The following is a 41,958-nucleotide window of genomic DNA, read 5'->3' as shown; positions in this document are numbered from 1 at the left end:
CCATATCCGTACTCCATGAGCTGGTTGCAGGAGTTTGATGATCCTGAGCTGGCCGGCGAACTCTACAGTAAAGATTTCCCGTTGGTGGATATCACCGTCATTGCCGATGACGAAATCATGAAACACCGACGAATGGCCGTGCTTGAGCTGCTGCAAAAACATATTCGGCAGCGCGACCTGGCTGATTTGCTTGAGCAATTGGTCACATTATTGCTTGAAGGACACACCACTCAGGAACAGCTGGTTTCTGTGATAAACTATATGTTGCAGGCGGGAGAATCCCACGACCCGACTGCTTTGTTGAATACTCTGGCATTACGCATGCCACAGCATGAGGAAGCTCTGATGACTATCGCTGAAAAACTTCGCCTTGAAGGCGAACAACGCGGGATTCAGAAAGGTATACAGCTGGGTGAACAGAGAGGTATACAGCTGGGTGAACAGAGAGGTATACAGCTGGGTGAACAGAGAGGTATACAGCTGGGTGAACAGAGAGGTATACAGCTGGGTGAACAGAGAGGTATACAGCTGGGTGAACAAAAAGGCCGTAAAGAGGAAGCAATTAAGATTGCCCGCACTATGTTGGCTAATGGTCTTGATCGCACGACCGTTATGAAAATGACCGGCCTTTCCGAAGACGAACTGGCGCAAATTCGCCACTAATTCTGGCACTAATAAGCATCCCATTAAGGGCGTTGGCTATATAATCATAATACGAGATCCCAACATCGGGATCTCAGGAATTACTAAGCAATTGTCTCAATTGCTCTTTTATGATTTTTCCACTTGCATTTCTAGGTAAGGTTAAAAAAGTATATCCCTAATAGATTTCGAGTTGCAGCGAGGCGGCAAGTGAACGAATCCCCAGGAGCATAGATAACGATGTGACTGGGGTGAGTAAAAGTAGCCAACAAAGCAGCAGCTTGAAAGATGAAGGGTATATCCCTTAGGACGCTTATACTGTGCTATTACCGTACAAATATGATCGGCGGATTCGACTAATAAGCTACCTAATAAACCTGAGATTTGCTTAAGAAGGGAACTAAGTGCCTGAGGCACGATCAAAGTTTTTGTCAAAGAAAACAAAATCGTGGATATCCTCAGGCATGTCTAATTTAGAAGAACTTTACTGCGGCGTCGATGACTTTTGCCAACAATTTATTCCTCTCTGGCATCAACAGTTAATTGAAAATGGCTTGCTCAAACGTCGCCGCGACGCTTCCCTTTCTCTCGGTGAAGTGATGACGATACTCATTTTATTCCACATGAGCCATTATCGTGATTTTAAAACGTTTTATATTCAGCATGTTAAACCTTGTGCGATGAACTATTTGGTGCACAAGCCGTATATCAGCGCAAGCACACCCAACAAATCATCGGCAAACCAAATGGTTGTAAGTTATAATCCCGGCGCCTTCCACAATGACGTTGTTAAACCATTATCAACCAGCGTTAATTGATCGGCATATATTGCCTGCCAGTTCTGTTTAGCCTTTTGATACACGTCATAATGTTCAGGATTTGGCTGATATTCATGTTGCCAACGCACCAGTTTTTCCCCTGTAGCCCCCATGGCATCATAAAGCCCAACCCCCACTCCAGCAGCAATTGCACACCCTAAAGCCGTCGATTCTTTCACCATTGGCACCCGAACCGGCAACCCGGTCACATCAGATAAAATCTGGCTCCATAATTTTCCTTTTGAACCACCACCAGCGAATACCAGTGAATCCGGTTTCACTGCCGAAAAGGCAGAAATCAGATCCAGATTACAAGCCGAGACTATCGCTGCGTTCTCTTCCAACGCACGGAAGAGGGTCGCTTTATTGCATTTCTCAGGATCAATGGAAAGGTTAATAAAGGAAGGGGCTGCATGATACCAGGCTTTAAATCGCATCACATCAGAGAAAATTGGCATGATACCGTAAGCGCCGGCCGGGACTCTGGCCGCCATATCTTCCAGTAAACTATAAGTATCAACGCCAAGACGCTCCGCCAACAGCTTTTCTTCCGCGCAAAATGCATCCCTAAACCAACGCATGGTTAAGCCAGTAAAGAAGCTAATGGATTCCGCCTGAACCATACCAGGAATAACATGAGGATTTATCCGTGTATTCATATTTGGGTCAGTGACTGGCGCCGGCAAATTGACAACCTGCTGCCAGAAAGTACCACCAATCACGGCGGTTTGTGCTGGCTTGACAACCCCTAAACCAAGGCAACCAAGTTGTACATCACCACCGCCCATAATAACCGGCGTGCCAACATTCAGCCCACATTGAGCAGCCGCTTTCTCCGTGACGTAACCTAACAAAGTGCCAGTCTCTTTTACCGGCGAGAGAATATCAGAACGCAATCCTGCCATTTCAAGCAAATCAGGACGCCAGTCACGGCTCACCAGATCCAGCATACCTGTCGTACCGGCATTGGAGGGATCGACAGCCAATTCACCACTGAGCATATTTGCCAGCCAGTCGCTGATCATGGTCAAAGCGGCTGCCTGACGATAAATATCCGGGCGATGATGAGCCAACCATAACAGACGAGGCATTGCACCTAATGCTAATGTTTGCCCTGAACACTGATACACATCATATTCAAAAGTGTTGTCATACAGCACCTTCAATTCACTGACTTCATGGCTGGAACGCGCATCCACATTAGCACAAGCCCAAATCGGCTCACCATTGCGGTTATAAAGCACAATGCCTTCCCGCATGGAACAAGACGCCACCCCCTGAATAGCACTGGCGGGCAATTGCGCGGTTTTCAGCGCCTGGCGAATACATTGGCAAGCAAGTTGCCAATTCGTCGCTAAATCAAACTCCATTGAACCCGGGACATCAGGTACAGGCTGATGTATCCATTCAGCCTGCCCTGCGGCGATCTGATTCCCTTCAAGATCAAATATCACTGCACGAACACTCCCGGTTCCTGCATCAAGCGCCATCAGATATTTTCCCGATGGATTAGCACTACGGCGTTGATTCATGATGCTATCCTCAGTTTAATCACTTTTTGAACTTATAGCCTTACCTCAAATTGTTTCTGCTTATTCCACGGATAGAGTAAATACAGGGTTCAGCGCAGCAAATTCAGCATTGCTTTGGCAGTCTGTTCTTCCGTCACCAGTCCATTGATATATTGACCATTCAGCGCGGCAATAATGGCTTCCGCTTTCTCTTCCCCGCCCGCAACGCCAATAACGGTTGGGATGGTTTTCAGCTCTGGCATGGAGATACCAATCAGTTCCTGATGAATCTGTATATCTTCCACCAGCTCACCATCAGCGCACATAAAATAGCCAAGAATATCGCCCACAGCGCCTTTCCGACCAAACATGAGCTGTTCGCCACCACTGATATAACCAGAACGCATGATTGTCGCCTGCTGTTTCTGATTAACCGCACCAATACCAACGATAGCAATATCAGCCGCACAAGCCGCTAGCAAAACATCACGGACACTGCTCTCCTGACGGAATGTTTCAGCAACTTGAGCCGTGGAAGCACGTAATGGGGCGGGGATAATACTGATTGAACAAGCTGCATCCAGTTGGCCAATACCGGTCATATAAGGACCGACACCACCGGATAATGTGACTAACCTAATTTGTTGTGATGAGATAAAACCACTTAAATGTTGCAGTGTGCACATGGTGGTTTCACCAAATCCCACTGCCAATAATTGCTGCGGTTCAATCAATGCCATCAGCAAATGTGCCGCACCAACCCCCAATCTGGCATTAAGATTCATATTCGCCAGTGCAGGCAAAACGCGCACCTGTTTCAAAGAGAAATGTTTTTGCAGGGTATCTTCCAGCGCCAAACACCCCTCATAACGAGAGTTAATTTGTACCCGAATGACACCTGATTGCCGCCCTTTCTCCAGTAATCTGGAGACTTTTAACCGGCTCAAACCAAGCAAATCGCCGATGTCACCTTGTGTCAGGCCATCGTGATAATAAAACCATGCAATACGCGCAAGCAGCTCTTCTTCACTCATGCTATTACCCGGATAGGCGTCCTCGGACGATACATTTTTCTCTTTAGTTGATTTTTCTTTCACTGATTTTATCGACATAACCACTTTCTTTTATCCGCACTCAACAGATAACCATTAAAACGTATAACACGCCAGAGTCTTACCGCAAAAATTTGAACACAATTCAATGAATATAAAAATTTTTCACAAAACGTGATCTAAATATTGCCAATGTCACAATTTAACAGCTACCATGTTGAACAATTGTTTTTTAAATACATAAATGTTCATTTTGTTTGCCTCCGCACCTGCATGTAAGAGGATGCCGCGATGTTACATAACAACACCGCAGTACCACCACTATTAGAAGTCAGTGGCATCAGTAAGCAATTTTCCGGCGTAATGGTACTGAAACATATTGATTTTACTCTGTTTCCAGGGCAGATACATGCTCTGTTAGGGGGTAATGGCGCAGGCAAATCAACACTTATGAAGATTATTGCCGGTATAGAACAACCGGATAAAGGCACGCTCAAGATTAGCGATAATCATGTTAGCCATCTTAATCCCACTAAAGCCCATCAACTCGGTATTTATCTGATACCACAAGAACCATTACTATTCCCGAATTTGTCTGTACAGGAAAACATCCTGTTTCGTTTGCCAAAGCATCAGGTAGATAGGTCAAGAATGAAACAGCTACTGGCATTACTTGGCTGTCAATTGGATCTATATGTTAGTGCTAGCAGCCTTAATGTTGCCGATCAGCAACTGGTAGAAATTATGCGTGGCCTGATGCGTAATTCGAAAATCTTAATCCTTGATGAACCTACCGCCTCCCTGACACCCGCAGAAACCGAACGCTTATTTGCCCAGCTCCGTGAGTTACAACAGCAAGGTGTCGGCATCATTTTTATTTCTCACAAAATCCCTGAAATTTACCAACTAGCGGATCAGGTCAGTGTTATGCGTGACGGCAGTATTGCTTTAAGCGGCAAAATCCGCGATTACACAACGGATGACATTATTCAGGCCATTACACCGGCTGCGAAAAATCAGCCATTAAATGGCACCCCAAAATTGGGCTTGGATCTCAGCAATAACCCGCATCAGACAGAATCAGATCGACCAATACTGACAGTCACCAAACTGAGTGGCGAGGGTTTCAGCAATATCACATTCTCAGTGAAACCTGGTGAAATTCTTGGCTTGGCCGGGGTTGTTGGTGCAGGCCGCACAGAACTGGCTGAAACACTTTATGGCCTGCGCCCTACGATATCCGGCGAAATCAAGTTAAAACAACATATTGTTAATGGGCTAAAAACTGCTCAACGTCTGGCACAGGGTTTGGTTTATTTGCCGGAAGATCGGCAGTCATCAGGGTTATTTCTGGATTCATCACTCGGCTGGAATATCTGCTCACTAACCCACAACCGCAATACATTCTGGATACGCCCTGCCTATGACACAGCGGTACTTGAGCACTATTGCCAAATCCTGAATATCAAATTCAGCCATATCAACCAACCGATCAAAACACTGTCCGGCGGTAATCAACAAAAAATTCTGATTGCTAAATGCCTGGAAGCTCACCCCGCAGTCCTTATTATTGATGAACCTACACGTGGTGTGGATGTCGCGGCACGCAATGATATTTACCAACTGATTCGTCATATCGCCCAGCAGCAAGTGGCCATTATTTTTATTTCATCCGATCTGGATGAAGTGGTTCAAATAGCTGATCGGGTATTAGTCATGCATCAGGGAGAAATCAATGGCGAGTTAACTAAGCAACAGATGGATGTTGACACCATTATGCATATCGCCTTCGGCGAACATAAACCACAACAGGCGGCGTCATGTTGAAACTTATCCAGAATAACCGCGAAATTACCGCATTGATTGCTATTCTCTGCCTGTTTGGCTTACTCAGTGTGATCGACCATCAGTACTTTAGCTTACAAACTGTCACCCTAGTTTTCAGCAGTGCGCAGATCCTTATCTTGCTTGCAATGGGGGCAGCACTGGTCATGCTAACTCGCAATATCGATGTTTCTGTCGGCTCCATTGCCGGCTTATGCGCAGTCATTATGGGAATGTCACTGAATGCCAGCTTGAGCCTGCCCGTTTCCTGCCTGTTAACTCTTCTGCTCGGCATGTGTGCCGGATTCTTCAATGGTGCACTGGTCACTTGGTTGAAAATTCCCGCGATTGTTACCACCCTCGGCACGTTGGGGCTTTACCGTGGACTGATGTTATTGCTTACTGACGGTAAATGGATTGAAGGCTTACCATACGAATTAAAGCGCCTTTCCTCACCTTTATGGTTGAATATCTCACCTATCGGCTGGCTGTTAATGATCCTGATATTAGCAATGGCGTGGATACTCGCAAAAACCACTTTTGGCCGGAGCTTTTACGCCACGGGAGACAATCTGCAAGGCGCTCGTCAACTGGGCGTCCGTACAGATAGCATTCAAATTATCGCCTTCTCCGTGAATGGTGTCATGGCAGCGCTGGCCGGAATTGTTTTTGCTTCCCAGATTGGTTTTATCCCAAATCAGACCGGCAGTGGGCTGGAAATGAGAGCTATCGCAGCTTGCGTGCTAGGCGGTATCAGTCTGCTTGGCGGCACCGGTACAGTGATCGGCGCTATTTTAGGCGCATTTTTCCTGACGCAGATAAACAGCGGATTAGTACTGCTAAAACTCCCTGCTTGGTGGAACGATTTTATTGCCGGATTTGTTCTGCTGGCGGTATTGATTTTTGATGGACGCCTTCGTTGGGCCATCGAAAAAAATATCCGCCAACAAAAATATGCCCGTTTCCTCAAAAATGACAAAAGTAATCAGGTGACATAATGAATATCGGTCAACGTTATGGCTGGGAATTCGCCTTAGCCACATTACTGATTATTGAAATTCTACTGTTTGGCATAGCAAACTCGCGCATGCTGGATATCAATATATTGTTGCTCAGTACCAGTGATTTTATCTGTATCGGGATTGTGGCCTTGCCACTGACTATGGTTATTGTGAGTGGTGGTATTGATATTTCATTCGGCTCAACCATTGGTCTGTGTGCAATATCGCTCGGAGTGATGAATCAGGCCGGTATGCCAATGGCCGCCGCTATTCCTTTGACGCTATTGGTCGGTGCAATATGTGGAATAATCAATGCAGCACTCATTTTATATACCGGCATTAATCCATTGGTTATCACACTCGGTACCCTATATCTGTTCGGTGGCAGTGCCCTGCTGCTTTCCGGCATCTCCGGTGCAACCGGTTACGAAGGTATTGGTGGTTTTCCACAAACATTGACTGATTTTGCTAATTTAACTTTGTTTGGCCTACCTATGCCATTGATGCTATTTCTACTCTGTGTCCTTATTTGCTGGCTGTTCATGCATCGTACACACAGTGGGCGCAATATTTTTCTGATTGGGCAAAGCAGTAAAGTTGCCCGTTACGCGGCAATTCCCGTTGCCCGAACCCTGTATCTTCTCTATACCCTGACCGGCATAGCTTCTGCTATCGCGGCCATTGTATTAGTTTCCTATTTTGGATCAGCGCGCTCTGACCTCGGCACATCATTTCTGATGCCAGCAATCACTGCGGTAGTCTTGGGGGGAGCCAATATTTACGGTGGTTCAGGTTCAATTATCGGCACAGCGCTGGCTATATTATTAATTGGTTATTTACAACAGGGGTTACAGATGGCTGGCGTCCCCAATCAGGTATCCAGTGCCCTTGCCGGTGCCCTGTTGATTATTGCCGTAGTAGGACGTTCCATCAGCCTGCACCACCACCAAATCCGTGACTGGATACAGCGATGGCGAAATCAGAGATTGTCTTCATAAACCTATAGAATGAATTTTATGACATTACAGTCCCTCTGAAACCCAACAAATGGAGAGAGTAATGAAAACATTAATCCTGAAAAAACTGGCTCTAATCAGCCTATTAAGTCTGGCTTGCGCCTCTTGGGTACACGCCGCCGAAAGAATCGCTTTCATCCCTAAACTGGTCGGTGTCGGCTTTTTTACCAGTGGCGGCCAAGGTGCGGTAGCCGCCGGGAAAGCCTTGGGTGTCAATGTGACCTATGATGGACCAACAGAACCCAGTGTTGCCGGGCAAGTTCAGCTTATCAACAGCTTTGTGAACCAAGGCTATAACGCTATTGTGGTCTCTGCGGTTTCACCGGATGGTCTATGCCCTGCGTTGAAACGGGCCATGCAACGGGGAGTGAAAATCCTGACTTGGGATTCAGACACTTCGCCGGAATGCCGTTCAATTTATATTAACCAAGGAACGCCAAAACAACTGGGCGGAATGCTGGTGGATATGGCCGCTAATCAGGTGCAAAAAGAGCAAGCCAAGGTCGCGTTTTTCTACTCCAGCCCAACGGTCACTGACCAAAACCAATGGGTAAAAGAAGCTAAAGATAAAATTGCCGCAGAACATCCAGGTTGGGAAATTGTTACCACCCAGTTTGGTTATAACGATGCAACCAAATCCTTACAAACCGCAGAAGGGATTTTAAAAGCCTGGAGTGATTTGGATGCAATTATTGCCCCGGATGCCAACGCCCTGCCAGCTGCGGCACAAGCAGCAGAAAATTTGAAACGACAAGATGTTGCGATTGTAGGTTTCAGCACCCCCAATGTCATGCGCCCTTATGTTGAACGCGGAACCGTCAAGCAATTCGGGCTCTGGGATGTCGTCAACCAAGGCAAAATATCAATTCATGTCGCCAATGAATTACTCAAGAAAGGTGATTTAAATGTCGGCGATAAACTAGATATTCCCGATATTGGCATTGTTGAAGTTGTACCAAACCGCGTTCAGGGTTACCGCTATGAAGCCAAAGGAAACGGCATTGTTGTTTTGCCTGAACGGGTCATTTTCACCAAAGACAATATCAATCAATACGATTTCTAATACTACGGTTCAGCAATCTCTGCCATGCAGGGTTGCTGGCCCAATGTAAGTGAGTTAGGAGAAGAAAAATGGCAGATTTAGATGATATTAAAGATGGTAAAGATTTTGGTATTGATATCCCGCAGCAGAATAGTCTGTTTGAACTGAAAGGCTGCGGCGCACTGGATTGGGGAATGCAATCACGACTTTCGCGCATTTTTAATCCCAAAACCAATCGAACAGTTATGTTAGCTTTCGACCACGGTTATTTTCAGGGGCCAACAACCGGGCTTGAGCGCATCGATATCAATATTGCTCCGCTATTTCCCCATACCGATGTCTTAATGTGTACCCGCGGTATTCTGCGTAGTCAGGTTCCACCCGCGACCAACAAACCCGTGGTCTTACGTGCTTCCGGCGCCAACTCGATTCTGACGGAATTGTCCAATGAAGCGGTTGCGGTTGCCATGGAAGATGCTTTACGCCTGAATGTCTGTGCAGTAGCCGCTCAGGTCTATATCGGCTCTGAATATGAACATCAGTCAATTAAAAATATTATCAAATTAGTCGATCAGGGAATGCGTTACGGCATGCCAACGATGGCAGTCACCGGCGTTGGTAAAGATATGGTGCGGGATCAACGCTATTTTTCCCTGGCGACGCGCATTGCGGCCGAAATGGGCGCGCAAATCATTAAAACTTACTATGTCGATACAGGCTTTGAGCGTATTGCCAGTGGATGTCCAGTTCCTATTGTGATTGCTGGTGGTAAAAAGTTACCAGAAAAAGAGGCTCTGGAGATGTGTTATCAGGCAATTGATCAAGGGGCTGCCGGTGTTGATATGGGACGTAATATTTTCCAATCCGAAGCACCGGTTGCCATGTTAAAAGCCGTTCAAGCCGTCGTACACCAGAATGAAAGTGCCAGCAAAGCTTACGAGTTATTTTTAAGTGAAAAACAATAAGGAGAACCGAGATGAACGTCACTTTGGTTGAAATTAATGTAAAGCAGGACAAATTAGACGAGTTTATTGAAGTTTTTCGCCTTAATCATCTGGGATCAATTAAAGAAGAAGGAAATTTACGTTTTGATGTATTACGGGACGAAAATATTCCTACCCGTTTTTATATTTATGAGGCATATGTTGATGAAAAAGCCGCTGCCGCACACAAGCAAACCCCTCATTATCTAAAATGTGTTGAACAGCTTGAATTCCTGATATCTGGACCAAGGAAGAAAACCTCTTTTATCGGTTTAATGCCGGAAATAAAATAAATAAGATGCTTCAATGTAACGATAAAATACAACATCGTTTAAATAATTAAATTACCCGGGACAGAATACCCTGCCCGGGGATTTTGTCCCCGTATCACTCTTAATATCTCATAACTAAAAGCAACATTGCTTCCATTGGGTATATCAGTAAAATCAACAAACAATAATTCCCAACAGAATACCCAAAGGCTTTATCACTAATAAACCGCCTATATATCAGATAGTTTTATTCAATATGAGAAGATGACTGAAACCTAACATTTAGCACTGATACAACGAGTTGACTAATCATCAGGATCACCACCACCTATACTCATTGGTACCATACCGAGATCATCAATAATAGTTTCAATGTTTTCCATAGCAGTTTCTGATTCAGAAACAGATTTTGACTCGACAATAATGGATAAGCTATTTTTGTTTACACGATCCTCGAACAACATGATGGCCATTCCATCATTCTGCTTAGAAGACCACTGTAAACCCTGAGCCTCTAAGTGTTGGTTATGGATTTTAGCTGCTAACCGTTGCGTAAAAGGGTATTTATCTGCTGTTGAATCAATCACCTGTGATTTGGTAACTCCCCATCGTCTTAATGTTCTGGCATTTAATTCAACTAACACTACATCTGTGACTGGTTCAATAACTGAGTATACTTTTTGATTAAAGCTCCCATAATCAAATGGCAGCTCCTCAGAAGGAGATCCAACATCGTGAAAAAGTGTTTCCAACGCAACCGTGCTAAAATCTTCTGCACCATACAATGTTCCCGTCGCTTTTATCGGATTAAACCGCCCTGAACCATAACCAGGATTAAATTGAATAGCAGAAAATGTCTCATGGTGAAGACGATAAATAGGCTTTTCTGCTTTCCAGATATAATAATTACTTATATTCAGTCTTTCTGGGAACTCTGAATCTCCTTGCAATTCCTGGTCTTTTTTCTTAACCATGAACACCCCTTTCCAGTTCTTCCCTAGCGGCAATAAGTACTTGCTCTGGCATTGTTCTCAAGACTTCTTTGGGTTTTTTATTACCTAACCAACTATTATTCGAACCAAACCAAACAGCCAATCCCCAAGAGGTCTTTCTATCACCAAATAACGTAATTATTTTCTTAACAATATCAAGAGGCTTAAAATCTTCATTCAAAGCATATTGAGGAAAATAATCTTTACCATCAATCGTAATCGCAAAAATCTTATTACTGTTTTTCCATCTGTTTGGCCCTGTGCTCTTATTACTGGATTTAAACCCGTACCCCTCAGAAACAGCTACTGAGGTTAACCAGATTGAATCTGATAGGATTGACTCTTTTAAAGCCTTTCGACGTACAGAGAAGCGAGCATCACGATCTTGCTATGTTCAGATGATAGTTTCCTGACAGAATTATCTACCTTCATCTTATTGAACTCTTTCTTTTTGGGTTGAATCTCAGGTTTTGCTTTCTGCCTCACTTTCTTACTGGTCTTAAGTACAGAGGGAACATCATCTGTTTTTGAACTAACAAAGCATAATGTTGGATGAGCATCATTATCACAAATAGCAATAGAGTTCACCGTTGCAACTGCGGCGTTTACTGCAACATATAAGGCTTTACAGTATTCAGTAGTACTAGCTATGTTACGATCCAGTTTAATAACTAAATATTCAGCATCTTTATCAATTTTACGATCAATGAGCTCAGATCCACTCAGAGTTTCGATTTCCACTGATTTCTTCACCTTAGCGGATGAATGCATTCTAGTTGTCATGGTATACCTTCTCATAACAGCATATGGATATATTCAATATATAGGATATATAATGTCTAGTCACCATAGCGCCAATAATAAATATTATTGTTACGTTGTACCTCCTTGTACTGACAAAATTTTTATTCAACGGAGGAATATTTTACGGCCATTCTTCGTAGTCTCCAGTGGAGCCATGTTTGAATTTCGTTGCCATCTTAGTAACAACCTGATTCATATCCAAATCTTCACCAGTAAAATTAGCTGGAATGTTTTTTAACTCAGTTGTCCCACGTTGAGCAAACTCAACAAAATTAATAATCTCTTCATACATATGTGCAGGCACAGCATAGAATTGGATCTGATTGTTTGATGAGACAGCAATAGCATCCCCTTGGGCTTCCGCTAAAGCCGCGCCAGGATTGGATCTGAACTTGCTTATGGGTATAGTGTAACCACACATAACCTTCTGTAACATATAAAATACCTCCATTTCACATAGTCACATACATACCCGTTATCTTTCAAGTTGCCTCTTTGTTAGCTGCACTCACTCACCCCGGTCACTAGGAGTAAATATATTTTGGCTGACTTAATTTATTTGACGATAAAAGGGAAAAATCAGGGATTAATTTCCGCAGGTTGTTCATCAATTGACTCGATTGGTAATAAATACCAAATTAATCATCAAGATGAAATTCTGGTTTACAGTTTAAGCCACTCAATGTTACGTAAGAAAAACATTAAACATCAACCGGTGATAATTACAAAACCCGTTGATAAATCAACGCCTTTATTAGGTGTTGCGATTTCTAACAATGAATTAATGGATTGTTTTATTGACCATTATCGGACAAGTTTAAATGGAGGATTAGAATTACACTTTAATTTAAAGCTAATCGGATCTCAAATATTGGAATACAGTGTACTCCATCCCAACTCTTTAGAACATAATGACCAGCAACCTCAAGAAACCTTATCGTTAATATATAAAAGCATAACGTGTAACCATATTATAGCAGGGACTGTCGGTTATAGTATATAGGAAGATACAGTATATTAACACCCAATGAAATATCACCTCCCAAATGAGAGTCATTTAAGGTTTACCCATAGTAAGAAGACAAGAATATACAACTAAAAAAAACAAAGCACCATAACTAATTGAATCATAATCGTAAATACTAAAATAATGTGGACATATATATGTCAAAACACCTCCATTTAATAAAATATTATATTGAATGAAAGTAAAAATAGAAAGAGAAACAGTAAAAAAACTGCTTAAATATAAATTTTTACGTGCCCCCTCAGCTTAAAAAGCATAATAAATACTAAAATAGAAATTACGCAATAAATATAACCATTCCATGATCCTGTCCAAAATAACGCTGTAAGCCCTTAACCTTAAAATGCCGATTCTAAATTCCAATGGATAACCGTTATATAAAAAGGCCCTCATCCACTGCTGAATCAAATAGCTATGATTTAGTCCCACATTATCCTAATTCCTAACAATACCTATTGAGGCACTTCAATATCGAGAAATGCTTTTATCATAGCGGATACCAAGATTATCTGGGCCATACAATATCTTTCACTACTTCTATCAAACCAAATCCATTAAATCATAATAATAGAATAATAGAATAATAGAATAATAGAATAATAGAATAATAGAATAATAGAATAATAGAATAATAGAATAATAGAATAATAGAATAATAAATAGTTTTTCCCCAATATTTCTTAAACACTACCTATTATTAAAACCTAAATTTTTTAAACGCCATCTATTATTCAAGCCTAACAATCATATCCCCGTAGAATTCTTCATCCCTAAAGAATCCGGTTGTTCTTATTAAAAAGATCAAGAGGTTTAAAATCTTCATGCTCTTTTTACTATCTAATGTACTTTAAATGCATCGCCCTGCTATGTACTATTATTTTCTTCCTTACACGATTAGAATTTCATTTAAAATAACGTTTCCTACATCGGTTTAACGCAAAAGTCAGCAATATCAGTCAGGCAATGTTCCTTATGTTCAGGCATAGTGCTCTCTAATTGGAGAATGCAATGCACAATGATAAAACTGACGCCTACGTCAAACGGTTCAATCAGGTATTTAATTATATTGAGCGCCATTTGGGCGAGCCACTTACATTGGAACAACTGAGTGAAGTAGCGAATTTTTCGCGTTATCACTTTCACAGACAGTTTGCCAATTACTGCGGCATACCTGTAGGACGCTATATCCAACTAATGCGATTAAAGCGGGCTTCTTACCGTCTGGCATTCAATCCGTTAGAAAAAATCATCGATATTGCGTTGGACGCAGGTTTCCAAAACCCAGAATCGTTCAGCCGGGCCTTTAAACAGTCATTTGGTCTAACACCAAGCCAATTCCGTAAACAACCGGCTTGGATAAATTGGTACCAGCGTATTCCTGAACAGAAACATATAAGGACACAAACTATGAATGTGAAAATTGTTAATTTTCCAGAAACACTCGTTGCTATATTGGCTCATCATGGTCAACCTGAATTGGTCAATGCAACCGCCGCACGTTTTATCGAATGGCGCAAAACCACAGGACTGTCGCCGGTTATCAGCAGCCAAACCTATGGTATCGCTCCACACGATCCGGCAACGACAAAAGGAGAAGATTTCCATTTTGATATTTGCGGCTCAGTAGAGGCGCCAATCCAAGAGGATAATCTATTTGAAGTGACTAACAGCATCATACCTAGTGGGCGTTGTGCCGTAGCTCGCCATTATGGTTCACATGATTCTTTATCGGAGAGTGCGCGATATTTGTATCGCGACTGGCTACCTGCCAGCGGGGAAGAACTGCGCGATTTCCCACTGTACTTTCACTACCTTAACTTTGTGAATGAAGTTGCGACACACGAATTACTGACGGATATTTATTTACCGCTTAAATAGAATAGTACTTGTACCACTATACGCATATTTTACGACACTTTAATTGGAGGATGGCACCAGCCATCCTCCAGCACTTTATCAATCAGAACGTATAACCTCATTAATTTTTACTCTGATGAATTAAATAATTCTTTTTGGACTATTCTCATTTTTTTTATAAACAATAATTTCATCAAAATCGTTATTACGTGTCAGCCACAGAGAAAGTGCTTTCAACGAATCAGGAGTAAATTCATCACAGCGAGCGGTTATCTCCTCCGGTGTCAACCAGCATACATCATCAATTTCCGCTTCCTGTAAAGCAAATGGACCGTGACTGATACAACTGAATAATGCGCCACAAATACGGCAATTCTCTGCCTCGTAATAAAAACTACCATGTTCTGCAAAAGGCACACCGGCAATACCTAACTCTTCTTCTGCTTCGCGCCGGGCAGAATCCAGCATATTTTCACCCGTCAACACCACACCACCCGCAGTCGCGTCCAGTTTTCCCGGATAAAAATCTTTAGTTATTGTACGATGTTGAACCAAAATCTTTCCCATGCCGTTATGAACGACAATATAAGTCGCACGGTGTCGTAAACGTTGGGCGCGCATTTGCCGACGCGTAGCCTGAGCAATGACTTCATTATTTTCATTAACGATATCGATCCACTCAACACTCACTATATTCTCTTGTTCCATCTTCAAAAAACCTTTTTTATTAGCAAAAATTAGCAAATCCACAAAATGTTTATTCTACTCAAAACAACCAAATCGATAGAGGCTCTACGAAGTTATTCGTTTCGGACAGCTCATGCAACCTTTTCACTAAACTCGAAATAAAAACTGTAGTCTGATAAGATTTTTACTGGTAATGATAACAGGGTTGATAGCTTCATCTTATCAACCCTGAAAATTAGAAAAGAGAATCTCAATCATCGTCCGCCCATATGCCTCATTATGGCGGCATTATTTTCTAGCAATCTATTGTTTGGTTATAAATACCAATTCACTCATCTTAATATTTAATTTACTCACCTTTATTTCATCATAACTCTTTCTCAATCCGCGTAGCAATATTGGTATAACGTATTAAAGCCAAAGTACCCCGTTTATCTTGCAAAGTATCAATAAGTGCTAGCTCTAATTGGTTATCCATATTCAAAAACAGTGTATTACGTTGCCGAATATCAGGAACAATATCACTCCTTTCATTCATTGTATTTTCAAATAATTGCTTCTGATCTTGATAAAAATAATATTTTTCTGGCACAAACAACTCTGCAATTCGATCGCCAATGTAATGAATATATTTAAGCATACGATGATCAGGTACCCCTAAGGAATATTTCAAAGTCGGGTTTGCATTACGTGGAAACCACTTATTCTTATCAGCGTCGCTTATTTGTTTAAAAAATTCTTTCTGAATCTCCAATGCCACCTTCATATTATCTTTCGTTTCATGATTCAATGATGGAATCAAATACAATTTTGCCATGACAGGTAATATTTCTGTAAGCCATATAAAATCGTTTGAATCACTCTTTTTTAACGTTTCAATAATGAGATCAGCTTTATAAAAGTGAACTATTTCCCCATGATGTAAGAAAACTTCCTGACCTTTCGTTAAACCTAACAATTCAATGGTACTAAATAGATAACCCAAAGGCCCCCAATAATTATAAAGCCAGTTATCCAAGTCTTTTTCCGGAGGCATAGAAGGAACCAGATCATTTTCATTCACATGACGGTAATGCGTAATCTCTTCTAATTCTTGTACCGCACTACGGGTTAATGTCCGAGGCATTCCATAACTATATAAACAAGGATGATATTCTTTTAGTTGGGCACTATGTAATAACCCTAAAGCGCCCCCCAAACTGTGCCCACAAATAAATAAATCTCGGTTTTTAGCTAACTCAATAACGTTATCAAACACATTTTGATCAGAATCGGGAACTTTTAACTGACCAATAAGATTAAATGCTTCCCAAAAACCCCGATGAACCTTACCATTATTAATAAAACCACTGCATACACCGTCTGGCTCACAACCCAATTTCAATGGTTGATACATAATATCAGTGAGGGCATCATTGACGCTCGCCGTTCCCCGCCAGCTAATAATAATTTCCTGTTGATTAGCGACATAAAATAACTCCGTATCTCCTATTCCACTTTCACCCGCTTTTGAATCAATAAATACAACATCAGTGTAACGTTCACGAAATGGCACATCATAAACAATGGGAGCACGCGCTATTTTTTCCACCTTACTGGGCAATTGAGATATATCCAGCATTTGTCGGTTAAAAAAATGAGTAATAGAACCAGCCATATCGACATTATCATCAAAATATGACAGCAATCCCATTAATGCCAAATTATAAGCATTCACCAAGGAATAATCTTTCTGATGATGTAACAATAATATCCACGCACGAAACGGACACACTTCCAAAATATATCGGCAGTTTGTTGAGAGAACACGAAAACCTTTCGGTACAGGGTCTGGAAAATGATAACGTGGTGGTTTCTCTTCTATCCATTTATCAATTACAGGTAAGCCATCACTTATCTGTCCAATCGTCACATAACGGTGTTGATGACCTTCCGTTTCTGCTTTTGGTTTGACAACTGATGCCCTAATACTGCGTTTTTCCCGTAATGGACGCTGTTCCATTTCATCAGCTAATGGTTGTGCACTGATATATAACGTTACCGCATCAGGTGACAAGTTTTCTTCCCTAAGCAACCCTTGATTATTAGTCACACCTTTGCGCTCATCTCGCAACCTTCCGCTGCTTATCAGACGATAAGGCATATTCACTAATGGATTATCTTGTTCATCAACTAATTGAAACTCCACCCAATTTTCTGTAATTTTTTGGCTATCAATAGAGCCGCCTAGGCATAATTCGCTCATAATTGTTATTTTCCTTTTTTTATTCTGGAATATTAATTCGATGCTTAGCGCCAATCCCAATAGGCGTAATTGTTGCAGGCAGTTTGAACACGGACAGCGCGGAAAAACCGGAGCGTACACGTAGTACGTGAGGATTTTGAGCACTGCCTAGGTTCAAAATGGCAAATAAAATAGCCTTATTGGGATAGGCCGTTATTATCAGGTCGATACACTAATAATAGTGGGAGAGAAAATTCATTCACTCAAGTCTGTAATTACAATAAAATTCAACAAATGCAAAATGAATATAATTATGAAAAGCATAAGGTAAAAAATGGCAGCCAAATAACAATGCAGACCATTGATTTATTTAATCTTACAAACTCCAGATCCACAAAAAATAAAAACCTAAACTTACTCACTCGACACTTAATTATCATTACTACAAAATAAAAAAAATAATAATTTGATTTACATGAGAAAAGCATTATCCTTACTAACTATCATGATTAATCATTAAATTTTATTTTTAATGAATCAAATAATAAAAACATCCCATCTATGCCAAACCAAAATAACAACAAAAGATCAAGTGATAATATACCGACACCTTATTATTGATATAAATATTATTTAAAGAATAAAAAAATATGCAAACTATTTTACCGGTCATATTAGGTGTCGTAACTTTAAATAATCCAGATAAAATCTAGGTATGTCAAAGTAATAACAATGCCTTAAACGCTTCCATTTTCTTGCCATAGTCATCACACAATATAGTCATCACACAATATAGTCATCACACAATATAGTCATCACGCAATATGTTCGGCCTATCTCCTCAGTCTACAAAATACTCGAAAATCATCGCCGAACTCAGTATTGAGATTGGCTATGTCACCTTATCCCGCTAGGTTTAGCGCCAGATTCTTCATAAAAAACCAACCGTCACCATATGTTGACGATATTACTTCGTTACCACAAAGAACCTATTTATCTGATTAATTCTTACAATATCCTTGTCTGTTTTTGATAGACGATCCTACGCTCCGACCACATAATTTAGAAGATATTTTACTGTTAATTTTCTTGATGAGATTTATTTATGTCCAGATTAGAAAAACTATGCGCAGATTTTGCCACTCAAACCAACATTATGTTGAATCTTTCCACCGGCGCGGTGCAATTGAACATTGGTGATCATGGCCCCTGGTGGTTAGAAGTAGATTCAACAGGATCGATGCTGACTTTTCATCATACAGTAGCTTCGTTTGTTAATAGTGATGCGGAATTTTGGCTCTCATTAAACAGTAATATAAATATACTTGGAGGAGCATGGCTTGCATTACATCAGCCAACGCAAACTATTCGTCTCTGTTTATTACAAGATATAGAACGAATCGATGCTACTGACTTGGCTAATATTCTGGGGAACCTGCAAAAAATAAGAGCTGAACTTCCTTTTCCAGAAACTAAACCCACCACTTCAGCTTCAACCCACGATATTCTAGTTTGATCTGTTTTCTCATGCCAAAAGGTTCACAGCAAAAAATAAAATAATGGAGAAAAAATATGCCGGATTTTTCAATACAGAGAGCTAACACCAGAATCGATATTCATCAAACTGAATTGCATCAACCAACTGCAACAGATAAAACTAGCCATTGCTGCGAGCCATTATTAAATAATACCATTGATAATCCACTGACAGCACCGACCTCGGTTATCACACGATGGAATGAAAAATCCGTCGTGACCAATCAACAAATTGAAGCTAATATCTCTCGTTTAGCCAGCGAAAGCACCGCTGCCCACAAAACGGTTGATTCTCTCTTATCTAACTTGGTAAAACTTTTCGTTCGGGCGGAGGGTAATGAATTAACCGCAGTCACTAAAATGCTTCATGCCTATACCGGAGATAACGCAATCACTAAAATGACTGATGGCAGTATTATCAAAGAGAAACCCGATTTTAGTATTGTCGGTCAGCTTAGCGCAGGTGGATTTACTCGAATCATTAGCGAAGCACGGCAGAATGGTGTGAGATCTGATAGGGCGGATACAGAACCGCTAACATTGAGGGAGAAGGCCACTGCTTATTATGATCTCACCAACTCAGCTTATTTCCGGGATACTCTGGAGAAAATTTATTCATCACCTGAATTGAAATCAGAATTCAAAGACATAATTGATATTGGTTACTTGGAAAGTAAAAAATTTGCAACTGCCCGCGGTTCCACTAAGGAAAAACCCTTACCTGATCAGTTGAAACTCTACACGTTTAAAAATGAAAATAAATTTAATGCCTCTGAAAATCCCGAATTATATCAGGTGACTAAACAGGTAAAAGGGCAAGAAGTTATCAGTAACCCTGCTCTGGCTGGCAATAGCCTTACAGCGGTTCAGGGTGATTTCAGAGAAACAGCCCTTGATAAAAATAAAGATGGCGTCTGGTCAACCGCCGCTTCACTTGAGGCCAATGATCGTCTGACCAGCCGGGAGTTAACGTTTGCCAGTTTAAATCCCCGCAACCGGCTGGACAGAACTGACTATCAATTTGGTCGGTCAGAACCTGTCAAAGCACATCAAGAACTAGCTAAGGAAAACATTATCGTACAACGTGGTAACGGTTTTTCTGTTTGGAATGTGAAAGAAAATACAGGATTTTCCAAGGATGCAGCTTTACACAATTTGCCAACTGTCGCTGCACCTTCCGGCACCACGGACCGTTTTATTACCGCAGCCAGATTGTTAGGTGCGGGCTTGAAAAATGATCTTGCTTTAGGTACGCCTACTCACGGCGAATCAACAGATCAGTCAATTCAGCGTGGGGAGCGGGAAATGAAAGAGCTCACTCGATGGCTGGCAACAGGTTATCTGGTGGATGATAATCATCATTCTATGATTGAAGTTAATTTAGGTGCGGCTAACCACGGTTTAACACCTCAGTGGGGATTGAATCTCTATACCGAACCTTTCTCTTCTCCTATACATGCCAAAGGATTTAGCGTATCCAGCCAGGAAATATTGGCACAATTAGAAGTGGAAGGCCGTGATGATGTCCACACAGATTACTCTACTTTCAAGAAAGATCTGTACGGTGGAAGCCGGGCAACAGTTAACGCTGATGGCAGCATAAAAACAAGCTCCAGATAAGTACCCTTTTCACTAGAAGAAAATCTGATCAATTTCTTTTATCAATAGATCTTCCTGTCGTACTGCTCAGGAAGATCATTACTCAGGCTCTGTTGCGTTAACAAACCAACACCGCCACAATAATGCAGGGCGGTTAATATAGCCGAGGGTATCAACATACCTTACACGCTGCAAAAATTAATGATAATGTGTGATGCAATTACATGTTCCACTGGAGGTTCCATGATCGATCTGTATTATGCTCCAACGCCAAACGGCCACAAAATCACACTTTTCCTTGAAGAAGCCACTCTTCCCTATAATATTCACCGAATTGATATTAGCGCAGGGGATCAATTCAAACCTGAATTTCTTGCCATTTCGCCCAATAATAAGATTCCCGCTATTGTTGATCAGCAACCAATCGATGGGGGCAAACCTATCGCTATTTTCGAATCTGGTGCCATTCTTACTTATCTGGCAGAAAAAACGGGCAAGTTACTCAGCAAAGATATGCGTGAGCGTGTTCAAAGCCTGCAATGGCTGTTTTGGCAGGTTGGTGGCTTTGGCCCAATGCTGGGACAAAATCACCATTTTAATCATTTCGCGCCAGAAAAAGTTCCTTATGCGATTAATCGTTATCAGGAAGAGACAAAGCGCTTGTACCAAGTTCTGAATACTCAACTGGAAAAAACACCCTATCTGGGTGGTCAAGAATACAGTATTGCTGATATCTCAACTTACCCGTGGGTTCGTGCCTATGAACGTCAGAATATTGATCTGAGCGATTATCCGGCAGTGAAAAAATGGTTCGATACTATCAGTCAGCGCCCCGCCACTCAAATTGCCTATAGCAAAGCCTAATATCTGTCTGCGGGGTAACTATTTCCCCGCAAAACTTGATCAAGCTGACAGATAGCGATACCTTTAACCACCAGCCCTTATATCTCTGCAATATGCTATATTTATATCAACAACTTAGGTTATAGGAGTGGTCATGCGTATTTTAATCACTGGGGGAACAGGCTTGATTGGTAGCCGTCTGGTTTGCCAACTTCTTTCCCTATCCCATTCCATTACTATTCTGAGCCGCTCACCTCAAAAAGTTTATTCTCTATTCAGCAAACAGGCTGAATGCTGGACCAGCCTGAAAGATAAAACCGATCTCAACGATTTTGATGCCGTAATCAATCTTGCGGGCGAACCCATAGCAAACAAACCGTGGACTTCAACGCAAAAAGAGAAGTTGTGCCAAAGTCGCTGGACATTGACAGAGCAACTCAGCAAGCTCATTAATGCCAGTCAGACACCACCAGAAGTCTTTATTTCCGGCTCTGCGGTAGGCTATTACGGGGATCAGAATCAGACAGTCGTTACAGAGCATGAACCACCCCATGATGAATTTACTCATCAGCTCTGTAAGCAATGGGAACAACTTGCATTACAAGCAGCCAGTGATAAAACCCGTGTTTGTCTTTTACGTACTGGTGTTGTACTGGCAAAAAACGGCGGAGCACTGAAAAAAATGCTCCCCCTGTTCCGTCTTGGGCTTGGTGGCCCTATGGGGAGCGGAAAACAGTATCTGCCCTGGATTCATATTGATGATATGGTGAATGGCATCTATTACCTATTAATGACGCCTGACTTGAGTGGTCCTTTTAATATGACCGCCCCTTATCCAGTACATAATGATCAATTTGCCGCGACATTGGGAGAAGTATTGCACCGCCCTACCATGATTCGAACACCTGCTTTTGTGCTGAAATTACTGATGGGAGAAGCTGCGGCACTGGTACTGGGCGGACAACAGGCAATACCGCATAACTTGGAACAAGCAGGTTTTGGCTTCCGCCATTTTCAACTAAAAGAAGCGATTGAAGATCTATTAGACACTAAATCTCAACGCTTTTAGCCCCTTGCCAGCGGGTAAATAGATCATGAGGTAGCTCGATATCAAACTGATCGAGCACTCGGTTAACCGTCTGGTCAATAATATCCAGAATCTGTTGAGGCTGATGATAAAATGCAGGCACAGGCGGCATAATCACCGCGCCAATTTCTGCCGCCTGAGTCATCAACCTGAGATGCCCCAAATGCAACGGCGTTTCTCTCACCCCAAGCACTAGTTTACGACTTTCTTTCAATATGACATCTGCTGCTCTGGTCACTAATCCATCAGTATAACTGTGGACAATACCTGAAAGGGTTTTCATTGAGCATGGCAGAATTACCATGCCCGAAGTTTTGAATGAACCCGAAGAGATGGCAGCAGCGATATCTCTGTTGTCATACACAACATCAGCCAGCGCCTGCACATCCCGTAAACTATAATCTGTTTCAAGTGCCAGTGTCTGCCGAGCGGAATGACTGATGACCAGATGTGTTTCTACCTCTTCAACTGGTTGTAAAACTTGCAGTAGCCTCACGCCATAAATAGCCCCGCTTGCTCCTGTAAGTCCTACTATCAATCTTTTCATTTTTCCCTCACGCAAACACCGAGCAGCTATCTAGATTCTAAAGGTAATCAACCTTCATTATAAATATCCAGATTTTCGACTTCATTCTGATTATTCAGTTTTACTTCATCGTCTTTACGCAGATTCTCCAGATAATAGAGATAAGTCTGGTCAACGTCTTTGGTAACATAAACACCATTGAATACTGAACTCTCAAACCCGTCAACATCCGGGTTTTCTTCACGAACAGCGTCGATCAGATCCGTTAGATCCTGAAATATCAATGCATCCGCACCGATGAGTTGGCGAATTTCATCAACTTCACGCCCATGAGCAATCAGTTCATTTGCATTGGGCATATCAATGCCATAAACATTCGGAAAACGCACTTCCGGTGCTGCCGAAGCAAGATAAACTCTCTTCGCGCCGGCTTCACGAGCCATATCAACAATCTGTTCTGACGTTGTACCACGCACAATAGAATCATCCACCAATAGCACATTTTTATCACGGAACTCCGCGCGATTGGCATTCAGTTTACGACGGACTGATTTCCGGCGTTCCTGTTGCCCAGGCATGATAAATGTCCGGCCAACATAACGGTTTTTCACAAATCCCTGACGATAGGGTTTACCGAGTATGCGGGCAATTTCTAACGCAACATCGCAAGATGTTTCGGGGATTGGAATAACCACATCAATATGCAAGTCTTCCCATTCGCGGGCAATTTTCGCCCCTAGTTTATGCCCCATCCGTATGCGGGCGTTATAAACCGAAATTTTATCAATAAAAGAGTCTGGGCGAGCCAAATAGACAAATTCAAATAAACAGGGAGTCAGAGAAGGATTTTCAGCACATTGACGAGTAAATAACTGACCTTGTTCAGTAATATAAACCGCTTCACCTGATGCCACATCCCGCAAGAATTCAAAGCCCAGGGTATCCAATGCAACGCTTTCAGAAGCGACCATATACTCACTACGGCCATCATCCAAAGTACGCTTACCTAAAACCAACGGACGAATACCATGCGGATCACGGAAAGCGACGAGTCCATGACCGATAATCATCGCAATGCAGGCATAAGCACCACTCACCTGTTTATGCATTGCCGCTACCGCCGCAAAAATATTGTCGGGCTCTAGTGGATAGCGCTGGAAATAATCCAGTTCATTAGCAAAAACATTAAGCAAAATCTCGGAATCTGACGTGGTATTCACATGGCGACGGGCATTCTCAAACAGCTTTTTCTTCAACACATGAGCGTTCGTCAAATTACCATTGTGTGTCAGTGTAATACCAAATGGAGAGTTCACATAAAACGGCTGAGCTTCCGATGCACTGGAACTGCCTGCTGTCGGGTAGCGAACATGACCAATCCCAATCGTTCCCTGTAAACGCAGCATATGCCGAGCTTCAAACACATCTCTCACTAAGCCATTGGCTTTGCGTAAACGAAACCCATTGTTACCATCAATAGTGGCAATGCCCGCAGCATCTTGCCCACGGTGCTGAAGCACCGTCAACGCATCATAAATCGACTGGTTAACCGGTGTAAAACCGACGATACCAACAATACCGCACATGTAGTTTTTCCTCATCAGCCAAACGGAGAGGTATATTTCTCCGGCAAGAAACTTGACGCATTTTGCAGGTAGTCAAAGAACCACCTTATGATATGACTGAACTGCGGGATCAATTGTGACTGTTTCCAATCCTCACTTCGAGCCAATGGTGTAAATGTATCCAGAAAAAACAGAATAGCAGCAACAATCAGCACACCACGCAATGCCCCAAAGCAGATCCCCAATACTCGATCAGTACCTGACAATCCAGTCCGTTGCACAAGAGAACCTATCACATAGTTCACCACGGAACCGACAATCAAAGTAGCAATAAACAGCAACGCAATAGCAATCCCGTTACGCACCAATTCATCTTCAAAACGGGTAAAATAGACCGCTAAGTAAGTATAGAAATGGCTTGCCACAAAGAAAGCACATCCCCAGGTGACCAGTGATAATGCCTCACGAATAAACCCACGAATCAGGCTAACTAATGCCGAGAAGCCAATAATGGCGATAATAACGTAATCAATCCAAACCATGTTTTAATTCCAAAATAGACACCTCGGCATCCGTTTCAGGTGCATTCTAACAGAAAACGAAAACGTTTGCGTAGCAGATTTCCTATCCCACTGAAAATAATTAAGGCGACGAATTTGAATAATCATCATCGCCGCAGTCACTTAATATTTACTTCTTCATGATAGTTGTCCTATTTGTCACATAGGCATCACCCACTTTTATTACGGCCTGTAACTCCTTACCTGCCCTTGTAACCCAGTCAAACTTTTCAATTCTGATAACGCCGAGTCAAGTTGTTGCTTAGAAGCATTCGGGCCAACATATATTCTCGTTAATTGCCCCTGAACCGGAGATGAAGGAACTGTATAAACCTGATAACCAGACAAACGCAGTCTGGCAACGATTTCATCTACCTTTCCGGCATTTTTCAAAGCACCGAGTTGTACAATGTAAGCCTGCCCTTGAGGGATTGTCTCAACCGGTTTAACTTCAGGTTTCGGTTCTGGCTTAACGTCTGGTTTAGATTTCGCCGGCGCTGGCGGCTTGGCATCTGGTTTTGGTTCAAGCTTAATCCGTGGTTGAAGCTTCACTTCCGGCTGAACAGCAGGAGGTACTATCGGAGCGGGCTGAGGCGCGGTAACCAATGGTATTTCCGGCTGCTCCAGTGTTTCTGGCAACAATGCCTCTGTCTCATCTTCCAGAGGCACTGATAATATTGGTGGATTAAGAGGAGGTATAGATTCGATTTCTTGCTCATCCCCAGGCTTTGGCACCAGGGGAATTGATGCAAACTTATCTTCATTATATTTCTTGTTGCCGTCTAACAACGCAGGCAGCACAATGACACCCAATGCTACCAATACAATTGTACCAACCAAACGATTCTGAAATTTACTTGCCACTTCCCTTCTCCCTGTCCAGAGCCTCCATGACATACGCTACTGTGTGGAATGAACCACAAACAACAACAATATCTTGCTCATCAGCATCAGCCATCGCCTGATACCAGGCACTCTCCACATCAGTAAATACCCGTGGCTGTTCAAGATGCTGAGCCAGTGTCTGTGCATCCGCACCACGCAGTTCAGTCAACGGAGCGCAATACCACTCATTTATTTGCGGTGACAGGCAAGTCAGTGTACCGGCAATATCCTTATCACCTAACATACCCACTACACCAAGGATTCTACTGCCCGGCTGACGGGGTAACTGGGCCAATTTCTGTACCAGATAAGCCGCCGCATGGGGATTATGCGCCACATCCAAGATCAACAATGGATTTTCACGAACTATCTGGAAACGCCCAGGCAACTGCGCATTCTGTAGCCCTTGATGGATTGCACTCTCATTAATAGCTCGACTGACTTTATCATCTTGTCGTAACAGGCAACAAATAACACCCATCGCCGTTGCGGCATTCATCAGAGGAACATTTGGTAAAGGTAGATTGCTAAATAGCCTATCATCAGATTGCCAGTGCCAATTTTTATCCTGTCGAGAGAAACGCCAGTCAATGCCACAACGGAACAACTTGGCTCCTAATTCACCCGCAACTTCCGCAATAGAAGATGGCATATCCGGCTCACCCACCACGGCAAAGCGATCTTTACGGAAAATCCCTGCTTTCTCACGACCAATATGTTCGCGATCGGCACCCAACCAATCAATATGATCAATTGCAATACTGGTAATAGCGGCAATATCGGCGTCCACAATATTTGTCGCATCCAGTCGCCCACCTAAGCCTACTTCTAAAATGACTACATCCAGACAAGCTTGTTTAAACAGTTGCAAAGCCGCTAATGTGCCATATTCAAAATAAGTCAGCGAAATATCACCGCGACGAGATTCAATATCCGCAAATACACGACAGAATTCCTGTTCAGGTAACTCTTTACCCTGAATACGAACTCTTTCGGTATAACTTACAAGATGCGGAGAGCTGTAAACACCCACTCTCAGCCCAGCCGCCAACAGAATAGATTCTATCGTGCAACAGGTAGTACCTTTACCATTAGTACCGGATACGGTTATCACCTTAGGTGCAGGATTAACTAACGCCAAAGTTCGGGCAAGTTTCCCCACACGCTCAAGCCCCATATCAATGGCCTTAGTATGCAGGTTCCCAAGGTAGGAAAGCCACGTCATCAATGGCGACGTGGCTTGAGGAATTTGTAAAGTATCAGGCATCTTCTTTATTGGTACTTATTTGAATATCCGCCTCAACATCAGCGGGTTCCGCCACAAATTCAGCAACAATTGGCTTAGTACCTGGCTGCGACTGATGAGTTAGTTTAGAAAGTAAACTGGCAAGTGTGTCACGCATTTCAGGGCGACGAACTATCATGTCAATGGCCCCCTTTTCCAGCAAAAACTCACTACGCTGGAACCCGGACGGTAATTTTTCACGAACAGTCTGCTCAATAACCCGTGGCCCGGCAAAACCAATCAATGCCTTTGGTTCAGCAATATTGATATCACCTAACATCGCCAAACTTGCTGAAACACCACCCATTGTCGGATCGGTCATGACAGAGATATAAGGCAAACCGCGTTCCTGCATTTTTGCTAAAGCAGCACTGGTTTTCGCCATCTGCATCAGTGACATCAATGCCTCTTGCATACGAGCGCCACCACTGGAAGAAAAACAAACCAGAGGACAATTATCCGCCAACGCTTGTTCCACGGCACGGACAAAACGGGCACCAACAACCGAAGCCATGGAACCGCCCATAAATGCAAATTCAAAAGCGGCAGCCACAACTGGCATACCACTCAGGGTACCTTTCATCACGATCAGTGCATCTTTTTCTTGGGTTTGCTTCTGCGCTGCTGATATACGATCTTTATACTTTTTGGAATCGCGGAATTTAAGAATATCTTTTGGCTCTAATTCTCCCCCTAATTCCGTCGTTGCCCCTTCATCAAGGAACGTTGCCAATCGGGTACGCGCCGAAATACGCATGTGATGATCACATTTAGGGCAAACCTCAAGATTACGCTCTAACTCAGCACGGTAGAGCACCTGACTGCAACTATCACATTTAGTCCAAACCCCTTCTGGGATATTCGCTTTACGAGTTTGGGTAATGTTGCTTTTATTAAGAATTTTTTCAATCCAGCTCATTGAATGATCTTTCCGTCTGAATCTGGCTTATGCCAGTTTTGTTATGTGTGCCATTAAACCACAATGCTATTACAGTGTGGATAAAAAACTGCTCAAACCTGTTACCGGTTATTGGTTTTCTGTTTCATCGCCGCACGGCGGTGACGCCAGATTTCAATCACTCCAGGCAGGATTGAGATAAAGATGATAGCAACAATCAACAGTTTCAAATTCTGTTGTACCATTGACATATCACCGAATATATAACCAGCATAGGTGAATAACAGTACCCAAACCAGTGCGCCAATCACGTTATAAGCAGCAAAATGACGATAAGACATTTTCCCCATACCTGCAACGAATGGTGCAAATGTTCTGATAATGGGTACAAATCGCGCCAGAATAATTGCCTTCCCACCATGTTTTTCATAAAAATCATGTGTTTTATCTAAATAACCGCGGCGGAAAATTTTTGAATTTGGATTAGTAAATAACCTTTCGCCAAAGATGCGACCAATAGCATAGTTCACCGCATCACCAATAATAGCCGCAATAATCATCAATGCCACCATGATATGTACATTCAGATCATTTGAGCCCAGAGCCGCTAAAGCGCCGGCAACAAATAACAGCGAATCTCCCGGCAGAAACGGAGTGATCACTAACCCTGTTTCACAAAACAGAATCAGAAACAGAATGCCATATACCCAATCACCATATTGTGCGACCAGTTCGGCTAAATGAATGTCAACATGGAGAATGAAATCAATAATAAATTTAGCGAAATCAACAAAATGAGTCAGAAATTCCATAATATTCCCCGCTATGCCAAAACATCCGTGTCGGCAACTAGAATTGTTAAATCAGATCATCCGCCAAAAACAGAGGCCCCATAACAGCGCCAGGCAAATCAAATTGCACCGGATAATCAACAGCAACCAGATACAACCCTGCTGCTTTTGCCGTCGCAGCGGCTTTCGTCCGATCTTTTAAAGCAAGCAACTGGACCATCCAGTTAATATCCTGATTCCCACAGCCAATTTCCATCAGACTACCGGCAATATTACGCACCATATGATGAACAAAAGCATTGGCTTTAATATCTATGACGACGTAATGTCCGTAACGGTTGACATTAATATGCATCACATTACGCCAGGGTGTTTTGGATTGGCATTGAACCGCACGGAAAGAGGTAAAATCATTTTCCCCCAACAAACACTGCGCGGCCCGATGCATCCGCTTTTCATCCAATGGATAATGAAAATGTGTCACGCCACTGGCCAGTACTGCCGGACGATAACGATGATTAAAAATAATATAACGATACCGCCGGGCAGTCGCGCTGAAACGGGCATGGAAATCCTCATCCACGGTTTTTACCCAACGAACAGCAATATCCGGTGGTAAATGTGCGTTCACACCCATTGTCCACGCCGCATCCTTGCGCTGCACAAACGTTTCAAAATGAACGACTTGCCCTGTTGCATGTACTCCAGCATCGGTCCGACCAGCACAAAATACCGATATGGGTTCATCGGCGACTTTTGATAATGCTGCCTCAAGGCATCCCTGAACACTTTTTACTTCCTGCTGACGCTGCCAGCCATAATATCGGCTGCCATCGTACTCAATTCCCAATGCAATTTTCATCTTTGAACCTGGCACAAATTCTGTTTGTTCTGTACCCAACATCAGTAAAATTGCTCCTGAATCAGTTTTTCCGCAGTCTCAACCGCCATCAGCGCACCACCAAACCGAATATTGTCGGCTACAGACCAGAATTGTAATACTTCCGGCATACCATAATCATTACGCAGACAGCCAATACTCAACAAATCATTACCCGATGCGTCTGTCACCTGAGTCGGATAATCGCCTTCATCGGAAACGTGAATATCAACCATCCGCTCTAATTCTTCGCGGGCTTCTTCCACACCAACCGGACGCAATGTTTCCAAATGGACTACCTGAGCATTACCATAAAAAACCGAAGACTGAACGCAACTGACTGAAATCGGCAGCCCCTCATCCTGTAAAATTTTGCGTATCTGATCCACAAGACAGCGCTCTTCACGCACCGCGCCTTCGGCATCTGCCAGCAACGGTAAAAGATTAAATGCCAATTGCTTGCTAAAACGACCTGGCTCTGGTGGGATACCGTTAAGTAAACGGGCGCTCTGCCCGGCTAATTCATCAACCGCCGCTTTGCCGTGAACCGAGACAGAGAGCAAATTAGTCAAATGTAAGCGTGCAATTCCCGCGGCGTCGACCAACGGTTTAATGGCTGTCAGCACCTGACTGGTCATGCAATCTGCCAAAGCGACAATATTACGGTTACGATAATCCGCCAACGCATGAGGATTCACACCCGGGACAACCAGGGGAACATCCGGCTCCATAGCAAACAATCCGCTGCTATCGAGCACCAGACAACCTGCTTCTGCCGCTTGTTCAGCATACTGTGCCGTGGCTTCTGTTCCGGCCACAAAAAAAGCGAGTTGCACCTGTGACCAGTCAAAATCAGCAACATCACGGACAATTAAACTTTTACCATTAAAACGCAGATTTTCACCGGCACTGTGTTCACTGGCAAGAGGATACAGTTCACCAACGGGAAACTGACGCTCCTGTAATAACGCCAGTATCGCTTCACCTACCGCGCCTGTCGCACCCAATAGGGCAATATTCCATCCTTCCGACATGTTGGTTTTCTCCACTTTATCTTTCTGATATGCAGGCATATTTCTGCACGAATTAAATCAGTTCTGTACTGAAACCAAGAGCGGCTAACAACTCAGCACTCTCTCTGTTATCACAATACACAGTTAGGGATGACCATTCCCGACGTTCCAGATAGTTTTTGCGCAGAAGATCGAATTGCCCTTTCTGACCGGCAACCTGCCGTAACGGGGTATCATCGCGGCGCACATCATACACTAAATGTATCAATCGCTTTAATGTGCTTTGAGTCACATTTCCATGCAGAGTGACCCGGCTGAAATCAGGCTCGGGCAACAGCTCAGATAAGGCAACTTTACGGGGCTGACCAAGGAATCCACAATAAGCCTCAAATACCTGTGTGGTGCCGCGTGCCTTACCTTCGAGGGTATAACCCGCGATATGCGGAGTACCAATATCGACTAATTCCAGTAATGGCAGGGATAAATCAGGTTCCGGTTCCCAAACATCCAGCACAACACTGAGTTTTTTACCACGCTTCAACTCGGCAAGCAGTGCCTGATTATCAACAACTTCACCCCGGCTGGCGTTAATCAATATGCGGTTATCCGGCAAAGCCGACAATAATTCAGCACCCGCCAGATGAAGTGTTTTATATGGGCCTGATTTATTCAGTGGCGTATGGAATGTCAGAATATCCGCCTCTTTGACCAGTTTCTCCAATGACCAAAATTCGCCGGCATCACCTCTGTCAGCTCTTGGAGGATCACATAAGAGTGTCCGGATACCAAGGACAGCTAACCGTTCTGCCAGTCTACTTCCGACATTACCGACACCAATGATCCCGACAACCTTATCTTTGAGTTCAAAATTGTCACGTTCAGCCAGTAACATTAATGCGGAGAAAACATATTCAACCACAGCAATGGCATTGCATCCCGGCGCAGCAGAAAACCCAATTCCCGCCTGAGATAGCCACGACTGATCTACATGGTCTGTCCCCGCCGTTGCCGTACCGATAAATTTTACCGAGCTGCCTTTCAGCAATTCTTCATTAACTTTAGTCACCGAACGAACCATAAACGCATCCGCGTTATCCAGTGCACCTTCCGACACCGGACGCCCCGAAATAGCTTGTACATCCCCTAATTGCTGAAACAGTTGTTCAGCATAAGGCATATTTTCATCAACCAGAATCTTCAATTAATTCCATCCTGTGGCATTAAAACGGACGTAGCGAACTATTCTGCCATTTAATTATAACAAAACCCATAATAACGGTTTCTTTTGTTGTTAACTTTTCCTGAAACGTTCCGGTGTCGTACCTGCCAATTGCTGAAACATAGCAATAAAAGCAGAAGATGAGCTGTAACCCACATCAAACGCGACTTCATTAACGGTTTTCCCTTGTTCCAACAAAGAAATAGCATGGATAAACCGCAACCGTTGCCGCCATTCACTAAATGACATACCTAATTCTTTCCGACAACGCCGTGACAAAGTACGTTCTGAGGTATAACGCTGTTTTGCCCATTGTGCCAATGACGTATTATCAGCCGGATTGCGTTCAAATTCCTGTAATATCGGTGCTAAAAGTTTATCTTTAGATAAAGGTAGATAGGTATGCTGAACAGGAGACTGAATGAGTTGATCAATCAGCACTTGAGCCAACCGTAAATCCTGTTCTGTTTCCGGTATTTTTAATTTACGTTCAAAACAATCAACCATAATCGTATTGAATATTGAGCTAAGACGAATAATACAAGGAGCATCCGGCAATAATTTCCCCCACTCAGGAGAGATATCTATTGCCCTGAATCTCATGGATTTTCTACTATATCCCGAATGCTCTATTCCTTCCGGTATCCAGACACAGAATTGCGGCGGTGCTAAGAAATGTTGTCCTCCAGCATTCATTGCCATTACACCACAGACGACATAAATAAGTTGCCCGAATGGATGGGTATGAAGTAAACACTCGGTGTCCGCACTAAATAATTCGCTACGAAAAGAAATACTCGCCGGAATATCCATATACTTTACAGGGATATGAGGTTTTTCTGCCATATTGTCTCAATTGCCTTATACATTGTCTGATTATCGTTATATATAATAAATCAGACACCATTAGACTAAACACTCATTTTTATCTCAATGCGACTCATCTATATGAATATGATTTTCCCGCTTCTGGCCGTCCTGATTTGGTCAATTAATGCCGTGGTGAGTAAAGCCTCCGCTACAGCAATTGATCCAGCTGCAATCTCTTTTTATCGCTGGTTCCTGGCCTTTCTCACATTAACTCCCTTTATTGCGCTGCCTGTTATTCGCCAATGGAAAACAATCTGTCAATATTGGTGGAAGTTATTAATCCTTGGTGCACTTGGTATGGTACTTTACCAAAGCCTGGCCTATTACGCTGCACACAGTATCAGTGCAACATTTATGGGAATTTTTAGCTCGTTGATTCCTCTTTTGACTGTTGTCATCAGTATATTTGTTTTACGTGTTGTCCCCACTGTTGGTATTGCTCTTGGTACTGTGCTATCGCTGTTTGGTTTAGTCTGGTTAGTCAGTACCGGTGATCCCATGTCATTGCTGCAACACGGTTTAGGCCGCGGTGAATTAATGATGTTGATTGCCTCTACCTCCTACGCACTCTATGGCGTATTAACCAAACACTGGTCTATTCCATTGCCAAACTGGCAATCCCTGTATGTGCAGATTACTTTTGGTGTCCTGTTATTACTGCCAAATTTCTTGTTGACCGACGATGTTCAATTGAATGCCAACAATATCTCGTTAGTCTTATTCGCCGGTATTCCCGCCTCTATCCTTGCCCCTTATTTATGGATACAAGGTGTCATAAAACTTGGTGCTAATACTACTGCCATATTTATGAATTTGACGCCAATATTTACAACGATTATCGCTATTCTGGTTCTGCACGAAAAAATTCACAGTTACCATCTGATCGGTGGCGGCATAACACTATTAGGTGTCGTACTGGCACAACAATTACGTGCTCCTCTTTTTGGCCGTAAAACAGAAAAACCGCAGAAAACTAATCATCAGAAAGCCTGAAAGGAATTCTTACTAATAAGCCGCCCAGTGTCTCACTGGGCAGTAATTGGGGATGAGTACCATGATAAAGACTAATGTCTTTTACCAGAGCTAATCCCAGCCCTGCCCCTTCATGCCCCGCAGCATTATCAAGACGATTAAAAGCCATCAATGACAAATTGACTTCCTCTTTAGCAATCCCCGGCCCACTGTCATCCACTTCCAAATAACAATATGTCTTGCAAGGGCTGAGAATAATTCTGGAAGTCACCATTCCGCCTTCCGGCGTATATTTAATTGCATTGTCTAATAAGTTGGCACACATTTCTGTCAGTAATACAGGTTCGCCTTTTATCCACTGAGTATTTTCTCCTTCATAGCCCAAATCAATATACTTACTTTCAGCCTGCTGCAAGCGAGAAAAACACGCCTGTTGCAATAATTCGACTAAATTGACCGGCTTATAGTCTTGAACCGCTTCCTTTTCATGCGCTTTCAAACGAGAGAGTTGTAATAAACGGTCTGTCAGAGAGGTCGTATTATCCAACGTGCTATCAATGGCCCGTAAACTCTCTTTCCATTGTTCAGGATCTTGGCTGGCAAGCGCGACCGCTACCTGGGTTTTTAATACCGTTAACGGTGTTCTGAGTTGATGAGAAGCATCCGCACTGAATCTTTTCTGCCGGCTAACCATCAGTTTCAACCGCTCTATATAGCGATTAAATGCATGTAATAACGGAGAAAGTTCTGACCACGGCAACATATCCGGTAACGGAGTCAGATCATTAGCGGGGCGACGAACCATGACACCAGAAAGTTTATGTAGTGGTTTGAGTAATTGTTTCAACAGAAAATAAGCCAGAATCAGCGTCAGCCCAACCACTGTCCCTTGACTCAGCAAAGAAGATATTAATAATTGTTGCGCAAGGTAATGACGGGAAGCCACTGTTTCAGCAACCAGTATTAACGCCATTCCCATCATTCCCCCTTCATTGATCGGTTGATAAAGGGCAGCAACCCGAATGGGCCGGCCGTGATACTCAGCATCATAGAAATAAACCAAAGCTGTGTATAAATTGGAGCGAAGCGCATCTTTAGGGATCAAAGGCAAATCATCATAACCGGAAATTATTTCCCCTTCAGGAGATAACACCTGATAAAACAGCCTATCATTCATATTTCGCTCAAAACTATCCAGAACCACATAAGGTACATCGACAATTAATTGGTTATCCTTAACAGTCAGCCGTTCTGCCACAGTTCGAGCAGATGCCAATAAAGTACGGTCATAAGCCAATGTCGCCGCATTCTCTGCACTAAAATAATGGGTGCAAACCGATAAACAACCCAACACAAACAGTGGAACACCAAAAAACAAGAGTAACTGATGAAACAATGAGTTCGGTACTTTAAACCATGTCATCTTTTTGGCACTCCAAACGATAGCCTAATCCCCGTAATGTACTGATCCCCACATTACTGCCTGACAATTTTTTCCGAATCCGGTGTACATAAAGTTCAATACTTTGTGGATTTGCTTCATCTGACAGTGCAAATACCTGTTCAAAGAGCTGTTGTTTAGAAACAGGCCTCCCCCGACGATGGAACAATGTTGTCAAAACCGAAAGTTCCCGTGGTGTCAAAGCCAATGGTTCATCGTTCAGAACAAAGTAACCATCATCCTGATAAACAAGGGAGCCGAATGTCAGCATCCCCTGTAGAACACTTGCACTACGACGAAGTAATGCCCGGATACGTGCTTCCAATTCCTGTAAATCAAAAGGTTTCGTCAGATAATCATCGGCACCAGAATTAAGCCCTTTCACTCGGTCAGAAACATCGGCTTTCGCCGTTAATAATAATACCGGTAAATTTTGCCCACGCTTACGCAAACGAACTAACAGAGAAAGCCCATCCAACCTAGGCAAAGAAACATCCAGAATCAATAATGCATAGTTTTCTGTCTGTAATAATTGATCAGCAACTATGCCATCACTAGCAACATCTACAGCAAATCCTGAACTACTCAGTGCTTTTTGCAGCCAATGCAATAATTCAGGGTGGTCTTCCACTAAAAGTAAGCGCATATCTTCAATATCTAATCGATTAATATAAATATACCCGTTATCTTTCAAGTTGCCTCTTTGTTGGCTGCACTCACTCACCCCGGTCACATCGTTATCTATGCTCCCGGGGATTCGCTCCCTTGCCGTCGCGATCCATCTTGAAATCCATAAGGTATATAATTACAAACATAACTATATTTTCAGTTTATATCGCCACACCTATTTTTCTGAAAAATAGTCAGACCCTGACCCAATTCAACTCAATTCCATTTTCATGCCAAAATACCTCGCTATGAATAATAGGGTATTCTGTCATACCGAATGAAATAATATCTCTATTACCGCTTCCATTTACTCAGATTTTGCCATGAGCACAGGAGTAAAATCAAAACGTTCATCCAATACAGATGCCACAGAGACATTAGACAAAGTGAGTTTTATTTCATTGCCTACTTTTAAACTAAAATTCGATATCACCATCGGCTCTTTATCATTAAGAAATGCGGATAAACCCGTCATTTTTAAAACTTTATCGGTGTCATTCTTAATATTAATTGAGATTTTGGTCTTTGATGCCATTGAACTATCTATCGGGTTAATTTTCTTCTTCATCTCTTTTGGTACACCTATCACCAAGATATCTGCGCCATTACCGTAAAGATGAATGCCCTTAGTAGAACCAGTTATACTTGAATTCCCTACATTCACAGGCACTTTAAAGTGAGCAAACGAATCCATACTTTTTAATTTAACACATTGCATAAATAAATAATTACCATTTGCATGATACCTCCTTAGTCGAATGTAAAGTTACCGCGAGTAAAACAGAGCAACATCAAAACTACGAGAAACTTACAACAAACCAAAACAAAAAAGAAAGCCTGTAGCCAGTTGTTAACTCATTAATGCGAAACGCTACGCAAATTTAAGAGATTGAAATCACATATCAACAACTTTTCTTGTTAATGAAAGGTAAATGAAAGGTTTTGTTATTACTAATTGAGTCAACCAGATCCGTTTGTAGTGATTATATCTTACTCGGGTATTGATGAGAGCAACCAAATGAAAATTATAACGATCAAGATGTTAGCGGCAACCGCTTTACTATTTGGCACAAGCAGTGTATTTGCTGCCAGTGCACCTAGCCGGACCGAATGTATCGCCCCCGCAAAACCGGGTGGCGGGTTTGACCTGACCTGCAAGCTGGTCCAAGTTTCACTACTGGATACGCAAGAGATCAGCAAGCCTATGCGTGTCACCTTCATGCCCGGTGGTGTTGGTGCTGTCGCTTACAATGCCATCGTCGCACAACGACCTGCTGAAGCGGGAACCATTGTCGCCTTTTCTGGCGGCTCTCTACTCAATTTGTCTCAGGGAAAATTTGGTCGCTATAACGTTAACGATGTTCGCTGGCTGGCAAGTGTTGGTACTGATTATGGAATGATTGCTGTCCGTGCCGATTCACCTTACCGCACCCTGAACGATTTGATGAATGCTTTTAAGGATAATCCCAACAGGATTGTATTTGGTGCCGGCGCTTCTATCGGTAGCCAGGACTGGATGAAAACAGCACTGCTGGCAAAAGAAGTTGGAATTGATCCTCACAAGATGCGTTATGTCGCTTTTGAGGGAGGGGGTGAACCTGTCACTGCCCTGCTGGGTAATCATATTCAGGCGGTTTCCGGTGATCTGAGCGAGATGGTACCTTACCTGAACGGAGACAAAATCCGGGTTCTGGCTGTTTATGCAGATAAACGACTAGATGGTGATTTAGCCAATATTCCTACTGCCAAAGAGCAAGGTTATGATCTCGTATGGCCGATTATCCGCGGATTTTACATGGGACCAAAAGTTTCTGACGAAGAGTATCAATGGTGGGTTGATACTTTTAATAAACTACAACAAACAGATGCTTTTAAAAAACAACGCAATATCCGTGGGTTGTTCGAATTCAACATGACCGGCAAAGAATTGGACAGCTATGTGAAAAAACAGGTTGAACATTATCGTGAACAAGCCAGAGCTTTTGGCTTAGCCAAATAACAGAGTCATCATCATGAGCGATCGTATCTTTGCTACTATCTGGTTAGTACTCTGTGCCATTGGGATAGTTATTGGTTGGGGAATTCAGAGCGAATACACTTATGAACCTCTGGGGCCCAGACCTTTCCCAATGATCATTCTGTCTCTGATGGCACTCTGTGCTTTACTACTACTTTTCAAAAAACCAGAACAGAGCAATTGGCCTAGTGCCCCCGTTATCCGTCGCCTAATGCTGCTGATTCTCTCTTTGGTTATTTATGGTTGGTCATTCGAGTGGCTTGGTTTTCCGCTGGCTACAGCGTTGCTGACATTCAGTGTCGCGCTGTTGTTTAACGCAACACTGCCTGCCGCAATCATTTCCGGGGTGTTCCTTGGCGTCGCGTTATATTTCGCCTTTGACCGCTTACTTGACGTAACCCTGCCTCTCGGTAGCTGGCTCAACTGACGGAGAATCTATGGAAACCTGGATGTATCTCAGTCAAGGTTTTGAAGTTGCAATGGTGCCGCAAAACCTGATTATTGCTTTAATTGGCTGTTTTGTCGGTACGATTGTTGGGCTGCTACCGGGGCTTGGGCCGATTAATGGTGTCGCGATTCTGCTACCACTGGCTTTCGCTTTAAAACTGCCTGCTGAATCTGCCTTGATCTTATTGGCAACCGTTTATATCGGTTGTGAGTATGGTGGACGTATATCATCGATTCTGCTGAATGTTCCCGGTGATGCCGCTGCCATTATGACCGCATTAGACGGTTATCCGATGGCCAAACAGGGCCGTGCAGGTGTGGCTCTGTCTATTTCTGCGGTGAGTTCTTTCTGTGGTTCTTTGCTGGCAATTTTTGGCATTATTTTGTTTGCACCATTACTGGCGCAGTGGTCACTGGCTTTCGGCCCTGCTGAATATTTTGCACTTATGGTTTTTGCTATTGCTTGTCTGGGTAGCATGATGAGCCAGAATCCGCTGAAATCACTATTAGCAGCATTAATAGGATTGGGTCTGGCAACTGTCGGAGTAGACGCCAACACCGGGGTTTATCGTTTTACTTTCGACAATGTTCATCTGTCAGATGGTATTCAATTTATTGTTGTGGTAATAGGTCTGTTTTCTGTCAGCGAAATTTTGCTGATGTTAGAGAGTACCTCCGCTGGCAAAACCATTATCCGCAAAACAGGCCGTCTGCTGTTCAATCGCAAGGAAGCGGCTGAATGCGCCATGCCAACGATCAGGTCATCTTTTATCGGTTTCTTTGTCGGTATTTTGCCTGGTGCAGGGGCAACTATTGCCAGCGCAATTACCTACATGACTGAGAAGAAGCTCAGTGGGAATAGCGATTCATTTGGTAAAGGTGATATTCGCGGCGTAGCAGCACCAGAAGCGGCTAATAATGCTTCGGCCTGTGGCTCCTTTATTCCAATGCTAACATTAGGAGTGCCAGGTTCAGGTACCACTGCCGTTATGATGGGAGCATTAACGCTCTATAATATTACGCCTGGGCCGGGAATGTTTACTGAACAGCCGGATATCGTCTGGGGGTTAATTGCGGCTTTATTGATTGCCAATATTATCCTGCTGATTATGAATATCCCAATGATAGGTCTATTTACACGGATGCTCACTATCCCACTCTGGTTCCTTGTGCCAGCTATTGCTACTGTTTCAGCGGTTGGTGTATATGCCATACACAGTACGACATTTGATCTTCTGTTGATGATAGGGTTAGGCGTTTTTGGCTACATTCTGAGGAAGATGAATTTCCCGATGTCGCCATTAATCCTCGGTTTCGTATTAGGAGAAATGCTGGAACAAAATTTACGTCGCGCACTTTCTATTAGTAATGGAGAATTTGGCATTCTGTGGAGCAGCGCAATTACTCAGAGTTTATTGATACTAGCAGCTCTGGTTCTGATTATTCCACCAATATTACGAATTATCCGTAAGCGCCGTATTCAGCAAATGGCTACTGAAAACAAAGCATAATAAGAAAAAGCCTATAGTATTAAAAAATCATAATTATCATAAAAATATTATGGGCTTTTATACCTAATAGATTTCAAGTTGCAGCGCGGCGGCAAGTGAACGAATCCCCAGGAGCATAGATAACTATGTGACTGGGGTGAGTGAAAGTCGCCAACAAAGCGGCAGCTTGAAAGATGAAGGGTATATACCGAAACAGGAATATATTTCCGTATTCACATTATATTTCACACAAAATCAAAATTTAGCAAAATAGGTTTGAATTCACGCTTATAAACAGATAACACAATACGCCAAGTTTATTGCAACATTCATAGCAAAAATCACTTTGGTAAAATACTATCTTTACCAAATCGGTGATTCAAAACTCCCAACAACTGTTAAATAATTATTAAATAGTACTGAGTATTCAACATTATTAACAATGGCCTTTTCTGTTGAAACAGACAAGATACGAACAGCACGCAGAAATGGGAATATACATACAAAGGTGACTCGCTGTACGCGGTCACCTAAGATGCATCAAATAACGACCATTGTTGTTTGGACACGATCGAAATAGTCTGTGATGAGGGAAATTAAGCCGAATACTTGCTCATCACCAAAGAAGCATTAGTACCACCGAAACCAAAACTATTGGACATCACCGTATTCAACTTTTGCTCAGTAGGTTTAGTGATGATATTCATGCCCGCTGCTTTATCATCAAGATCTTCAATGTTGATACTTGGTGCAATAAAACCATGCTCTAACATCAATAGGCTATAAATCGCTTCGTGTACACCAGCAGCACCCAGTGAATGGCCGGTCATCGCTTTTGTTGCAGAAATTGCCGGTGTTGTATCACCAAAGACTTCCCTGATCGCCTCCAACTCTTTCACATCACCCGCAGGAGTAGATGTACCATGCGTGTTCACATAATCAATGGAACCTTTCACACCTTGTAATGCCATATTCATACAACGAACCGCACCTTCGCCAGATGGAACAACCATATCCGCACCATCAGATGTTGCTCCATAACCAACAATTTCAGCGTATATGTGTGCGCCGCGTGCCAATGCATGCTCTAATTCCTCCACAACAACAATACCGCCGCCGCCAGCAATAACAAAACCATCACGGCTCTTATCGTAAGTACGGGACGCTTTTTCTGGCATTTCGTTGTATTTCGTTGAAAGTGCACCCATTGCATCAAATTCACAACTCATTTCCCAGCATAGTTCTTCACCACCACCGGCAAAAACAATATCCTGTTTTCCTAACTGAATAAGTTCAGCCGCATGACCAATGCAATGGGCGGAAGTAGAACATGCAGAACTGATAGAGTAGTTTACCCCTTTGATTTTAAAGGGAGTCGCAAGGCAAGCTGATACACCGGAAGCCATTGCACGGGTTACCATATAAGGTCCCACACCACGTAAACCACGAGTACGCATCCCATCAGCACCCGCAACCTGGTTATGCGGGGAACCACCACCAGAACCCACTACCAGTCCGCTACGAATATTGGAAACCTGATCATCAGCCAGGCCAGAATCTTTAATTGCCTCTTCCATCGCCAGATAAGCATAAACAGAGGCATCGCTCATGAA

General features: G+C 42.9%; 40 protein-coding genes and 1 pseudogene (1 of these 41 cut by a window edge). 18 read left to right on the top strand and 23 right to left on the bottom strand.

Translation table 11 applies throughout. From position 1 onward, the window contains the following. Both D3222_RS12065 and D3222_RS26975 read left to right on the top strand, forming a co-directional pair. Positions 1–663, top strand: a 663-nt coding sequence (locus D3222_RS12065; protein WP_118986386.1) for an Rpn family recombination-promoting nuclease/putative transposase, incomplete at its 5' end; no start/stop codon positions are given. A gap of 443 nt (positions 664–1,106) precedes the next feature. Continuing rightward, a pseudogene (locus tag D3222_RS26975) lies at positions 1,107–1,313 on the top strand (IS982 family transposase); the annotation flags it as partial. 86 nt (positions 1,314–1,399) lie between these two features. Here the strand turns inward: D3222_RS26975 and lsrK are convergent. Then, positions 1,400–2,992, bottom strand: a complete 1,593-nt coding sequence (lsrK, locus tag D3222_RS12055) for an autoinducer-2 kinase (protein WP_118986382.1) — start codon at positions 2,990–2,992, stop codon at positions 1,400–1,402. 89 nt (positions 2,993–3,081) lie between these two features. Next, on the bottom strand, positions 3,082–4,083 hold the full coding sequence (gene lsrR, locus D3222_RS12050) for a transcriptional regulator LsrR (RefSeq protein WP_198672793.1): 1,002 nt from the start codon (positions 4,081–4,083) through the stop codon (positions 3,082–3,084). 231 nt (positions 4,084–4,314) lie between these two features. Between lsrR and lsrA the strand changes: the two genes are divergently transcribed. From lsrA to lsrG, 6 genes are all read left to right on the top strand, one after another. Then, the gene (gene lsrA, locus D3222_RS12045) at positions 4,315–5,850 is read left to right on the top strand and encodes an autoinducer 2 ABC transporter ATP-binding protein LsrA (protein WP_118986380.1); all 1,536 of its coding nucleotides are present in this window, start codon (positions 4,315–4,317) and stop codon (positions 5,848–5,850) included. After that, positions 5,844–6,845: an autoinducer 2 ABC transporter permease LsrC gene (gene lsrC, locus D3222_RS12040; RefSeq protein ID WP_118986379.1), complete on the top strand. Its 1,002-nt coding sequence runs from the start codon at positions 5,844–5,846 to the stop codon at positions 6,843–6,845. Before lsrA ends, lsrC begins: the two co-directional genes overlap by 7 nt. Next, a complete protein-coding gene (gene lsrD / locus D3222_RS12035) occupies positions 6,842–7,846 on the top strand; it encodes an autoinducer 2 ABC transporter permease LsrD (protein WP_304598671.1) in 1,005 nt (334 codons plus the stop codon). The genes lsrC and lsrD overlap by 4 nt, the downstream gene beginning before the upstream one ends. Positions 7,847–7,907: 61 nt before the next feature. Next, entirely contained in the window at positions 7,908–8,927 is a 1,020-nt protein-coding gene (gene lsrB, locus D3222_RS12030; protein ID WP_118986377.1) for an autoinducer 2 ABC transporter substrate-binding protein LsrB, read from the top strand. A 68-nt stretch (positions 8,928–8,995) separates the two neighbouring features. Continuing rightward, complete coding sequence (gene lsrF, locus D3222_RS12025; protein WP_118986376.1) at positions 8,996–9,871, top strand: 3-hydroxy-5-phosphonooxypentane-2,4-dione thiolase; 876 nt, start codon at positions 8,996–8,998, stop codon at positions 9,869–9,871. Between the two features lie 11 nt (positions 9,872–9,882). Then, positions 9,883–10,182, top strand: coding sequence for a (4S)-4-hydroxy-5-phosphonooxypentane-2,3-dione isomerase (gene lsrG / locus D3222_RS12020; RefSeq protein WP_118986375.1), 300 nt, complete (start codon positions 9,883–9,885; stop codon positions 10,180–10,182). Positions 10,183–10,466: 284 nt separating this feature from the next. Here the strand turns inward: lsrG and D3222_RS12015 are convergent, their stop codons facing one another. From D3222_RS12015 to D3222_RS12000, 4 genes are all read right to left on the bottom strand, one after another. Then, complete coding sequence (locus D3222_RS12015) at positions 10,467–11,135, bottom strand: RES family NAD+ phosphorylase (RefSeq protein ID WP_118986374.1); 669 nt, start codon at positions 11,133–11,135, stop codon at positions 10,467–10,469. Next, positions 11,128–11,334, bottom strand: a complete 207-nt coding sequence (locus D3222_RS12010) for a hypothetical protein (protein WP_118986373.1) — start codon at positions 11,332–11,334, stop codon at positions 11,128–11,130. The genes D3222_RS12015 and D3222_RS12010 overlap by 8 nt, the downstream gene beginning before the upstream one ends. A 164-nt stretch (positions 11,335–11,498) precedes the next feature. Further along, on the bottom strand, positions 11,499–11,936 hold the full coding sequence (locus D3222_RS12005; protein WP_118986372.1) for a hypothetical protein: 438 nt from the start codon (positions 11,934–11,936) through the stop codon (positions 11,499–11,501). A gap of 142 nt (positions 11,937–12,078) precedes the next feature. Next, positions 12,079–12,393 (bottom strand): antitoxin of toxin-antitoxin stability system, encoded by a 315-nt coding sequence (locus D3222_RS12000; protein ID WP_118986371.1) that lies wholly within the window; start codon positions 12,391–12,393, stop codon positions 12,079–12,081. A gap of 105 nt (positions 12,394–12,498) precedes the next feature. Here D3222_RS12000 and D3222_RS11995 point away from each other — a divergent pair, with 105 nt between their 5' ends. Further along, positions 12,499–12,960, top strand: coding sequence for an Hcp family type VI secretion system effector (locus tag D3222_RS11995; protein WP_118986370.1), 462 nt, complete (start codon positions 12,499–12,501; stop codon positions 12,958–12,960). Between the two features lie 1,032 nt (positions 12,961–13,992). After that, the gene (locus D3222_RS11990; RefSeq protein ID WP_118986369.1) at positions 13,993–14,862 is read left to right on the top strand and encodes an AraC family transcriptional regulator; all 870 of its coding nucleotides are present in this window, start codon (positions 13,993–13,995) and stop codon (positions 14,860–14,862) included. 120 nt (positions 14,863–14,982) lie between these two features. On the opposite strand, the gene yfcD is transcribed toward D3222_RS11990, so the two are convergent. Beyond that, positions 14,983–15,549 carry an NUDIX hydrolase YfcD gene (gene yfcD / locus D3222_RS11985; protein WP_118986368.1) on the bottom strand — a complete coding sequence of 189 codons (567 nt, stop codon included), beginning with the start codon at positions 15,547–15,549 and terminating at the stop codon, positions 14,983–14,985. 346 nt (positions 15,550–15,895) lie between these two features. Beyond that, positions 15,896–17,773: a lipase family protein gene (locus tag D3222_RS11980; RefSeq protein WP_118986367.1), complete on the bottom strand. Its 1,878-nt coding sequence runs from the start codon at positions 17,771–17,773 to the stop codon at positions 15,896–15,898. A 1,084-nt stretch (positions 17,774–18,857) separates the two neighbouring features. On the opposite strand from D3222_RS11980, the gene D3222_RS11975 reads away from it, so the two are divergent. The 4 genes from D3222_RS11975 (at position 18,858) to D3222_RS11960 (ending at position 22,799) form a co-directional block, all read left to right on the top strand. Continuing rightward, positions 18,858–19,268 carry a type III secretion system chaperone gene (locus tag D3222_RS11975; RefSeq protein WP_118986366.1) on the top strand — a complete coding sequence of 137 codons (411 nt, stop codon included), beginning with the start codon at positions 18,858–18,860 and terminating at the stop codon, positions 19,266–19,268. 56 nt (positions 19,269–19,324) lie between these two features. Further along, positions 19,325–20,908: a type III effector gene (locus tag D3222_RS11970; protein ID WP_118986365.1), complete on the top strand. Its 1,584-nt coding sequence runs from the start codon at positions 19,325–19,327 to the stop codon at positions 20,906–20,908. A 222-nt stretch (positions 20,909–21,130) separates the two neighbouring features. Further along, a complete protein-coding gene (gene yfcG, locus D3222_RS11965; RefSeq protein WP_118986364.1) occupies positions 21,131–21,751 on the top strand; it encodes a GSH-dependent disulfide bond oxidoreductase in 621 nt (206 codons plus the stop codon). A 133-nt stretch (positions 21,752–21,884) separates the two neighbouring features. After that, the gene (locus D3222_RS11960) at positions 21,885–22,799 is read left to right on the top strand and encodes a TIGR01777 family oxidoreductase (protein WP_118986363.1); all 915 of its coding nucleotides are present in this window, start codon (positions 21,885–21,887) and stop codon (positions 22,797–22,799) included. Here the strand turns inward: D3222_RS11960 and D3222_RS11955 are convergent. The 11 genes from D3222_RS11955 to D3222_RS11905 form a co-directional block, all read right to left on the bottom strand. Continuing rightward, on the bottom strand, positions 22,780–23,364 hold the full coding sequence (locus D3222_RS11955; protein ID WP_118986362.1) for a UbiX family flavin prenyltransferase: 585 nt from the start codon (positions 23,362–23,364) through the stop codon (positions 22,780–22,782). The two genes, D3222_RS11960 and D3222_RS11955, sit on opposite strands and share 20 nt — an antisense overlap. A gap of 47 nt (positions 23,365–23,411) precedes the next feature. Continuing rightward, on the bottom strand, positions 23,412–24,929 hold the full coding sequence (gene purF / locus D3222_RS11950; protein WP_118986361.1) for an amidophosphoribosyltransferase: 1,518 nt from the start codon (positions 24,927–24,929) through the stop codon (positions 23,412–23,414). Positions 24,930–24,943: 14 nt separating this feature from the next. Next, positions 24,944–25,450 (bottom strand): colicin V production protein, encoded by a 507-nt coding sequence (gene cvpA, locus D3222_RS11945; RefSeq protein WP_118986360.1) that lies wholly within the window; start codon positions 25,448–25,450, stop codon positions 24,944–24,946. Positions 25,451–25,651: 201 nt separating this feature from the next. Next, positions 25,652–26,332, bottom strand: a complete 681-nt coding sequence (dedD, locus tag D3222_RS11940) for a cell division protein DedD (protein WP_118986359.1) — start codon at positions 26,330–26,332, stop codon at positions 25,652–25,654. Next, the gene (gene folC, locus D3222_RS11935; RefSeq protein ID WP_118986358.1) at positions 26,322–27,620 is read right to left on the bottom strand and encodes a bifunctional tetrahydrofolate synthase/dihydrofolate synthase; all 1,299 of its coding nucleotides are present in this window, start codon (positions 27,618–27,620) and stop codon (positions 26,322–26,324) included. The genes dedD and folC overlap by 11 nt, the downstream gene beginning before the upstream one ends. Continuing rightward, complete coding sequence (gene accD / locus D3222_RS11930; protein WP_118986357.1) at positions 27,613–28,557, bottom strand: acetyl-CoA carboxylase, carboxyltransferase subunit beta; 945 nt, start codon at positions 28,555–28,557, stop codon at positions 27,613–27,615. Before accD ends, folC begins: the two co-directional genes overlap by 8 nt. Positions 28,558–28,658: 101 nt before the next feature. Beyond that, positions 28,659–29,348, bottom strand: a complete 690-nt coding sequence (locus D3222_RS11925; protein ID WP_118986356.1) for a DedA family protein — start codon at positions 29,346–29,348, stop codon at positions 28,659–28,661. A 46-nt stretch (positions 29,349–29,394) separates the two neighbouring features. Continuing rightward, positions 29,395–30,189: a tRNA pseudouridine(38-40) synthase TruA gene (truA, locus tag D3222_RS11920; RefSeq protein WP_198672794.1), complete on the bottom strand. Its 795-nt coding sequence runs from the start codon at positions 30,187–30,189 to the stop codon at positions 29,395–29,397. 41 nt (positions 30,190–30,230) lie between these two features. Then, positions 30,231–31,241, bottom strand: a complete 1,011-nt coding sequence (locus tag D3222_RS11915; RefSeq protein WP_118986385.1) for an aspartate-semialdehyde dehydrogenase — start codon at positions 31,239–31,241, stop codon at positions 30,231–30,233. Positions 31,242–31,293: 52 nt separating this feature from the next. Further along, positions 31,294–32,421, bottom strand: a complete 1,128-nt coding sequence (pdxB, locus tag D3222_RS11910; RefSeq protein WP_118986354.1) for a 4-phosphoerythronate dehydrogenase PdxB — start codon at positions 32,419–32,421, stop codon at positions 31,294–31,296. A 90-nt stretch (positions 32,422–32,511) separates the two neighbouring features. After that, a complete protein-coding gene (locus tag D3222_RS11905) occupies positions 32,512–33,285 on the bottom strand; it encodes a helix-turn-helix domain-containing protein (protein WP_118986353.1) in 774 nt (257 codons plus the stop codon). 102 nt (positions 33,286–33,387) lie between these two features. On the opposite strand from D3222_RS11905, the gene D3222_RS11900 reads away from it, so the two are divergent. Continuing rightward, on the top strand, positions 33,388–34,302 hold the full coding sequence (locus D3222_RS11900) for a DMT family transporter (protein ID WP_118986352.1): 915 nt from the start codon (positions 33,388–33,390) through the stop codon (positions 34,300–34,302). On the opposite strand, the gene D3222_RS11895 is transcribed toward D3222_RS11900, so the two are convergent. From D3222_RS11895 to D3222_RS11885, 3 genes are all read right to left on the bottom strand, one after another. Next, positions 34,283–35,704, bottom strand: a complete 1,422-nt coding sequence (locus D3222_RS11895; protein ID WP_118986351.1) for a sensor histidine kinase — start codon at positions 35,702–35,704, stop codon at positions 34,283–34,285. The two genes, D3222_RS11900 and D3222_RS11895, sit on opposite strands and share 20 nt — an antisense overlap. Beyond that, complete coding sequence (gene tctD / locus D3222_RS11890; RefSeq protein WP_118986384.1) at positions 35,691–36,368, bottom strand: transcriptional regulator TctD; 678 nt, start codon at positions 36,366–36,368, stop codon at positions 35,691–35,693. The genes D3222_RS11895 and tctD overlap by 14 nt, the downstream gene beginning before the upstream one ends. 330 nt (positions 36,369–36,698) lie before the next feature. Continuing rightward, entirely contained in the window at positions 36,699–37,109 is a 411-nt protein-coding gene (locus tag D3222_RS11885; RefSeq protein ID WP_232832491.1) for a DUF7424 family protein, read from the bottom strand. A 300-nt stretch (positions 37,110–37,409) separates the two neighbouring features. On the opposite strand from D3222_RS11885, the gene D3222_RS11880 reads away from it, so the two are divergent. Genes D3222_RS11880 through D3222_RS11870 form a run of 3 tightly spaced genes read left to right on the top strand, consistent with a single transcriptional unit; the run spans position 37,410 to position 40,366 of the window. Beyond that, positions 37,410–38,390 (top strand): Bug family tripartite tricarboxylate transporter substrate binding protein, encoded by a 981-nt coding sequence (locus D3222_RS11880; protein WP_118986350.1) that lies wholly within the window; start codon positions 37,410–37,412, stop codon positions 38,388–38,390. A gap of 13 nt (positions 38,391–38,403) precedes the next feature. After that, positions 38,404–38,835 (top strand): tripartite tricarboxylate transporter TctB family protein, encoded by a 432-nt coding sequence (locus D3222_RS11875; protein WP_118986349.1) that lies wholly within the window; start codon positions 38,404–38,406, stop codon positions 38,833–38,835. A 10-nt stretch (positions 38,836–38,845) separates the two neighbouring features. Further along, positions 38,846–40,366: a tripartite tricarboxylate transporter permease gene (locus D3222_RS11870; RefSeq protein WP_118986348.1), complete on the top strand. Its 1,521-nt coding sequence runs from the start codon at positions 38,846–38,848 to the stop codon at positions 40,364–40,366. A 575-nt stretch (positions 40,367–40,941) separates the two neighbouring features. Here D3222_RS11870 and fabB read toward each other — a convergent pair. Beyond that, positions 40,942–41,958, bottom strand: partial view of a beta-ketoacyl-ACP synthase I gene (fabB, locus tag D3222_RS11865; RefSeq protein WP_118986347.1) — the 3' portion only. It continues 198 nt past the right edge of the window; only the last 1,017 of its 1,215 coding nucleotides appear in the window; the start codon falls outside the window, past its right edge; its stop codon occupies positions 40,942–40,944.

Origin of the sequence: Photorhabdus sp. CRCIA-P01, from assembly GCF_003545805.1 — a bacterium.
GTDB classification, from domain to species: Bacteria; Pseudomonadota; Gammaproteobacteria; order Enterobacterales; family Enterobacteriaceae; genus Photorhabdus; species Photorhabdus antumapuensis.
Note: the sequence above shows the minus strand (reverse complement) of the source record. Positions and strands in the feature narration are given on the sequence as shown.

Bases quoted from the DNA above. Each gene is read 5' to 3' on its own strand.
- tctD (WP_118986384.1), bottom strand. From the start codon at position 36,368: ATGCGCTTACTTTTAGTGGAAGACCACCCTGAATTATTGCATTGGCTG.
- yfcG (WP_118986364.1), top strand. From the start codon at position 21,131: ATGATCGATCTGTATTATGCTCCAACGCCAAACGGCCACAAAATCACA.
- D3222_RS11905 (WP_118986353.1), bottom strand. From the start codon at position 33,285: ATGGCAGAAAAACCTCATATCCCTGTAAAGTATATGGATATTCCGGCG.
- lsrB (WP_118986377.1), top strand. From the start codon at position 7,908: ATGAAAACATTAATCCTGAAAAAACTGGCTCTAATCAGCCTATTAAGT.
- yfcD (WP_118986368.1), bottom strand. From the start codon at position 15,549: ATGGAACAAGAGAATATAGTGAGTGTTGAGTGGATCGATATCGTTAAT.
- D3222_RS11875 (WP_118986349.1), top strand. From the start codon at position 38,404: ATGAGCGATCGTATCTTTGCTACTATCTGGTTAGTACTCTGTGCCATT.
- D3222_RS11980 (WP_118986367.1), bottom strand. From the start codon at position 17,773: ATGAGCGAATTATGCCTAGGCGGCTCTATTGATAGCCAAAAAATTACA.
- cvpA (WP_118986360.1), bottom strand. From the start codon at position 25,450: ATGGTTTGGATTGATTACGTTATTATCGCCATTATTGGCTTCTCGGCA.
- D3222_RS11925 (WP_118986356.1), bottom strand. From the start codon at position 29,348: ATGGAATTTCTGACTCATTTTGTTGATTTCGCTAAATTTATTATTGAT.
- D3222_RS11885 (WP_232832491.1), bottom strand. From the start codon at position 37,109: ATGCAATGTGTTAAATTAAAAAGTATGGATTCGTTTGCTCACTTTAAA.
- D3222_RS12005 (WP_118986372.1), bottom strand. From the start codon at position 11,936: ATGACAACTAGAATGCATTCATCCGCTAAGGTGAAGAAATCAGTGGAA.
- lsrA (WP_118986380.1), top strand. From the start codon at position 4,315: ATGTTACATAACAACACCGCAGTACCACCACTATTAGAAGTCAGTGGC.
- D3222_RS11880 (WP_118986350.1), top strand. From the start codon at position 37,410: ATGAAAATTATAACGATCAAGATGTTAGCGGCAACCGCTTTACTATTT.
- accD (WP_118986357.1), bottom strand. From the start codon at position 28,557: ATGAGCTGGATTGAAAAAATTCTTAATAAAAGCAACATTACCCAAACT.
- lsrR (WP_198672793.1), bottom strand. From the start codon at position 4,083: ATGTCGATAAAATCAGTGAAAGAAAAATCAACTAAAGAGAAAAATGTA.
- D3222_RS12015 (WP_118986374.1), bottom strand. From the start codon at position 11,135: ATGGTTAAGAAAAAAGACCAGGAATTGCAAGGAGATTCAGAGTTCCCA.
- truA (WP_198672794.1), bottom strand. From the start codon at position 30,189: ATGAAAATTGCATTGGGAATTGAGTACGATGGCAGCCGATATTATGGC.
- D3222_RS11870 (WP_118986348.1), top strand. From the start codon at position 38,846: ATGGAAACCTGGATGTATCTCAGTCAAGGTTTTGAAGTTGCAATGGTG.
- D3222_RS11960 (WP_118986363.1), top strand. From the start codon at position 21,885: ATGCGTATTTTAATCACTGGGGGAACAGGCTTGATTGGTAGCCGTCTG.
- D3222_RS11975 (WP_118986366.1), top strand. From the start codon at position 18,858: ATGTCCAGATTAGAAAAACTATGCGCAGATTTTGCCACTCAAACCAAC.
- lsrG (WP_118986375.1), top strand. From the start codon at position 9,883: ATGAACGTCACTTTGGTTGAAATTAATGTAAAGCAGGACAAATTAGAC.
- lsrC (WP_118986379.1), top strand. From the start codon at position 5,844: ATGTTGAAACTTATCCAGAATAACCGCGAAATTACCGCATTGATTGCT.
- D3222_RS11955 (WP_118986362.1), bottom strand. From the start codon at position 23,364: ATGAAAAGATTGATAGTAGGACTTACAGGAGCAAGCGGGGCTATTTAT.
- D3222_RS11990 (WP_118986369.1), top strand. From the start codon at position 13,993: ATGCACAATGATAAAACTGACGCCTACGTCAAACGGTTCAATCAGGTA.
- D3222_RS11900 (WP_118986352.1), top strand. From the start codon at position 33,388: ATGAATATGATTTTCCCGCTTCTGGCCGTCCTGATTTGGTCAATTAAT.
- folC (WP_118986358.1), bottom strand. From the start codon at position 27,620: ATGCCTGATACTTTACAAATTCCTCAAGCCACGTCGCCATTGATGACG.
- lsrK (WP_118986382.1), bottom strand. From the start codon at position 2,992: ATGAATCAACGCCGTAGTGCTAATCCATCGGGAAAATATCTGATGGCG.
- purF (WP_118986361.1), bottom strand. From the start codon at position 24,929: ATGTGCGGTATTGTTGGTATCGTCGGTTTTACACCGGTTAACCAGTCG.
- lsrF (WP_118986376.1), top strand. From the start codon at position 8,996: ATGGCAGATTTAGATGATATTAAAGATGGTAAAGATTTTGGTATTGAT.
- D3222_RS11895 (WP_118986351.1), bottom strand. From the start codon at position 35,704: ATGACATGGTTTAAAGTACCGAACTCATTGTTTCATCAGTTACTCTTG.
- D3222_RS11915 (WP_118986385.1), bottom strand. From the start codon at position 31,241: ATGTCGGAAGGATGGAATATTGCCCTATTGGGTGCGACAGGCGCGGTA.
- D3222_RS12000 (WP_118986371.1), bottom strand. From the start codon at position 12,393: ATGTTACAGAAGGTTATGTGTGGTTACACTATACCCATAAGCAAGTTC.
- D3222_RS11970 (WP_118986365.1), top strand. From the start codon at position 19,325: ATGCCGGATTTTTCAATACAGAGAGCTAACACCAGAATCGATATTCAT.